Source organism: Streptomyces sp. NPDC059897, from assembly GCF_042730865.1.
In the GTDB taxonomy this organism is placed as follows: Bacteria; Actinomycetota; Actinomycetes; order Streptomycetales; family Streptomycetaceae; genus Streptomyces.
Map to the genome: position 1 here is coordinate 1 of NZ_JBHWKQ010000002.1, position 57,671 is coordinate 57,671.

Genomic DNA, 57,671 nt, shown 5'->3' on the forward strand with positions numbered 1-57,671 from the left:
CCCGGGAGGTTTCCCGGGCCACCGGCCACGGTGTCGCGCAGCGGAGCGGTGCCGCTCCTCAGACCTCGGACCGGGCCCGCCCGAAGGCGAACGCCGCACCGATGACCAGCAGGTACGGGGCTCCGACGAAGAGCGCCATGTACTGGAGGGGGGCGAGCGCCGTCGCCAGGAGGCCAAGGCCGAACAGGACGCTGACCACACCGATCCACCGGCTGACGGCCCCCTGCCGGAACGCGGCCACGGCGAGCGACGCCGCCGTGAGCAGCAGTCCGGTCCACAGCCAGCCGTACGTGCCGAGCTGGGACAGTCCGGCGACGATCGTGTCGGGGTCGGTCTTCTCCCGGTTGAGAACGGCGTGGAACATCTCCGTCCCCATGCCGGTGCCGACCAGGTTCATCACGCCGACGAGCAGCATCCCGAGGTAGGCGGTCATCGGTACCAGGCTTCCGGCCGGACACTGCCGCTCCAGGCGGCGGCGCAGCCCGGCGCCGAACAGGACGGCCCCGAACGCGGCGAGCGTGAAGGCGAACTGGGTCGCGTACACCGCCCACATGGTGGAGTCCTCCAGCTTGCCCACCATCAGCGCGCTGTCCCGGAGGTCGCTCTCCGCGTAGGGCCACAGCGGACCGGCCGCGGCGAAGACGAGCAGCCCGGCGACCCCGGCGGCGATCCCGCCCCAGGCCCAGCCCCGCCCTTCCCCGACCCCTGCCGGACGTTCCGCGCCGCGCTCGGCCTCGCCGGACCGTGCGACGCCGGCCGTTCCCGTGCCTGTCACCGGTGCTGTCATGACGTCTTCCCCCTGTTGTCGGCCGCTCGGTCGCGCAGTGTGCGCTGCCCCGTTCGGCGCCTTGCCGTGCTGTGAGTGCGGGGGCTCCTCCCTCGAACGCGGCCCTCCCCGGCCACCGGCCCCCCGCACACCGCATACGGTCCCGCGCCCGGCGTCCCGGGCGCATGGGCCGGGGGTCCCGGTCCTCCGGGCGATCCGTCCCGGGCAGGGGTCCGCCTCGGAGTTCCTCCTCGGGCGTTTGTCACTCCGGGCAGCGCCCCTCCCCAGTTCCGGTAGCCCCGAGGTCCCGTTCCCCTCGTCCGCGAGGACAAGACCGTTCACCTGGCGCTCGCGATTGAAGTGGGCGGTCGCGCGGCGAGCTGGTCGAGGACGTCGCAGCTGGCCTCGCTCAGCTGCCGTACCGGCCGCAGCTCCCGATAGCGGTCGTCCGCAGCCCGCCCAGCCGGCGGGGCGGCTCCAAGACATCGTCGATGTACTGCACGGCCGTGGTGGACACTCTCGCCACGATCGCGCCGGCACAACGTCAGCGTCCACCGGCGGCCTGAAGCACACGCGTCACGCCGGTTCCGGCGGGCGCCACAGATCGGTGGGGACATGGCGCACCGCCCGTCCGTGGTCGTCGAGGATCCAGCCCATACGTTTGGTGTTGGTCAGAGTTCAGTCCGGGATGGAGCGGACCCAACCGTTGACGACGACATCGCGATGTTGGTTCTGACCAGCCTTGTGATCTCGCTGAGCTGCACCTGAAGGGCGACCATGGCCAGCGCCGGCCCGATCGTGGCCAAGGTCTGGGCGGCACTCACCGAAGTCACGGGGATGAAGCGTGCCTGAGCGATGAAGCGGCCCTGGAACATCACCGTTCCGAGGTTCGCGCCGTCCTTGACGGCGAGCGTCGCGCCGGATCTCAGCAGAGCCTGAGTCGCGTCACTGATCCTGTAGATGCCTTGCGCGCTGGCGAGTGCGTCGCCGAGGTTGCCGGCCACGGTCGCCGTGTTCCCGATCGAGGCGAGGACAGTGGAAATCTGCTTGCGGTCGGCTGCTGATACGAGCCCGAAGTCGAGGAGGTCGGGTTTGAGCTCCGCCGGGATCTTGTCGCCGAAGACAACAGCGATCCCTGGGAGCACCTCCGCTATGACCATCGATGCGGCCGACGAACCAGTGTCCGCCTCGGCTGCCGAATCGTCCCGAGCGGGTGAACCAGCCGTACTGGCCCGGCCGTTCGCCTCCAGCTCCGCGCCCTCCGTCGAGTCCGAAAGGTCCTGCATACGATGTCCTCCCCCGCGAACACGCACAACGGCCGGACGACGTTGGCGTTCACCGCCGGATTTTACGGCTTGGCGCGCCGCGGTTCGGTGGTAGCTAATGCCGAGACAACGTCAGGTATTGCGTCCTGTGGAGGACGGCATTCCGACCTTGCCGTGTCCGGCCACCGCCGCGCCGGACCACGAGTCGCGCTGCTCCCACACATCCCGGCATCCCGCTCGCCAAAGACCGTGCGCTACAGCCATGCGGGGTACCCGCGCGCTTCTATCCCGCCGGATAGCTCTGCGACGACCACCAGCCGTAGTCGATAGGACGGGCCACGCGCGAGAGCGTCCTCCACTCTCCCGACCGCTCCAGCCGCCCGGGGCAGCGGGTACCAAGATCCGGACCATTCCCGGACCAGACCCCGCCCGAGAGCCTTACAAGGCACCGTTTCCCCAGGTCAGCATGGGCACTTCTGCTGTACCGCCAGCAGAGGAAGAACCTTCTTGTTTCATACAGCGCTCAGAATCTTGGGTGCTTCTAGAACGTCAAGATGGGCGTCTGGAGGGACATTTGTTCTTCTGGGCGCCCACAGAGCGGAGCGGCGTCGACGACGGTCAGGCGTAGCGGCTCATGTCGTGGAAGAAGCCCTCGACGGGCGTCGCGAGATCCCTTCGGGTGGCCTCGGCGTAGACGTGCGCGCCCACGGCCAGATCCAGGACGCCGAGTCCGAACGGCGAGAACACCACGGGACGGTCCGTGGGGAGTTCGACCTTCTCCTCCAGTACCTCGTGAAGCGTGCCGTCGATGAACGACCGGTTACCGGAGGCCAGTTCGGCCAGGTGCGGCGACGTGCGCGCCTTCAGGCAGTGCTCGACGTCGTCCACGATGTTCGTCGAGCCAAGGATGATCTCCGGGGCCAGATCGCGCAGGGAGATGTGCAGGACGGTCGGGCTGTGGTCGAACCAGGCCGCGTCGTGCACATGCGGCTCCCCTGCCGTCGTGGCGAAAACGACGAGGTCGCAGGCGCGCACGGCCGTCTCGGCGTCGGGCATGATCCGCACCGTGTCCGCGGTGCCCGTCCCGGTCACGTACGAGGCGAACCGGGTGGCGTACTCGGGACTGTGGTCGTACACGCCGACGGTGTCGAAGTCCCAGCCGGTGCTTGTCAGATACCTGTGGATGTACCGGGCGATCAGTCCCGTGCCGAAGAATGTGATCCGCCGCGGCCGGGGCCGGCCGACGTGCAGCCGGTCGGCGGCGAGGGCTGCCGAGGCGGCGGTGCGCGTGGCGCTGATGATGGAGCTCTCCAGGCACGCGAACGGGTAGCCCGTCTCGTGGTCGTTGAGGATGAGCACGGCGGAGGCCCGCGGCATGCCCGAGGCGATGTTGGCCGGGAAACTGGAGATCCACTTGATGCCGTCGACGCTGAACTCCGCGCCCAAGGATGCGGGCAGCGCGATGATGCGCGCGTCGGGCTTGTCGGGGAAGCGCAGGAAGTAGCTGGGCGGGTTGACGCTCTGCTGCTCGCCGTGGGCCGTGTAGGCACGGGCGACCAAGTCGACGATCTCCTGTTCGCGACCGGCGAGCACCTGGTGGACGGTGGCTCCGCTGATGACGGAGAACTGCGGGGTGTGGTGCGACATGAACTGTCTCCAGAGGCAGGTTGGATGCAGGTGTGGAGCTGGAGAGGCAGGTGGTGGCTTCAGGCGTCCGTGGCCTGGGAGTCCGCGGCCCTGACGCGCCCCTCCCATACAGCGACGCCCACCGTCGCCAGCAATGTCGCCAGGAACAGACCGCTCTGGTACGGGAGTTGGTGCAGAGCCAGGGCGAGTGCGCCGCCCAGCAGGCCCGCCGCGACCGCACGCCTGCTGGTGAAGCAGGAGACGACCAGGCCGATATAGGTGGCGTAGATCGCGAAGTCCAGGCCGAGTCCGTCGATACGTGTGACGTCCTGGCCGAAGAGATAGCCGGTCAGGGTGCTGGAGAGCCAGCCGACGTACATCAGGACGGCGGTTGCCAGGACGTACCAGTGCCGCTGGCCGGTGCGCTCGCAGGTCGCCCCGTCGTACCGCTTGGCGGCGAGCGCGTAGACGGCATCGATCATCCCGAAGGCGAGCACCGCACGCCACGTCGGAGACAGATGCCGGACCTGTGCCGACAGCGCCGCCGAGTAGAAGACGTGGCGCATGTTCACGACCAGGCAGGTCGCCACCACCAGTAACCAGACGGTTCCCGACGACATCAGGCCGATGCCGATCATCTGCGCGGAGCCGCCGTTGACCAGGGCGCTCATCAGCACGGTGTCCAGCAGGTTCAGCCCCGAGTGCTGCGCGACCGTGCCGAACAACAGGCCGAAGGGCAGGGCGCCGAGGGCCAATGGCAGCGCGTCACGCAGCCCGGCGCGGGTCTCCTGGCGGCGGCTCAGCAGCGGGGCGGGCGGCGGAGACGAATGCGTGGTCAAGGGCGGACTCCCCATCACAGCAGGATCTTGGCCACGGCGAACGCGGCGACGGAGGAGGCGAACACCAGGAAGAAGTTGTCCTTCTTGAAGACGCCGACCGCGAAACCGACCAGCGCGCCGATCAGATAGGGGGACAACGGCCCGAGACTGCCGCCGGGCGACTTGGCGAGCACCACGGACGGGACGATGATCGCCATCAGGACGGCGGGCATCACATAGGGCAGCGCACGCTCGACGCCGCCGGGCAGCCGCTCCGGCCCCAGCGGACCGAAGAAGCAGACCCGCAGGGCGAAGGTGACCGCGCCCATGAGCACGATCGTGACGGTGTCCATTGGTCAGACCCCCAGGTCGGTACGGAGGGCGGCCGCGATCTGTTCGGGGTGGGTGGCGTTGAGGTAGTGACCGCCGTCGGCGGCGACCTCGATCCGCACCGTGTCCGCGAACAGGTCCCAGTGGTGCGCGGTGTCCTCGTGGCCCTGCGCCAGCGGGTCGTCGTCGGCGATCAGCACCGTCAGCGCGCAGTCGAGCCGGCTCGCGGGGTGAGCGGTCAGCGCCTGGTGGATGGCACGGGTGGCCTGCGCGGTGTCGTACTGGAACGCACCGGCCAGATCGGCGCGCTCCTGGCGGCCGAGACCCGCGATCTCGTCGAATCCGGTGTGGTCCACCAGCCAGTCGAGGATCTGCTGCTCTGACATGTCGATGACCTCGTTCTCGGCATGGTCCGCCGGGTTCACCGACTTGAGCAGCTTGGAGACCACCAGCAGCGTCCGTACGTCGACTCCGGCGCGGCGCAGCGCGGGCACCGCCACGAGGCCGAACGCGGCCCCGGCACAGTGGCCGAGGAGCGCGACGGGACCGTCCACCGCACCCGCGACCTCTTCCGCGAGGTGCTGGGCGAGCCGCTCGACGGGGACCTGGGCGAGGGTGTCGCCCGCGCCGCGGCCTGGCAGTTCGACGCCGAGCACCCGGACCGGGGCGTCCGCGGCGGCGAGCTCCCTGGCGAGGGAGACGTAGCTGACGGCGCTGCCGCCCGCGAACGGGACGCACACCACGGTCGCCGCGGGCCGCGCACAGGTGGCCCCCGCTGCCGCCGTGAGATCCACGAGCAGGTCACGGGACGTGGCCGCCGTCTCCTTGATGCCGAGGGCCAGTTGGCGTGCTGTCGGGCGGGCCAGCAGATCGCGCAGGACGATGCGGCCCTGAGAGGCGGCGGTGACCTTCATGGCGGCCAGTGAGTGTCCGCCGATCTCGAAGAAGTTGTCGGTCACGCCGACCGATTCCGGTGCCAGGTTCAGCACTTGCGCGAACAGGTCGCGTACCAGCCGCTCCTGCGCGTCGGCGGGCGGCACGGCGTCCGTGCGCTGTGCGGCGGCGAGTTCGTGACGGGCCAGTGCCTTGCGGTCGACCTTCCCGTTGCCGGTCAGCGGGAACGCGTCCAGGCGCACCACGATCTCGGGGTGCATATAGGCCGGGAGCGAGGCGGCGAGCAGCGTGTGGAAGGCGGCCGGGTCGGGCTCGGCGGTACCGGTGCAGAACGCGACCAGGCGCTTGTCGCCGTGGAGTTCGCGGGTCAGGGTGACGGCACCGTCGACCTCGGGCAGCCGCTCCAGCGCGACGTCGATCTCGGAGAGCTCGATGCGGTGTCCACGCACCTTGACCTGGTGGTCGACGCGGCCCGCGCAGTCCAGCGACCCGTCCGGCAGCCGGCGGCCCACGTCGCCGGTCCGGTACATGACCGGCGACAGGTCGTCGAGCGTGTTCGGCACGAAGACGGCCGCGGTGCGCTCCGGGTCGTTGACGTAGCCGAGACCGACGCCGGCTCCGGTCACGCAAATCTCGCCGTAACTTCCGCTCGGGCGGGGCGAGTTGTCGGGTGCGACCACGTGGATCCCGGTGTTGATGACGGGTCGTCCGACCGGGGTGCGCGCCTCCTTCACGGGGCGTTCCATGATGTGGTGCGTGACGTCGTCGGAGGCTTCGGTGGGCCCGTAGGCGTTCACGAGCGGTACGCCGTAGTGGGCGAACCAGCGGTGGGTGAGGGCCGGCGGCAACGGCTCTCCGGTCACCATGGTGAAGCGCAGTTCGGGCAGGGCGACGGGGTGCAGGGCGACCTCGGTGAGCACGGCGTCCAGGTAGGACGGGACGACCTCCAGGATCGTGACGCGGTCCGTGCGCAGCGATGCCAGGAAGGCGCCCGCCTCGACGATCTCGTGCTGCCCGTAGATCACGGTCCGGCCGCCGCGCAGCCACGCGACGAGCAGTTGCCAAACGGAGATGTCGAAGCACTGGGTCGCGATCTGTGCCACCCGGTCGGCTTCGGTGAGCTTGAGGTCGATCTCCTTGGCCAGCAGGTGGTTGAGCATGCCGGAGTGCCGGATGGCCGCGCCCTTGGGCTCGCCCGTGGAGCCCGAGGTGAAAATGATGTACGCGCAATCGCCCGGCTCGGGGCGCACCGGCAGCGGCCGGGCCTCGGCCGACGCGGCGTCCGTGTACGACAGGACATGCAGCGCCGCCACCCGCTCGCTGAAGGCCTTGTGGAGCCGGTCGGCGTCCGCCCGGTCCGCGACGACATACCCGCATTCACTGCGGCGCAGCACCGAGGCGACGCGATCGGCGGGGTGGTCGCGGTCCTGCGGCAGATAGACGGCTCCGCTCTTGAGCAGGGCGAGCACGGTCACCGCCCAGTCGATGCCGCGCGGCAGCATCGTCGTCACCACGTCGCCCGCGCGCACACCTTGACCGGCGAGGAAGCCGGCGAACCGGTCGGACTCTCGATCGAGTTCGGCGTACGTCAGACGTTCTTGCCCGTGCTGCACCGCGATCGTGTCGGGTGTCCGGGCGACGGTCCCGGCGAACGCGTCGACGAACGTGCCCTGCGGCAGCGTCACTTGGGGTCCGGCGAAGTCGCCGAGCGCGGCCAGCTCGGCACTGTCCATCAGGGACGCGCCACGCACCGGCCGCTCCGGCTCGGTGGCGAGCTGGGTCAGGGCCCGGGCGTAGTACGCGCCGATGCGGGCGATCTGGGCGGCATCGTAGACATCGGGGTGGTAGTGGAGGCTGAGCAGCACCTCGTCACAGACGGCGTCCTGGGAGAACTCGGCGCGGAACGGGAACTCCGTCTGCGCGTTGACGACGGACCGCACCAGCGTGAAGCCGTCGCGTTCGCCCAGGCTCTTCAGGACGTGGAAGTGGGTGAAGTTGAAGACCGTCTCGAAGAGCAGGTCGCGGCTGCCGACGGCCCGCTTGATCTCGGCCATCGGGTAGCGGCGGTGCGGCAGCATCCCGCTCTCAGCTTCGTACACGTCGCGCGCCAGGTCCGCCCAGGTGTGCCCGGGTGTCATCGTCAGACGGAACGGCACGGTGTTCAGGAAAAGACCGGGCACGTTCTCGCCCCCCTCGGCCTCGGGGCGCCCTGAGTGCTCGTATCCGGTCAGTACGTCGTCGGTGCCCGCCACGAACCCGAGGACCGCGGTGTGCGCCGCCAGCAGCAGCGACTTGACCGGTATCCGCAGGGCGTGCGCCCGTCGGATCAGCTGGGTGGACAGTCCCTCGGGCAGCGGCACGTCGTGCAGCACCACCGGTGGCAGCTCCGCCGCGGCGCCGGACTCGGCGGTCAGGCGCGGGAGCTGGGTGCGCTCCGCGTCCGCCATCGCCTTGAGCCAATGGGCGCGCTGTTCCTCGGAGTCGAGGGCCTCGCGCTCCAGCGCGATGAAGTCCCGGTAGTCCACGTCGTACGCGGGCGTCTGTGGCGTCCGCCCGTCCAGCAGCGCGAAGTACGCGGCGAAGATGTCGCGGTGGATGGTGTTGACGCTCCAGCCGTCCAGGGCGGCGTCGTGGTAGCTGAGCGAGTACTGGAACCGCTCGGGGGCCACCAGATGCAGATGGACGCGGACGAGGTCGGCGGTGCCGTACACGAAACCGGCCCGCAGCTCCTGGCGGGAGAACTCCTCCAGGGCCGCTGCCTGCTCGGTGTCCGTCAGCCCGCGCAGATCGTGCACCGTCAGTGGGGACGGTGCGTCGGCGTGGACCAGCTGCACCGGTTCGCTGTAACCGTCGAGGTGGAAAGAGGTGCGGAATACCGCGTGCCGACGGGCCACGTGGTCGACGGCCTGCCGGAAGAGGTCGACGTCCACCCGTTCGTCGATGCCGTAGCTGAGGATGTCGTGGTACATGCCCTCGACGCCGCTGCGGGTGGCCTCGTAGATCAGACCGACTTGGAGCCGCGACATCGGATAGGCGTCGCTGATCCCCTCGGGGAGGCGGGCGCGGTCGGCGGCGTCGAGCAGCGCGAAGAGCGCGAGTCGCTCGGAGCCGTCGTCGTTGGCGGGCTCACCGGTTTCGACGACGGTGGCGAGCCGCGCCACGGTGGGGTGTGCGAACAGCGCCTGGAAGGTGAACCGCAGTCCGGCGGCGCGGGCCCGTGCCAGTACTCCGATGAACTTGATCGAGTCGCCGCCGAGTGCGAAGAAGTTGTCGTGGACGCCGACTCGGTCCACGCCGAGCACTTCCGCCCAGATGTCGGCGAGTTGCTGCTCCACGGGTGTACGCGGCGCCACGCTGCCGCCCTCAGGTGTCGTCACGGGCCGCGGCAGCGCCTTGAGGTCGCGCTTGCCGTTGTGGTTGGTCGGGATCGCGGCGATCTCGACGACGTGCCGCGGGACCATGTACGACGGCAGGCGCGTGGCGAGGTGCGCCCGGAAGGCGTCGGCGTCGAAGCCCTCGCCCGTGACGACGTACGCTGCCAGGGCCCGGTCGCCGCCACGGTCCTCCAAGGCGATCACGGCGCAGTCGGCGACCCCGGGGCAGCCGCCCGCGACGTGCTCGATCTCGCCGGGTTCGATGCGGTAGCCGCGCACCTTGACCTGGGTGTCGATCCGGCCGAGGTACTCGATGTCGCCGTTCGGCAGCCGGCGTGCCAGGTCGCCGGTGCGGTAGATGCGGCCGGACGGCTCGAACGGGTTCGGCAGGAAGCGCTCGTCGGTGAGCTCCGGTGCGTTGAGATAGCCGCGGGCGAGGCCCACGCCCGCGATGCAGAGTTCGCCGGGGGTGCCGATCGGTGCCTGGGCGCCCGCGGCGGTGCGGATGTACAGGCGGATGTTGTCGATGGGCCGTCCGATCGGGATCGACCGGGTGGGGTCGACCGTGGTGCACGGCTGGCAGGTGACGTCGACGGCCGCTTCGGTCGGCCCGTACAGATTGACCAGTTCGGCGTCGAGCACCTCCTGGAACAGCTCGGCGTGCGCGACGGCGAGCGCCTCGCCGCTTGCGAACACGCGTCGGACGGGGGCGAGTCGGCCCCCGCTGCCGGTGGCCCGTACATACTGCAGGAACGCGTGCAGCATCGGCGGTACGAAGTGCAGCGTGGTGACGCCGGCCGCCACGATCGCCTCGGCGATCCGCTCCGGGTTCTTCTCGTCGCCGTTCGGCAGCGTGGTCACCGCCGCGCCCGCGAGCGACCACCAGAAGATCTCCCACACCGAGACGTCGAAAGTGAAAGGCGTCTTGTGCAGGATCACGTCGTCGCCGCCGAGCGGGTACGCCCGCTGCATCCACCACAGCCGGTTCACGATGGCGCGGTGCTCGACCATGACTCCCTTGGGTCGGCCGGTGGAGCCCGAGGTGTAGATCACGTATGCGAGGTCGTCCGGGCCGCTCACGGGCTCCAGGTCACGGCTGTCGGCCTGGGTGTCGCCCGCACCGACGTCGAGGACCTCATGTCCGGCGACGACGTGTCGGGTCTCGTCCGTGGTGACGACGAGTGCGGTGCGGCTGTGGTCGAGGAGGTAGTCGACGCGCTCGCGCGGCAGCGTCGGGTCGACAGGCAGATAGGCGCCTCCTGCCTTGAGGACGGCGTAGATCGCGACGAGCATCCGTGCCGAGCGCGGTACGCACACGCCCACGATGCTTCCGGCGCCGACGCCACGGGCGCGCAGCACGCGGGCCAGCCGGTTGGCGGCGGCGTTGAGTTCGCCGTATGTCAGCGCGTCGTCGACGACGGCGACGGTGTCCGGAGCGGCAGCCGCATGTTCCTCCAGGAAGCTGTGGAGCGTACGGGTGTCGGGAAACGGCGCGTCGGTCGCGTTGAACTCGTCTGATATCACGCGGAGTTCGTCCACGTTCGCAGCGAGACGGCCGGCCAGCGGCCGGGCCGGTTCGGCGACCAGAGCGGCGAACAGACCCGCATAGGTGTCGGCGAGCCGCTGCGCGGTGGCCTGGGTGAACAGCCGCCCGTCGAAGTGGACGGTGACGGCGTCGCCGCGTACGTCGAACAGCAGCGGGCAGCCCGCACGCTCCGCGTCGGCCAGGGCGAACTGCCCGTCCAGGGACAGCAGAAGATCGCTGGGCCGGTCCTCGTCGCGGTCGAGCAGGGCCTGTACGGGGATGTCGAGATGCAGCGCGGCGGTCAGGTAGGCGGAGCGCAGCGCGGTGAGGAGCGCGCGGCCCGTGAGGTCGTGGGCGACGGTGAGCGAGACCGGGACCGGTCCGGCATCGGTCGGCAGGAAGACAGTGAGGTCCTGGCGGTCGGTGGCGCGGGCGGCGACCAGCGCGAGCACGGCGCCCGCGAGGATCCGGCGCAACATCGGATCGCCGGCGGTCAGCCGGTCGGCCGCGGCAAGGGCATCGGCGGCCAGGCCGCTGCGAACGCGGGTGTCCCCCTCGGAGCGCGGGCGCAGATGGTCTCGGACCAGGACGGTCGGTTCGGCCCAGGTGTGCCGCTGCTCCTGCCAGTACGCGGACTGCTGGGGGTGGGCACGCAGGGCCTGCTGAAGAGCGATGACGTTACTCATGAAGGGGTCCTAGTAGGCGAAGTCGGCCGCGGGTACGACAGGGGCGGGCGCCGCGGCGGGTACCGGCGCGAGAACGAGGTGGTCGGGGGCGTGCAGCACCTCATCCGTGGCGGCCACGATCTGGTCGAGGAGTGTCGCGGCGGACTGCCGGGTGAACAGGGCCGTGGAGTACTCGAGTTCGAGGCACAGTCCCTCGGGCCGCTGGTAGGCCTGGAGGTTCAGGTCGAAGCGGGCGGTGCCTTGGTGCGGCAGCGTCAGCCTGACGCGGCGGCCGTGTTTGCGGAACGTGTAGAAGTCGATGTTCTGCAGCGCGAAGAAGGCGTCGAACAGGGCGGTGCGGCTCAGGTCACGGCGTGGCAAGAGCTGCCGCACCAACTGCTCGAAGGGGTAGGCCTGATGGGTGAGGGCGGTGCGATGTTCGCGCCCGGACTGTCCCAACAGCTCGGTGATGGTGGTGGCATCGTCGATCCTCAGCCGCAGGGGCAGCGTATTGACGAACATGCCGATCACTCCGTCGAGGTCGGGATGGACCCGGCCGCTGACCGGGCACCCCACGACCAGGTCCTGCTGCCCGCTGATCCGGGCCAGCACGGTGGCATAGGCGACGAGCAGTACGGAGAAGTCGGTGACCGCGTGTGCGGCGGCGCAGTGGGCCACCTCCTGCTGGACCGCCTGGCCCAGCTCCCGCCGGACCACGGCTCCTTGAGTGCTACGGATCGTGGCGCGCGGGTGGTCCGTCGGCAGGTCGAGGGGTTCCGGAATGTCCCGGAACCGCTCCTGCCAGTACTGGCCGTCGGTGGCGAACCGGCCGCCCGCGCCGAGCTCGCGGTTCAGCCACGCGGCGGCCGCCGCGTAGGTCGTGGCCGGCTCCCCGGGAGTGACACCGACGTAGAGGTCGAGCAGTCCGTCGACGAGCAGCGCGAGGGAGACCCCGTCGAAGACGATGTGGTGGATGTCGAGGTACAGCCGGTCGTCCCCGTGCTCCTGAGTGACGAGCAAGGCCCGCAGCAGTGGGGCTCGAGCGAGGTCGAACGGTCGCACGAGGCGCTCAACGGCTGCCTCGTCCGTGGGGACGTCGGCGTTCACGGCGATGTCCAGCGCGACCTCGACGGTTCGCTCGACGATCTGATGGACGGTGTCGCCTTCGGCGAAAAAGCGGGTGTGCAGGGCCTCATGACGCTCTGTCAGAGACTTCAGCGCCGACCGGAGCCGGTCGGGCTCCAGGTGTCCGCTGATGTCCAGGCGCACCGGGATGTTGTAGGCGAGTGACTTCTCGTCGGACTGCCACAGGGCGTAGAGGCCGCGCTGCTGCGGGTGCAGCGGCAGCGGCCCTTCGCCCGCAGCGTCGGGAATGGCCGGAATCGCCGTGAAGCCTTCGGCGCCGCCTGACGCGACCGCGCGGGCCATCGCCCGCAGGGTCCGGGTGGCGAACAGATCCTGGAAGCTGAGCACTCCGCCCGTACCACGGGCGATGCGGCCGATGAGCGCGCCGGCGGTGATGGACGTACCACCGAGCTCGAAGAAGTCGCTCTCGGGGCCGATGAGTTCGGCGTCCGTGGCCAGTACGTCGGCCCAGAGCCGGGCGAGCCGGTCCTCCTCGGGGCCGAGTCGCTCGGTGCGGGGCCGCGCGGCGGCCGGTGCGGGCAGCCGGACGGCGTCGACCTTGCCATTGGCGTTCAGTGGCAGGCGGGGCAGCGCCGTGACACGGTCGGGGCACATGTACGCGGGCAGCCTGCGTCGCAGTTCGGCCAGAACGGTGTGCTCGTCGCATCCGGTGTCCAGGACCGCATAGGCGATCAGGCACTTGCCGTTGCCGTTGCCGGGATCGCGTACGGCGGTGTATGCGTCGCGCACGCCCGGCACGTCGAGCAGCGCGCTGTTGACCTCCTTCACCTCGACACGGTGGCCGCGAATCTTCACCTGGTCGTCGGTGCGGCCGTGGAAGGACAGGACACCGGTGGCGTCCGCGCTCACGAGGTCACCGGTGCGGTAGTGGCGCTCACCGTCGACGTCGACGAAGCTCGCTGTCGTGGCCTCCGGGTTGTGGAGGTAGCCACGGGCGAGCCCGAGGCCCGCGGTGAACAGCTCCCCGATCCGGCCGGGTGCGACCGGTCGCAGGGTGTCGTCCAGCACACGCACCGTGGTTCCCGCGATCGGCCGGCCGATGGGCACGGCGGTGTCTGGGGGTGTTGACACCGGGAAGACGGTGGTGAACGTCGTGTTCTCGGTGGGGCCGTAGCAGTTGAGCAGCCGCAGCCCCGGGCAGGCACCGAGAACCTTGTTCACGTGCGGGCAGGACACGGTGTCGCCGCCGACGAGGAGCGTGCCGAGCCCGTCGAAAAGGGTGACGTCCTCATCGACGAGCTGGTGGAACAGCGGGGTCGTCAGCCACAGTACGGTCGCGTCGGCTTCGCGCAGCGCCCGCTTGAGACGCTCCGGGACGACGAGCGTCTCCTCCCCGACGATGTGGAGCGTCGCCCCGTTCAGGAGCGCTCCCCAGATCTCGAAGGTGGAGGCGTCGAACTCCAGGGCGCCGGTGAGCAGGAAGCGTTCGTCCGAGGAGAAGTCGAAGTAGTCGGTCTCCTTGACGAGGCGCACCACGCCCTGGTGCTCGACCATGACGCCCTTGGGGCGGCCGGTGCTGCCCGACGTGTACATCACATAGGCGAGCGAGTCGGGCGACGCCTCCTGCGGGAGCAGGGCGCGGTGCTCATCCTGGGGTGCGGCGCCGAGCAGGTCGTCGAAGCGGTGCAGCGCCACCCCTTCGGGCAGGGCCGCCGCAAGAGCCGACGCCGCCTGCGGTGCGCAGACAGTAAGCGGTGTCCGCGAGTCGCCGAGCATGCCGGCCAGGCGTTCCGCGGGAAAGTCCGGATTGACGGGCAGATACGCGCCGCCCGCCAGCACGATGCCCAGCAGACAGACGACGGCGTCCGCGGACCGCGGGAACGCCATGGCGACGAGGGTCTCCCGGCGGACGCCGAGTTCCCGCAGCCGCCAGGCCACCCGGTGGGCCTCGGCCCGCAGTTCCCGGTAGGTCAGCCGCTCGTCTCCGAAGACCAGTGCGGGGCGGTCAGGTGTCGCGAGCGCCTGCTGCTCGAACCCTTCCTGAAGGCTCTGCGGCCGCCCCATCAGAGGGCTCCCGTCTCGGAGACGTCGAAATGTCCGCGGACCCACTCGTCGTCGTAGATGGAATCGAGATAGCGCTCACCGAGATCCGGCGAAATGGCGACGACCTTCGTCCCGACACGCTCGTCCGCGATGCGACCGGCCATCCCGGCGAGTACGGTTCCGGTCGATCCGCCGAACAGATAGCCGCGGGCTGCCAGCTTCCTGCACATACGCACCGTGTCGATTTCCGGCACCATGATGACTTCGTCGATGACACTTTCGTCGACGATCTCTGGACGCTTACCGGTACCGAGCCCGGGAATGTGGCGGGCCCCCGCCGGGCCGCCGAACGTGACGGATCCGACGCTGTCGACGGCGATGATCCGCGCGGGGTGCCCGACTTTCTTGAGATAGCGCGCACAGCCGGTGAGGGTGCCGGTCGTGCCCGCCCCGATGAAGACCATGTCGGCGTCCGGGTACGCGGCGGCGATGGCGGGACCGGTGCTCTTGTAGTGGGACAGCCAGTTGTTCTCGTTGGCGTACTGGTTGATCCACAGGACGTCCGGATCGTCCGCACAGACGTTTCGGACGTGCTGGAGCCGGGCGCCGAGCAGCCCTGTGACCGGATCCGAGGTGTCGATGACGACGACGTGGGCGCCATAGGCCTTCATCAGTCGCAGATTGCGATCGTTGCAGCGGTTGTCGGTCACACAGATGAATTCATAGCCGCGGTGAGCGGCGATCATCGCGAGCGCCACTCCGAGGCTCCCGGAGGATGACTCGATGACCTTTCCACCAGGCTTGAGGAGCCCTGTGCGCTCCGCTGCGTCAACCATTTCGGCCGCCGCCTTGACCTTCACGGAGCCGGCGAGGTTGAGTCCCTCGCACTTCACGTGAACATGCTGACCAAAGTGTGCGGAGAGGTCGATATAGACACCGTCGGGAGCGTATTCCGACGGGGAGGACAACAAGCGAGGAGCGCCACGGTCGACCTGCGGGACCGGCGCAGCGAGTGGCTCAGTCATCACTTTCCGGGTGTGCGGTGTGCGCTCTACTTGCGCAGCACACCGACTCATCCGTGAGGACTGGCGAAGGGAGTCGGCTCCGAGTACGTGGCCCCATTGCTCGATGGGCACGTGTTCCGCGTATTCGTAGGACGCATGGGTGCGGTACATATCGACGAGCATCGCAAGGGCTACTGAAACCCCGCTGAAAATCCACTGAGACCGCGACGTCAGTCAATTCCGTTGACCTCGGCGGCGCATTCGGACCTCCGGAACGGCAAGCGGCGGCGCTCCTGGACTTCAAGGAGTATGCACGCCAAGGAGATCCAGTTCCTGGTAGGCGAGACCGGTGGGCCGACGCAGCGGCTCTCAGGCGCCGCGCAGTAGAGTCCCCTCCTGGTGGAGGATCTGCCTGAACCTCCGTTGCAGCCCCGGACCGGGCTCGATCCCCAGTTCCGCGTCCAGGTTGTGCCGGGCCCTGCGGTAGACCCTGAGGGCGTCCGCCTGCCTGCCCGACCGGTACAGGGCGGTCATGAGTTGTTCGCAGAAGCGCTCGTGCAAGGGGTGCTGAGTCATCAGCTGCTCAAGTTCCGGAATCACCTGCCAGTGCCTGCCGAGCCTCAGGTGTGCCTCGACGAACAACTCCCGGCCGATCAGCACCGTTTCCTCGATCCGGGTATACGCGATGCGGCAGATCATGCCGTTCCCCGTATCGACAAGGGCCGGCCCCCGCCATTCGGAGAAAGCGTCGGTGAGCAGCTCGATGGCGCCTTCGCCATCTGTGTTCAGGCGTCGGCCCGCCGCCTCCACGGCATTCGAGAAACGCAGTGCGTCGACGTCCGCGGGGTCTACGTCGAGCAGGTATCCGGAGCGCGTCGTACGGATGACATGCCGGGCTTTCGGGTTGCCGGTCCGTTCGGCGAGGACACGGCGTAATCGTGCGACATGCGATTGCAGGGAGTTGTCCGCGGATTTCGGAGGTTGATCTCCCCAGAGCTCGTCGAGCAGATCAATGGCCGGCACCGGGGTGCCAGGTGTGAGAGCCAGGGCCGCCATAATCGTTCTGAGCTTCTCTCCCGGCAGTTGGACGGGAATGTCCTCCTCGATCACATGAAGCGGCCCCAGTAGCCTCACCTGCATGCGAACCCCCCGGTTTTCCTGCCACGCCGGCAGTGACTGGCATGTGTTCTCGACCGTAGTTCGTCATCCGGGCGCACCCGGATTGGTCCGCGTGCCTCAGCAGCGGGCGTTCCGGGTCACGTCCAGGTGGTCCGCCAGGATCCACAGCCGTCGCCGTGGCCCGCTCCGCCCTCCTCGGCGTCCAGACACAAGTCGCAGCGAAGTGACAACTCAAGCAGCAGGCCTATGAACTGACGACTCGTCAAGTTACGCTCCGGCGCATGACTTCCACGGTGGTCTGGGGCACCGGGAACGTGGGACGCGCGGCGATCCGAGCCGTCGACGCCCACCCCGGGCTCGAACTCTGCGGCGTGCTCGTGCACGACCCCGCCAAGGACGGCCGCGACGCGGGCGACCTGGCCGGTTGCGACCACGCCCTCGGTCTCGCCGCGACGACGGACGTCGACGCGGTGCTCGCGGCCCGGCCCGGCGCCGTCTTCTACGCGGCCTCCGGCGAGCTGCGCCCCGACGAGGCCCTCGACGACATCTGCCGTGCCCTGCGCGCCGGTGCCGTCGTCGTCTCCCCCGCCCTCTATCCGCTCTACGACCACCGCAGCGCACCGCCCGACTTCACCGATCCCGTGCGCGCGGCCATCGCGGAGGGCGGCGGCTCGCTGTTCGTGTCCGGCGTCGATCCGGGCTGGGCCAACGACGTGCTGCCCCTGCTGGTCAGCGGTCTCGGCACCCGCGTCGACGCGCTGCGCTGCCAGGAGATCTTCGACTACTCGACGTACGACCAGGAGGACTCGGTACGCCACCTCGTCGGCATGGGACACCCCATGGAGTACGAGCCCCTGATGCTGGCGGAGTCCGTGCCGACGATGGTGTGGGGCGGGCAGCTGAGACTGATGGCGCGGGCGCTCGGGGTCGAACTCGACGAGATCCGCGAGACGTTGGAGCGCCGGGCCCTGGAGAGCGACGTCACGACGACGGCCATGGGCGACTTCGCCGCGGGCACCCAGGGCGCGGTCCGCTTCGAGGTGCAGGGCGTCGTGGACGGCGAGGTGCGCATCGTCGTCGAGCACGTGACACGGATCCATCCGTCCTGCGCGCCCGACTGGCCGGTGCCGCCCGGCGGCGGGGCCGGCGCGCACCGGGTGATCGTCGAGGGCCGCCCGCGCATCGAGGTCACCGTCCAGGCCACCGACGAGGGCGGCAACCACGCGGCGGGCGGCAACGCGACCGCCGTCGGGCGGCTCGTCGGCGCGATCGACTGGCTCGTGGCCGCGCCGCCCGGGCTCTACGACGCGCTCGACGTGCCCGTCTCCCCCGCCGTCGGCCGGCTCGGAAGGAAGCAGCCATGACGGAAGCAGCGACGACATCGGAAGCAGCCATGAGGATCGACATACCTGCCGGGCAGGAACCCATTCCGTACGTGTGGGGCGAGATGGTGCCCGGCATCGGGCCCGCGGCGGCGCAGTTCTCCATGGCGGTGTACGACCACTCGACCCTGGGGCTGCGGGAGTTCGAGGCCGCGCGGCTGCGGATCGCACAGATCAACGGGTGCCTGTTCTGCCTGGACTGGCGCACCGAGCGGGACGGCGTACGGGTCGAGGAGTCGTTCATCGACGCCGTCGAGGACTGGCGCGAGACCGACGCGTTCGACGAGCGGACCCGGCTCGCCGCCGAGTACGCGGAGCGCTACGCCGTCGACCACCACGGCCTGGACGAGGAGTTCTGGACGCGGATGACCGCCCGCTACAGCCAGGCCGAGATCGTCGAGCTGAGCATGGCCATCGGCTCCTGGCTGGCCTTCGGACGGCTCAACCACGTGCTGGGGCTCGACTCGGTGTGCGCCCTGCCCAAGCCGTGACCTGCTGTCGGACGGTCGCGACGGGGGCAGGGCGCGGCCGTCACAGATCAGTGGCGACGATCTTGGCGATATTGCGCTCGGCGAGCGCCGTGATGGTCACGAACGGGTTGACGCTGGTGTTGCCCGGGATGAGCGCGCCGTCGATGACGTACAGGCCCGCATAGCCGTGCAGGCGGCCGTAGTTGTCGGTCGCCTTGTTCAGCACGGCGCCGCCCAGCGGGTGGTACGTGAGGTGGTCGCCCCAGATCTTGTACGTACCGAACAGGTCGGTGCGGTAGATCGTGCCCTCCTTCGCGTTGATCTTGTCGAAGATGGTCTTGGCCATGTCGATGCCCGACTGCTTCCATGCCTTCTGCCAGCTCAGATCCACGCCGCCCGACGTCGGGTTGTACGTGAACGCGGCCCGGTGCGGGATCTTCGTGATGGACAGGTAGAACGACGCGTACGTCTCGATGCCGGTCGGCAGCGGAGCCACTTCGGCGAAGGCGCCGCCCGCGGCCCAGTTGTCGATTCCGGCGGTGGGGATCGACGACTGGAGCGAACCGGTGGGGTCCCACATGTGGTTGGCGCGCCCGCACATGACGTTGCCGTTGTCGCCCCAGCCCTTGCCGATCTCACCGTTGAGCGCGGGCAGGACGCCGGTCGCCTTGAGCCTGGTGAGGAGCTTGCTGGTGCCGACGCTGCCCGCGGCGAAGAAGACACGCTCCGCGGTGACCTCCTTGGTGGCCGTGACGGTGCCGGTGGTGTCCAGCTGGTCCATGCGCACGGTGTAGCCGCCGCCGGCGGCCGGGGCGACCGAAGTCACCTTGTGCAGCGGGGAGATGGTGACCTTCCCGGTGGCCGTGGCGCGCGCGAGGTAGGTCTGCTGAAGTGACTTCTTGCCGTGGTTGTTGCCGTAGAGGATCTCGCCCGCGAGCGCCGACTTCGGCACCGTCCCCGCGGCCTCCTGCTTCATGTAGTCCCAGTCGTACACGTCGGGTACGAACACGAAGGGGAAGCCCGAGCGCTGGGCGTGCTTACGGCCGACGCGCGCGTACTGGTAGCACGCGGCGGTCTCGAACCAGTTCGGGTCGATGGTGGCGACGCCGAGCCCCGCGTTGGCGCGCGGGTAGTACGTGCCGTACATCTCGGCCGCGTCGACGGACGGCAGGATCGCCGCGAAGTTCTCCCGCTTGGGCGTCACCGCCATGCCGCCGTTGACCAGCGAGCCGCCGCCGACGCCGCGGCCCTGGTAGACGGTGATGCCCGCGAAGTCCTCGGCGTCCAGGATTCCGGTGTACTTCGGGACGTCCTTGTCGAGCGGGAAGCCGAGGAAGTTGCTCAGGGGCTGCTTCGTTCTGGATCTCAGCCAGAAGGATCTCTTGTCGGGCGTGGTGGTGTTGGCGAAGATCTTGCCGTCGGATCCCGGGGTGTCCCAGGCCATGCCCATCTCCACCATCCGCACGTCGACGCCGGCCTCGGCGAGCCGGAGCGCGGCCACGGAGCCGCCGTACCCGGTGCCGATGACGAGGGCGGGCAGGTGTGCCCCGTCGGCGACGGAGGCGACGGCGGCCGCGGTGGAGCGGTCGGCCGCGGCGGCGTGGCCACTGAGGGCCACGGCGCCGAGAACAGAACTTGTTCCTGCGAGGAAGCCTCGGCGGGAGATCCCGCTACGGGCCACTTCGGGACGGGTTGAGTCGGTCATTGCACGTTCCTCACTCTCTACAGAATGGGAACGAGTTCTACTGTTGATAGGTAATCAAGTCGATGCATACCGATAGGTAACGTGCACCCAATTCGCGCCAACTTCTACCGATCTTGGACACCGACCTGGATCCGACCTCAGGAAGCCGCGACGAGCTCCCGGTCACGGCCCGGCGTGTTGGCCGTCGGGTTCTGGGCCGTCTTGTTCGGCTTGCTCGTCTTGTTCGGCAGGGAGAGCCGGAAGACCTTGTGCCAGGCGGAGAAGACCTGCTTGGGCAGCGGCCCGGTGACGTAGTCCAGCTCGTACTTCTCGAACAGCGCGCGCACCTTCACCGCGACCTCGGCGTACCGGTTGCTCGGCAGGTCCGGGAAGAGGTGGTGCTCGATCTGGTGCGAGAGGTTGCCGGTCATGAAGTGCATGGCCTTGCTGCCGCTGATGTTCGCCGAGCCCATCATCTGGCGCAGATACCACTGGCCCCGCGTCTCGCCCTTGATCGACCGGCGCTCGAAGACCTGCACGCCCTCGGGGAAGTGCCCGCACATGATCACCGAGTGGGACCAGATGTTGCGGACCAGGTTCGCGGTGAACGTGGCGGCGAGCGTGGGGAGGAACGAAGGGCCGGACAGCGCCGGGTGGATCACGTAGTCCTTGAGCACCTGCTTGCGGATCTTGCGGCCCACGGCCTTGGCCCGCGCGCGGAACTCCGGGTTCTTGCGGCGGCGCTTGCTCAGGTTCTTGCCGAGCTCCAGGTCGTACGCCGCGATCCCGTATTCAAAGAAACAGGCGTTGATGAAGTTCCACACCGGCTGGCCGAGGTGGAACGGGTGCCACTTCTGGTCCTCGTCGACGCGCATGATGCCGTAGCCGAGGTCGTTGTCCTTGCCGATCACGTTGGTGTACGCGTGGTGCAGCTCGTTGTGCGAGTGCTTCCACTGGTCGGACGGCGAGACGTGGTCCCACTCCCAGGTCGTGGAGTGGATCTTCGGGTCCCGCATCCAGTCCCACTGGCCGTGCAGGATGTTGTGGCCGATCTCCATGTTGTCCATGATCTTCGCCACGGACAGACCGGCGGTGCCGATCAGCCAGGCGGGCGGGAACATCGAGAACAGCAGCACGCCCCGGCTGGCGAGCTCGAGCGTGCGCTGCGCCTTGATGACCTTGCGGATGTAGGCGGCGTCCTGCTCGCCGCGGCCGGCGATCACCTCGTCGCGGATCGCGTCCAGCTCGCGGCCGAGTTCCTCGATCTGCTCCGCGGTCAGATGGGCGGTGGGGTCGATGGCGGTCAAGGTGCTCCTACCGTTCGATGTCACAGGGGCCCGCGGCGGCGGACACGCAGGTCTGGATGAGGACGCCCGGCTCGGCCTCGGTGATCTCGCCGGTGCGCAGGTCGCGGACGGCGCCCGCCTTGAGGGGCGTGACGCAGCCGAAGCAGATGCCCATGCGGCACCCGGAGGGCATGAGGACGCCGGTCTCCTCGCCGACGTCAAGGAGCGGCGTGGCGCCGTCCGCGTCGACGGTCTTGCCGGTGACGCTGAACGTGACCTCGCCGCCGTCCCCGGCAACGACGACGCTGGGGCGGAAGCGTTCGGTGTGCAGGCGCTCCTGGACGCCGTGCTCGGTCCAGTGCTCTTCGGCGGCGTCGAGCAGGCCCGCGGGTCCGCAGGCCCAGGTCTCGCGCTCGGTCCAGTCGGGCACGAGTTCGTCGAGTCGGGCGATGTCGAGCACGCCGTCCGTGTCGGTGTGCAGCTCGGTGAGCCGCAGCTTCTTGGCCGAGACGAGGTCGTGCAGTTCGTCGCGGAAGATCACGTCCTGCGGCCGTGGCGCGCTGTGGATCATTACGGCGTCGTCGAACCCGGTGTCGCGCAGCATGCCCATGACGGGCGTGATGCCGCTGCCCGCCGTGAGGTAGAGCACCTTGGTGGGCTTGGCCGGCGGCAGCACGAAGTCGCCGGTCGCCTGGTCGAGGTGGATCAGTGTGCCCGCTGCCGCCCTGCGGACCAGGTGGTTGCTGACCTTGCCGTCCGGGATCGCCTTCACGGTGATCGTGAACCGGCCGTCCTGGCGGCGGGTCGGCGAGGTGATGGAGTAGGCGCGCCACAGGCGCACCCCGTCGACGTCGATCCCGATCCGTACGTACTGACCGGCCGTGTGGCCGCGCCAGCCCCGGCCGGGCCTGATCACGACGGTCGCGGCGTCATCCGTCTCGCGGTGCACGGCCTCGATGCGCCCCCGCAGGTCGGCGCCCGCGCGCAGCGGGCTGACCAGGTCGAGGTAGTCCGACGGCAACAGCGGCGTCGTGACCATCTCCAGCAGTTTCCACGCCCTGCTGCGGAGGGCTGTACTCGTCATGGGTCCAGCTTGGTGCGTCTCAAGGCGTAAAGTCCTGACCGCAGGACGTAAATCTGGTCGACTGAATTGTTCGCAGGGAACAAAAACGTGAGCCAAGCAATCCGGAGGGCCAGCGAGCTGACCCTGGACGAGACGACGGTCACAGCGCTTCGGTCCGCGCTGAGGACCACCGCCGACGAGATCGTGCAGGCGATCATCGACGAGGTCCCGCCCTACGCGAACGCCCTGTCGGGCAGCATGGGCGGCACCATCCGCCGGGCCGTGCGCACCGCGCTCGGGCACTACCTGGACCTCGCGAGCGGGAGCGCCAGCGGTGGCGACGCCAGTGACGCGGCGTACGAGCTGGGCCGCGGCGAGGTGCGCGACGGCCGTTCGATGGATGCCCTGCTCAGCGCCTACCGGGTCGGCGCCCGCGTGGCCTGGCGATGCCTGGCGGCGGGCGCCGTACCCGCGGGGCTGCCCGCCGCAGAGGTCGCCAAGTTCGCCGAGCTGACCTTCGCCTACATCGACGAGCTCTCCGCCGCGAGCGCCGCGGGCCACGCCGACGAGCTGGCCGCCCGCGGCCGGGCCCACGAGCTCCACCTGGAACACCTGGCCCACGACCTCCTCGCCGGCGCGAGCCCCGACGTACTCCTCGCCTCCGCGCAACGGGCGGGGTGGCAGCCGCCGGATTCGCTGACCGCGGTCCTGCTCCCGGCCGCCCAGGCCCGGCCCGCCTACCGCTCCCTCGACCCGAGCACCCTGGTCCTCGACGATCTGCCGGACGCGACGGGCGTGCTACTCGTCCCCGATGCCGACCGATCACGTCTCGTGCGGCAGCTGACCGACCGCACCGCCGTGGTCGGCCCTGCCAGGCCGTGGACGCGTGCGTCCGCCTCGTACGCGCGAGCCGTACGCGCGCGCTCCCTCTCCCCCGACATTCGCGACACCGAGGACCACCTGCCCGAGCTGGTGCTGAGCGCCGACGCGGACGCGTTTGCGGACCTACGTGCCCGGGCTCTCGCTCCACTCGGCTCCTTGCCTGCCGCGACCGCACGACGCCTTGAGGAAACGCTGCGGGCGTGGCTCCTTCACCAGGGCAGGCGGGACGAGGTGGCGGCGGCGTTGTTCGTCCATCCCCAGACGGTCCGGTACCGCATGTCGCAGCTGCGGGACCTGTTCCCGGATCTCCCATCACCGCACCGGGTCCTGGAACTGACGCTGGCGGTCGGCCTTCGGGGCGCCTGACGCTTACGCCGCCCCAGGGCCGATGATGGACACGGCATGACGGAACACAAGGTCAGGAGCTTTCATGACGAAGCGGGTCCACCGACCCCGTGAGGACGCGGAATTCGATTTCATCCTCAAGATGAGCCGAATTCCGGTCCTCGCGTACTTCGCCGGGTCCTGGCCCAAGGCCATCGAGCCCTGCCGGGTGATGGACCTCGTCGTGGGCGGCATCGCCGACGAGTACGCGGACCGCCTCACGGCGGTCCGCGCCGACATCACACGCTGCCCGGCCGCGACCGCGCGCTACGGGATCACTGGTGCCCCGTCCTACGTCCTGCTGAAGGAGGGCGAGGCGGTGGCACAGGGCGCGGGTCCCATGAGCACCACCGAGGTACGGGAGCTCCTGGCCAGCCACGTGTGAGCGAGGCCGCTCACACCGCCGCGTCAGCTCTCTGCGGGGGCGTCGCCCGACTGCTCGGCACCCTTGGGTGCGCTGGCCTTCTCCCGCATCTTGCGCACCAGCTCCGCCTTCTTCTCGGCAGCAACCCCGCGATCGAAGTTGCGGTGCGGGCCATGGTTCTGCCGTTCGGTGCGGGACTGCCTCTTGCGCTGGCCGCCCCCCATGCCCACGGGGTTGTTGATGTTCTTGCTGTCGGTCACGAGTTCTCCCGGAATGGTGCGAAGCGATTGACGTTACCTGGTTCCGTCGGCCCCGCCCACCACAATCTTCACTGCGCCGGTTTCCGGGCAGCGCGAGAACTCGTCGGCGAAACGGATGTCAGCATTGGTTGGGCACGTTGCCCGTCTCGCTCCCCTTCAACAGGCCGCCCCAGATCCAGCTCGAACCCGAGCCGAGCAGAACCCACTTGTTGTGCGAGATACCGTTCTGACTCACCCACTGGCCATATGCCCAACATATGGCGCTGAGCTGGTAGTTGGCGGGGACCGAGTAGTTGATGCTGCACTGAGTGGACGCACAACTGCGAATGTTCGCACCGGTCCACGTCGTGACCCACGTGTTGGCGAGCGTCACGTCGCCCTTCGCCGGCCGGGGCTCCGGGGCGGCGGGGGCCGTCGCCGAGGCAGTGGGCGCGAACATCCCGGCGGCGGCCAACAGTCCCGCCGCGACCGTCGTGATGACCTTGGCTCTCGCACGCATGACACGCATAGGAAGAACCCCCTGTTGAAGGCGATCTACTGGGATATCCAGCGTGAAAGACGCTAACGGGCATCAGTCGACCCAGTTAGTCATGTACCGGCCAATACCTGAATGAGAGGCGCGGCTCCGCTACGCCTGCACCGGGTATCGACTTCACGGGCACCTGACCTGCGATGTGCCAGAAATCCCCCCAGGTGGCTGCAACGGGCACTCAACCACTGCCGACCGACAACTCGTTACTGCCTCCGCCATGGACAACAGCCAGTGACGTTGGCTCTATGGATGGAGACACAAGCCTCGTCCCTGAGCGGCCGCCATAATGGCGGCATGACCTCCCACTCGCAGCAGTCTGGCCCCGGGACCAGGGGCCTCTCCGGCGCGGACGCCGAGGATCTCGCGCTGTACCGGGAAAAGTTCCGGCGCCGTCTACCGGAGTCACTGGACGAGCTGAACGGACCGACCCACGGTGTCGTGGAGCTACCACTGCACCTGGCATGGTCCGGCATGACCTCGTACGACCTGGGAAAACCTCGCCAGCGCATGGGCCTGTACCGCACTGTCCTGCACGAGGGCCTGCACGACGACCTCCCCAGGCACCTCAACCGGGACGTGCTCCTCGAATTGTGGCCGGTGCTGCGCACTCTCATCGGTCGCACCGTGCGCACCGTGTGGGAGGACGCCTTCCCCGAGCTCGTCTCCCGTACCCGGGTGGTCGCGTGACGGACATGCCGGACCTGCACGCGCGGCTCCTGGCGGATGTGATCGCCCTCGGTTCGCCATATCCTCTGGTCCTCACCGGTGGGTATGCAGTGAGGGCGCACCGCCTCGTGAATCGCCCCAGTCAGGATCTGGATGTCGCCACCGAGAACCCGGCGCCCATGGCCGATATCGCGGCCGCACTTCTCAGCGGTCTGACAGCCCGAGGCTGGAAGGTACACGCGCTGGAAACTGCCCCGTTGTCCGCTCGCTTTACTGTGACGGACCCCGGCACCGGGCAAGAGTGCGAGGTCGACGTCCTGAAAGAAGTTTTCTGGCGGCCAGTGGACCAGAGCCCATACGGACCTGTCCTCGCCGAGGAGGACGTGATCGGGACCAAAGTGCGCGCCCTGGCCGACCGTGGAGCGCCGCGCGACCTGATCGACGTGTACGCAGCCTCCCACCGCTGGAGCAACGCCGAGATCGAGGAGTTCGGCCGCCGACACGCCCGCGGCCGTTTCGAACGCGAGGACCTCCAGGCGAACCTGACGGGCGCCGAGTGGACCGACGACGACGCCTTCGCCGCCTACGGCCTCGACGATGCCACTATCGCCTCTCTGCGCAATTGGGCTGTGGAATGGGCCGACGACCTCTCGGCCCGCTTCCTCGAAGAGTCCGGTGACCCCGACGCCGACTGATCATGCCCCAGCGGGCGGCGCAGGCATTGCGCGTGCCCCGCGTTCAGGACCCGTCCTCGAACCCTCGTCCGGTCGTCGACCGGAGCCGCGCCCTCCACTGATCCATTACCCCATCAGCCGAGGTTCGTTGGGCTTGGTGACCGTCCCCCTTGCTTCTAGGAGTCACCTGCTCATGCCTGAGGAATTCGTGCGTCGGCTGCATTACAAAGGGTTCGCCTATGAGTGCCGTGTCGTCGAGAACCCTGAACCCCGGACCGAGCCCATCGTGCTGCTGGGCGGCTCCTTCCAGGACATGTACGCCTTCCGTCGGCTGGAGAAGCCATGGACGGAGGTGGCGACGGTCATCACCGTCGACCTGCCCGGGTCGGGCAAGGCGGACGACCTGTCGGCGGAGTACGGCTTCGACTTCCTCGCCGAGGTGCTGGGCGATCTGCTCGGGCAGCTGGAGCTGGACACCGTCAATCTGTTCGCCGCCTCCTACGGTGTTCCCATCGCGTACCGGCTCGTCCAGAAGCGTCCTGAGCGCGTCAAGCGGCTGATGCTCGCCGGGGCTTCCATGGAGTACCCGGCGGAGTGCCGGACCGCGCTGCGGGCCATGGTCGACAGCCTCGCCGCCGGTGACGTGTCCAGCGCCTACGGCCGGGTGACGGTGGATGCGCTCATGGCGCACCCGGACCGGCCCGTCCGCAAGCGCGCCGTGACCGCCCGGCTGCTGGCGTGCACGATGAGCGCCATCACCGACGCCGATGTGCCCCGGCACCTGGCCATCCTGGAGCGGGTCCTGGCCACGCCCGGCCTGCCGCCCGGCGGGATCCGGGACGTGCCGGCCCTGTGCTTCACCGGCGAGTACGACGAGTTCTCCACCCCCGACCGGGTACGGGAAGTTGCCGCAACGATTCAGCAGGGACAGTTCGCCCTGATCCGTGAGGCCGACCATCTGCCCAACCTCGAACGCGGCAAGGAGTTCTCCCGGCTCATCGCTGACTACTTCACCGACCAGCCGATCGAGACGCTCGACTTCCTGACCGAGGTCGAACGTCCGGCTCTGGAGCGGGTGCCGGTCGGCGCCGCGTCGTAGTGCGCCTCCCCGTCACCGGGACCCCGCGGCCACCAGCGTCTCGGTGATGGGTTCGAGCTCCGCGACCAGTTCGTCGAGCTCGGCGGGTGAGAGGGCTTCGTAGGGTGGGGCGGCGAGTTCGTCGGTCAGGGCTTCGATGTGGCGCTTGGTTTCGCGGCCGGACTCGGTGAACCGCCCCTCGGCGTCGACGAGTCCGCGCTCGCGCAGGCCGTTCATGACCGCGGTCAGGCGTTTCTTCGGCAGATGCTGGATGCGGCCGAAGGACTCCGGCGGGTGGATGCCCATGTCCAGGGCGGAGAGTACGTGGGCCTCCGTGCCGCCGATGCGCGCCCCGACGAGTGCGGCGATGTGCCCGTCGGCGCGGTGCTCGCGCAGCATCGTCGCGGAGTGCCACAGCCGGGCGACGGGGTCGCTCGACACCGCGAGGCTGCGCATCCCGGCGTACATCACGCGGCCTGCCGTGGGCGCGCTCGTCGCCGCCTTGGTGGTCAGGTCCGCCGCGCGCGCCACGGCCGCCCCCGCGCCGAGGATCCGCCGCAGGGAGGCCGCGCTCCCCCGTTCCCGCGCGGCGAGCGACGCCTCGGGCGGGATCTTCTCCCACGCGCTGGGGATGTGGCGCGCGGCCTCCCCCTCGGCGAAGCTGTAGAAGGCCGCGTCCACGACCTGCGCCGGCACCCGCCCGAGCGGCGCCACGCGACTGGCGAAGTAGCCGTCCCAGTAGGTGCGGTGACCGAGCGCGGCCAGCTCCTCGGTGCACTCGTCCGCGAAGAACGTGACCAGGCAGATCGGTTCCAGGAGCTCGAACATCCGACGAGCGGTGTGCGTCATGGCCTCCATCATGCCCGCGCCCACTGACACCGCGGCGGAACCCTCACGGCGTCAGGATCGTCTCCACCGGCCCGCCGGTTCTCAGCCCCCGCGCCGCACCCGCGCCGCCTTGCGCGCCTCTGCGAGCTTGCGGGCCTCGTTGGTCTTGCGGGAGCCACGGCCGCCCGAGCCGGAGCCGGAACCCGTCCCCGTACCGGAGCCGCCCTTGGGGTTCTTGGTGCTGCCGAGGCCGCGGAACGGGGTGTTCTGGTTCTTGGGGCGCTGGGCGGGGCCGCCGTCCAGGGGCTTGCCCGAGGGGGCCTTGGCGCCGGTGATGCGGCTCAGTTCCGCCTCGCCGGAGCGCACCTTGGTGACCTTCGCGGTGACGTCGGCGTCCGCCATCACCTGGCTCGTCTCGCGGCGCTGGCCCGACAGGACGAGGGAGACGACGGTGCCGGAGCGTCCCGCGCGGGCGGTGCGGCCCGCGCGGTGCAGGTAGTCCTTGGGGTCGGTCGCCGGGTCGACGTTGACCACGAGGTCGAGGTCCTCGACGTGCAGGCCGCGGGCGGCGACGTTCGTCGCCACCAGCGCGGTGATCTCGCCGTCCTTGAACTGGGCCAGGGTCCGGGTGCGCTGCGGCTGGGCCTTGCCGCTGTGCAGCGCGGCGGCGGCCACGCCGCTGGCCCGCAGGTGCCGGGTGAGCTGGTCGACGCCGTGCTTGGTGTCGAGGAAGAGCAGGACGCGGCCGTCGCGGGCGGCGATCTCCGTGGCGACGGACCAGCGGTCGGGGCCGTGCACGACGAGGACGTGGTGCTCGATGGTGGAGACGGCGCTCGAGGAGGGGTCCACGGAGTGCTCGGCGGGGTCGCGCAGATAGCGCTGCACCAGCTGGTCGACGTCGCCGTCGAGGGTGGCGGAGAACAGCATCCGCTGGCCGTCGGGTCGCACCTGGTCGAGGGCCTCGGTGACCTGTGGCAGGAAGCCCATGTCGCACATCTGGTCGGCCTCGTCGAGGACCGTGATGCGCACCCGTCCCAGGCGGCAGCCCTTGCGGTCGATGAGGTCGTGCAGCCGACCCGGGGTGGCGATGACGACCTCGGCGCCGTCGCGCAGGGCGGCGGACTGGCGGCTGATGGACACGCCGCCCACCACGGTCGCGAGCCGCAGCCGCAGCGCCTCGGCGTACGGGGTGAGCGCCTCGGTCACCTGCTGCGCCAGCTCGCGGGTGGGGACCAGCACGAGGGCGAGGGGCTCCTTGGGCTGTGCGCGCCGCCCGGCCGTCCGGGCGAGCAGTCCGAGGCCGAATGCAAGGGTCTTCCCGGAGCCGGTGCGGCCCCGGCCGAGGACATCGCGGCCCGCCAGCGCGTTCGGCAGCGCCGCCGCCTGGATGGGGAAGGGCTTCGTCACGCCGTGCTCGGCGAGCGTGCGCAGCACCGCGGCCGGCAGGTCGAGGTCCGCGAAGGACGTCACGGGGGCGGTGCCCGGCGCGTCGTCCTGCTGCCCGGCGTCGTCGGCACGTGCTGATTCGCTCACGAAGAGCCTTCCTGCGAAGGGTGGGACCGTACCGAGGAAGGCGCGGCGGGGACGCGGCGGCCGGCCGGCGGCACCCGTCGGGGCCCCGGCACAGCTGCGCTGCAAACGCTCAACGCTAGCACGGGGCCCCGCCCTCCCTTCACTCCTCACTCTGGGGCCCCTCCCCCGCCCGGCTTCAACACCGCTGTCTACTTGCGGAGTTGAAGCGGCGGCGGGTCCACGGGCCGGTTAGGGTCGTCGAAAGGTGGGTGGGACACGACGGGGGGATCGCGTTGGATCACCTGACTGAAGCGGGGCCTGAGCGCGGCCGTCACGAAAACGCCGTTTCCGGGCCTCCTCCGGTGCTGCCCGGCGCGCTGCGCGCCTGGCTCGGGTGCCTCGCGGCGCTCTCCGCGCTCGTCGTCGCCACGGTGGGCGTCATGTACGCCGGGCACAGAGAGTCCGGCCGGGTGGACCGGTGGTTCGTGCTGCCGACGGACGACAGTGTGCGGCCGCCGTGGCGGGGTGTCGCGCTGACCGTCGACTTCCTCGGGGAACCCGTGGGCGCCGTGGTGCTGGTGGCGGCCGCCGTGGCGTGGTGTCTGCTGCTGCGCCGTCCGCGCGCGGCGGTCCTCGTGGTCGCCTCGGTCGTCCTGACCGTGGGGGCGGGGACGCTCGTCAAGCCGCTGGTGGGACGCACCATCCACGGGCCGGACAACCTGTCGTACCCGAGCGGGCACACCGCCTTCCTCACCGCGTTCGCCCTCGCGGTGGCGCTGGTCGCGGTCGGGCAGCTCGGGCTCGGCCGGGCGGCCGGTGTCTCGCTCGTGTTCGGCGCGGGCCTGGCCGCGGGCGCCGTCATGGGCTGGGCGCAGGTCGCCCTGAGCGCGCACTATCCGACGGACACGGTCGGCGGCTGGTGCCTCGCCCTCGCCGTGGTGCCCGCCACCGCGTGGCTGGTCGACCGGGTCGCGGACGCCGGCCGACCAGCTCGCCGTTGACCTCAGGCCAGGCGGCGGAACACCGGCTTGACCGGCCGTCCCGCCACCCACGGCGTGGGGTCACCGGCGTCGAGCGCCTTGCGGTACACCGCGCACGCATCGGCCACCACGTCGATCGTGCGGTCGATGTCGGCGTCGGCGAGCGCGCTGCTCACCACGAACGACGGGGCGAGGACGCCGCCCAGGAGGAGCCTGCGGAGGAACAGGGTGCGGTACAGCTGCGAGGGCTGACCGTTCTCGTCGAGGGTCGCGAAGACGAGGTTGCTGGCCCGGCCCTTGACGAGGACGTTCTCGCCGACGCCCATGCTCGACGCGGCCTCGCGCACCCCTGCGGCGAGGCGTTCGCCGAGGGTGTGCAGGCGCGCGCTGATGCCCTCCTCCACGTAGGTGCTCTGGACGGCTATCGCCGCCGCCAGGCAGTGGGTCTCCGCGCCGTGGGTCGTGGAGAGCAGGAAGACGCGCTCGCCGCGGTGGCGCAGTCCGCCGTGTTCCATCAGCTCGCGGCGCCCGGCGAGCGCCGAGACGGCGAAGCCGTTGCCGAGCGCCTTGCCGAACGTGGAGAGGTCGGGCACGACCCCGTACAGGCCCTGGGCGCCCGCCTCCGACCAGCGCAGACCGGTGATCATCTCGTCGAAGATCAGTACGCAGCCGTGCCGGTCGGCGAGGTCCCGCAGCCCTTCGAGGTAGCCGGGCGGCGGTTCCCGGTGGGCGGCGGGCTCCAGGATCAGGCACGCGACGTCGTCCGCGTACCGGGTGAGGAGCGCTTCCGTGGCGGCGAGGTCCCCGTAGGGGAAGGACACCGTGAGGTCGGTGGTCGCCGTGGGGATGCCCGCCGACATGGGTGTGGTGCCGATGAACCAGTCGTCCGTGGAGAAGAACGGGTGGTCGGCGCAGATGGCGACCCGGCTGCGCCCCGTGACGGCGCGTGCCAGGCGCACCGCGGCGGTGGTGACGTCGGAGCCGTTCTTCGCGAACTTCACCATGTCGGCGGTCGGCACTGTGGCGAGGAACCGTTCGGCGGCCTGGACCTCCATGATGGACGGCCGTACGAAGTTGCTGCCGCGGTCGATCTCCCTGCGGACCGCCTCGTTCACGCGCGGGTGGGCGTGTCCGAGGCTGACCGAGCGGAGCCCCGAGCCGTATTCGATGTAGCGGTTGCCGTCGATGTCCCACACATGGGCGCCGCGTCCGTGGCTGATGACCGGGGCGAGGTGTTCGGGGTACTGGTCGTCGCCCTTGGCGTAGGTGTGCGCGCCGCCGGGGATCATGGCGTGCAGCCGGTCGTTGGCCGACCGCGACCGGGGCAGTTGGAACTCTTCGGTGTCTGTCATGTCGACCGTGTCCGTCGTGTCGTCGATGGGCATGTCGGCCTCAATTCGCCTTCTGCTTCAGGACCTCGGCGAGGCTTGGCGCCTCCCGGTCACGCTGGGACATCAAGGTGACCGGCAGCGGCCACGGAATGGCGAGCTCCGGGTCGTCGAACGCGATCGTCACGTCCTCGGTCGGGTCGTGCGGGCGGTCGATGCGGTACGAGGTGTCGGCGGTCTCGGTCAGCGCCTGGAAACCGTGCGCGCACCCCGCCGGGATGTAGAGGGTCACCTGCGTGTCGCCGGACAGTTCGAACGTGGCGCGGTTGCGGTACGTCGCGGAGTCCGGCCGCAGGTCCACGACGACGTCGAAGATCTTCCCGTACGAGCAGCGCACCAGTTTGGCCTCGCCGTTGCCGGAGCGCAGGTGCATGCCGCGCAGCACGCCGCGGACCGAGCGGGAGACGCTGTCCTGGACGAAGGCGTGCGGGTCGAGGCCGACCGAGCGGAGCACGTCGGCGTCGAAGGTGCGGCAGAAGAAGCCGCGTTCGTCGGCGTGCGGCGTGGGTTCGAGCAGGAACGCCCCGGCGATCTCCGGGACTTCGGTCAGTTTCATCGATTCCCCCGGGGTGTACGGGTCCGGCCGGTGGCCGGGAACAGGGTGTCGGTCAACGCGTTGAACTGGTGGGTGAGGTGCTGTGCGGCGGCCTTGTTCCGCTCCACGAGGGTCTGGCGGAGCTCCGCCGAGCGCTTCTCCAGGTCCCGGAACTGTTCGAGGAGCCGGTCGGCGTCGACCTCGCGCGCCGGGTGGCAGTACGTCCCGAGGCCCATCCGCTCCATGAGCGCTTCGCTCTTGGCCGCGTAGGTGAGGGCGAGGGTGGGTGTGCCGGACTTCAGGGCGCAGATCAGGTTGTGGTAGCGGGTGGCGACCACGGTGTCGGCGGCCGCGGTCTCCTTCATCAGGTCGGTGAGGGAGGCCGGTTCGGCGGCGGTGACCAGCGGAGAGTCGACCGCGTCGAGGATCGCTTCGACGACCGTCGTGTCGCAGTCGTCGCCGGTGAGCAGCCGGACCCGCCTGCCGTCCTCGACGAGCGTGCGGACGAACCGGGTCGTTCCGTCGAGATAGCGGCGGTGGATCTCCTCGGCCCTCGCACGGTCGTCGTTGCCGCCGTGGAAGTCCATGACGCCGACGCAGACCGTGCCCTCGGCCGCCGTCGCCGCGGGCACCGGCAGGGCGAACGCCAGGTCCGGGTAGACCGCGTCGCGCGACGTGTTCACGCCCATCGCCCGCATCGCGTCGCGGGACTGGGCGTCGCGGTACGAGCGGTAGGCGGCGAGCCGCGCCGACCAGCGGACCAGGACCCGGGTCGGCCGGACCCGGATATCGCCGGCGCCGACACCGACCAGCGCGACCTTCGTGCCGAGCAGCCGACCGCTCGCACAGAGCAGGAACAGGGAGTACGGGAATCCCCAGGGCCGCAGCGGCAGGGTGGCCTCCAGGACGCCCATGCCGGGCACGATCACCACGTCGTGCCGGCGCACCCAGGCGGCGGTGCGCACGACGTCGACGAGTTTGCCGAGGCCCTTGGTCGCGAGGGCGCCCGCGCGCGACGCGGTGCGGTACTCGCCGCGGTTCCAGTGCAGCCGCGTCGCGGGGATCCCGTAGCGGGCGGTGACGATGTCGGGGCCGCCGCACAGCGCGTCCACGGGTGCGTCCGGGTGCTCGGTGCGGAGGTAGCCGAGGACGGCCTCCAGGGAGCCGTCGTTGCCGAGGTTGCCGGAGCCGAGCAGGCCGAACACCCCGACACGTGGCCCGGCGGTCATGGGCGCCGCCCCTCGCGGCCCGCGACGAGCTCGTCGAGGGAGACGTCGAGCTGCGCCGGGTCGACCGGCGCCCGGTCCTCGACCCGCTCCCCCGCGCCCGGCCGGGCGCGGCTGGTCGCCCAGGCGGCCAAGTGCCGGTAGCACGCGGCCCGTTCGGCCGAGGACAGCGGGGCCCGGCGGATCGCCGAGACGAACCCCAGGACGTACTCGGCGAGCAGCCGGGGCGTCGGGTGCAGCACCCCCGCCCTGCGCGGGTCGAGGTTGACGCAGCGGGAGCGCTTGGACGGATTGGCGCGCTCGGCGCGGGTGGGGTGGTCGCGGCGGAAGTAGAGCAGCTCCGGCACCTGGTGGAAGGGGCCGTGCAGGCCGATCTCGGCGACGAACGTGCGGTCGGCGTGGTGGTAGCTGTCGTGCGGCTTCACCTTGCGCAGCACGTCGGCGCGGATCACGCCGTAGAAGTCGTCGCCACCGGGCTCGAACAGCATGCTGCGGAAGCGCTCGGGCGCGCGCGGCGAGTCGGTGTTGAGGGTGTACGCGTAGGGGACCTTGACCTTGCCGTCCTCGTCGATGACGGCCTGGTCGGCGTGGGCGAGGATCACCTCGGGGTGCTCGTCGAGCGCGAGGACGCAGCGGCGCAGCAGGTCGCGGGCGTACAGGTCGTCGTGGGACGCCCACTTGAACAGCTCGCCGCGGCACTGGGTGAACACGTAGTTGTGGTTCGGGGCGGCGCCGATGTTGCGGGGCAGCCGGATGTAGCGGATGCGCTCGTCACGTCCCGCGTAGTCGCGGCAGATGGCCTCGGTGCCGTCGGTCGAGGCGTTGTCGGTGATGACCAGCTCGAAGTCCTCGTAGGTCTGGCCGAGCAGCGCGTCGAGGGACTCGGCGAGGTACTCCTCGCCGTTGTAGACGGGCAGGCCGATGCTCAGTCGGGGGTGGGCGCTCATGTGGTCCTCGCTTCGGGGGTGGGGTTGTGGTGGTGCTCGCGCAGCGCGTACCTCAGGTGCAGCCACCACACGGCGGAGCCGGTGACGGTCGCGGCGGCGACGCCCCAGGCGGAGCCGACCACGCCGCCGGCGGCCGCGCCGCCGAGTCCGCCGCCGACGTAGCAGGCGGAGGCGAACAGTTGGGAGCGCAGGCTGAGCCGGGCCGCGCCGAGCGCGCGCAGCCCGGCGGCGGCGCCGGTGCCGAGGCCCGCGCCTGCGACGCCGAGGGTGACCGGCACGATGAGCTGCGCGGCGGCGCTCCACACGTCGCCGAGCACCAGCTCGCCGGCCCGGTCCGGGATCAGGAGCAGCGCCCCGCCCCACAGCAGCGCGGCGACGGCCTGTCCGCCGCCGAGCAGGAGGCAGAACCTGCCGAGGCGGTGCGGGGCCCGCCGCCGCACTCGGGCCGCCTCGGCGACGGTGACCAGCGAGAGCCCCATCAGGACGGCCATGAACGGGCCGAGCAGCAGCTCGGCGCCGCGCACCACGCCGACCGCGCCGACGCCGACGATCACGCCGAGCCCGTAGGCGCGCAGTTGGCTGCCGCCGCTGTTGCTGACGTTCTCGACGAGGTAGCGGGTGCCGAGGTCGCGGTGCTCGCGCAGCCACGCGCGCGCTCCGGTGAGCCGGGGCCGGATGCCGGACTGGAAGCAGCCGTACACGGCGGCGACCGCGGCGGATCCGCCCCAGGCGAGCACGAAGGCGGGCACGCCGCCGACGCGGGCCGCCACCACCAGGGCGGGGACCAGGGCGACGCACCACACGATGTCGTTGACGAACGCCTTGCGCCCGGCGCCCGCCGCGAAGAACGCGAACCGCCAGGAGTCCTGCAGCAGGAGCCCCGGCAGGACGATGCCGAGGCAGGCGAAGGCGGGCCCGATGCTGCCGCCGATCGCGAGGCCGAGCACCAGGGACGCCGCGCCGAGGGCGACGCCGACGCCGAGCGCGGTGCCCGAGCAGCGGGCCACCGCCCGTCGCCAGGTCGCCTCCGGCACCGCGCTGAAGCGGACCATGAGCGGGTCGGTGGCCAGGCCCCGGGAGACGTTGAGCACCACGCCGTACGTCACCCAGGCCAGGCTGAACACGCCGAACGCGGTCACGCCGAGGGAGCGCGCCACGTAGATGCCCACCGCGAAGTTGGACACGCTGGAGGCCGCCTGGTCGGCGAGGCCCCAGGACAGCCGGCCGGCGAGGGCGCGCCTGGCGGATGTCTTCGTCTTCTCCCCCTCGGTGGTCGTCGACGTCATGCCTTGACCAGCCCCGCGGCGCCCAGTGCGTCGGCCGCGTCGGCGACGGTCCCGAACGGCAGCCCGGACCGCTCGGCGATGTCGAGCAGGCTGTGCTCGCCGTCGGACAGGTTGAGCACCCAGAGCATCGCCATCTGGGCCTGTTTGGTGTCACTGCGCCCGCCGAGCGCGTCGTACAGCCCGCGCCGACCCAACTGCGGTTCCCCGTAGGGGCTTTGGTTGAGGTAGCGCCGGTTGCGGTCCAGGACGGCGAACGCCTCGCTGCACACGGCGAGGGTGTCCGCCATCGCCTCCGGGGAGACGAAGTCCAGGTCGTCCGCCGAGGTGTGGTACTCGGGGTATCCGGCGTACGGGGTGCGGGTCAGCGAGCCCACGCCGAGGTCGAATCCGGGCGAGCAGTACTGCCGCTCGTCGTATCCGTACGGCGTGAACTCCTTGACCTGGTGCGGCCGTTCGGAGGAGGACAGCACATGCTGCAGCACCCGGTCGATCTCGGCGTCCCCGCGCCTGCTCCGCTTGTACGTGAGGTCGCCCCGGTCGCCCGCGCACGCCAGCACGAGGCCGTGCTTGACGTGGTCGATCCGCTGCTTGTTGCGGGCGAGCCAGGTGATCGCGCCGACGGTGCCGGGCGCGAAGATGAACCGGTAGGTGTAGTACGGCGTGTGCTCGGCCAGCGCGCGGGCCAGGTACGTGGCCACCGCGATGCCCGCGAGGTTGTCGTTGGCGAGCGACGGGTGGCACACGTGACAGGAGACGATCACCTCGTCGGGCACCTGACCGGGCACCACGTGCTCGGCGTAGGTGAGGTGGCCGTCCTCCAGGGTGGAGTCCACGCACACCTCGTACTCGCCCTCGGGCAGCGCGTCCAGGGTGTTCTGGGCCAGGCAGAACCCCCAGTCCGGCTTGTAGTAACTGGTGCGGTACGGCACCAGGTCCGGCTGGTCGGGGAGGGTGTGCAGGTGGGGGCGCAGCTCGGACAGCGGCATCGTCGCCGACACCGGGACGCTGTAGCCGAGGACGTGCAGGCTGGACGCCGCGAAGTCGACGACCCGCTTGCCGGACGCGTCGGCGATGTACGCGTCGCGGATGTTCCACTCCTGCGGCACCGTCCAGTCGAGGACCTGGGTGCCGGTGGGCACCTCGTGCACGTCGAGCGGGATGTGCTCCCCGACGACGGCGAGGGTGGCGCGCACCCCGTCGCCGGTGATGCTCCGGCAGAGCGGGTACATCCGCTCCACCAGTTCGTGCATCTTCTCGCCGACGTCCTGTGTCGACCGCGCGGTCACGGGCGCCACCGCAGGGTGTCGTCGACGGAGCCGGCCTCGGACGCCGCGCGCAGTACGGCGAGGCGGGTGAAGCGGTTGTCGAAGGCGTCCTTAGTGAGGCCGAACTTCCGGTAAGCATCGGCGAGTTCGAGCGCACCCCGCTTGACCGTCCACTCGCAGTCGAAGCCGGGGATCGCGGAGCGGAAGCGGGCGAAGTCCACGCGGTAGGAGCGCGGGTCGGCGCCGGACTCCCCGGTGATCCGCACCTTCGCGCCCTCCACTGCCTCGGCGACCTGCTCGGCGATCTCGGCGACGGTGACGTTGTTGACCTCGCTGCCGATGTTGAACGCCCGGTCGTGGACGGCCTCGCGGGGCGCGTCCAGCGCGGCCGTGAAGGCACGGGCGATGTCCGCGGCGTGCACCAGCGGACGCCACGGGGTGCCGTCGGAGAGGACCAGCACCTCGCCGGACAGCAGCGCGTGGCCCACGAGGTTGTTCAGCACGATGTCGGCGCGCAGCCGGGGCGAGTAGCCGAAGGCGGTGGCGTTGCGCATGTAGACAGGCGTGAAGTCGTCGTCGGCGAGCGCGTGCAGGTCGTCCTCAACGCGCACCTTGGACTCGGCGTAGGGCGTGACGGGGCGCAACGGGGCGTCCTCGCCCACGAGTTCGTCGCCGCCCGCAGCGCCGTACACCGAGCACGTCGAGGCGTAGAGGAAGCGCTTGACGCCGGCCTCGCGGGCGAGACGGGCCAGGTGGACGGAGGCGTGGTGGTTGATGTCGTACGTGAGCTGTGGTGCAAGCGAGCCGAGCGGGTCGTTGGAGAGCGCGGCGAGGTGGATCACGGCGTCCACACCCGCCACGTGCTCGGCGGTGACGTCGCGGAGGTCCGCCCGGTGGCCCTGCGGGTCGTCGGGGGTCGGGCCGAGGACGCAGTCGGCGAACAGGCCGGAGTCGAGGCCGACGACGTCGTGTCCCGCGGCCTTGAGGACCGGGGCCATCACGGTGCCCAGGTAGCCCTGGTGTCCGGTCAGTAGTACGCGCAAGGTTCAATCCCCCTGAGTGGAGCTGCCCGGGGCGCAAGTGCCCAGGTCGAGCGTGAGTTTGGTGACGGCGAACGCCTCTGCGTAGCGTTCGTGGCATTCGATGCCGCGGATCCGGGCGAGGCCGAGGAAGGCCTCGCGGTCGTACCAGGGGCGGTGGCGCTGCGAGCCGTAGTGCTCCTGGAGCAGCCGCACCTTGTCCTCGGCGGTCTCGGGTGCGAGCGGCTGGTAGGCGGACATCCGGCCGAGGTCGCCGTCCCATTTGACGATCTCGTAGCCGAGCACGAGGTGGTCGCGGAAGGCGGTCGGGATCAGCTGGGCGAGGCCGCGGTGGTCCTGGTGGGCGTCGTCGGCGCGCGGGGCGATGACGAGGTCCGGGTCGGACTGCAGGCGCAACTCCTCGACGGCGGACTTGGCCTCCTCCCAGTGCGCGGGCAGCCGCCCGTCGGGCAGCTTGTGCACGGTCAGGCGCAGGTCGGCGCCCGGGCAGAAGGCGGCGAGCGCGGCCCGCTCCTCCTGCTCGCGCTCGGTGCCGCCGCCGGTCAGGACCAGTGCGTCTACGCGCAGGCCCGGCCGGGCCCGGCACAGCGTGAGCAGCGTGCCGCCCGCGCCGATGGCGATGTCGTCGCAGTGCGCGCCCACGGCGACGATCCGGTCCGGGCGGCCGGCCGCGAGCCGGATCACGCGCCCACCCCCACGCCGTCCCGCTCCCACACGGCCCACGGGCGGTCGCCGCGCGCGTAGCCGGCGTCGAGCGCGGCGCGCTCCTTGACGGTGTCGGTGGGCTTCCAGAAGCCGCGGTGCTGGTGGGCCACGAGGCGGCCCTCCTTGGCGAGTCCCGCGCAGCCGTCGGCGACCAGGTCGCCGCCCTCGGGTATGTGGTCGAAGACCTCCTGGCGGAGCACGAAGTAGCCGCCGTTCTCCCACAGCGGCATGTCGCTGACCGCGGTGATGCCGCCGACGAGGCCGTCCTCGCCGAGGTCCACGCAGTGGAACGAGGACTGCGGCGGCACGACCATCATCGACGCGCCCGCGTCGCGCGCGGCGAACCGGTCGACCATCTCGTCGAGCGGGGCGTCGGTGAGCACGTCGGCGTAGTTGGCGAGGAACATCTCGTCGCCGCCGAGGTGGTGGCGCACCCGGCGCAGCCGCTCGCCGATCGGGGACTCGATGCCGGTCTGCGCGAACGTGATCGTCCAGTCGGCTATGTCGTTGGACAGCAGCTCGGCGCGGCCGCCCCGGAGCACGAAGTCGTTGGACGTCGTCTCCTCGTAGTTGAGGAAGAAGTTCTTGATGTGGTGCGCCCCGTAGCCGAGGCAGAGGATGAACTCCTTGTGCCCGTAGTGCGCGTAGTAGCGCATGACGTGCCAGATCAGCGGGCGGGGGCCGACCATCGCCATGGGCTTGGGCACGTCGTCCGCGGCGCCGCTGCGCATCCGCATCCCGTAGCCGCCGCAGAACAGAACGACCTTCATGACGTCTCCTCGACAACGCTCGGTGCGACAACGCTGGGTTCGACAACGCTCAGTTCCGGGATGGGGAAGACGAGGCGGCCGCCCCACTCGTGCACGAACGCGAGCTGTTCGGTCAGCTCGGTGCGCAGGTTCCACGGCAGGATCAGGACGTAGTCCGGCTTGTCCTCGGCGATCCGCTCGGGCGGCAGGATCGGGATGCGGGTGCCCGGGGTGTACCGGCCGTGCTTGTAGGGGTTGCGGTCGACCGTGTAGGCGAGCAGGTCGGGGCGGATGCCGCAGTGGTTGAGCAGCGTGTTGCCCTTGCCGGGGGCGCCGTAGCCGACGACCGTCCTGCCCTCCTCGGCCGCTGTGATCAGGAACGTGAGGAGGTCGCGGCGGACCTTGGCGACCCGGGCGGAGAACTCCGTGTACCCGGACAGCTCCTGGAGGCCTGCCGCCTTCTCGCGCGCGAGCACGTCGGCGACGCGCTGCGAGGGCTCCCCCGCCACCTCGGCGGGCCGCGCCCACAGCCGGATCGAGCCGCCGTGGGTGGGCAGCAGCTCGACGTCCACGAGGGCGAGTCCGCCGCTGGCGAGCGCGCGGATCGCGGAGGCGACCGTGTAGTACTGGAAGTGCTCGTGGTAGATCGTGTCGTACTGGTTCTCCTCGATCAGGGTCAGCAGGTGCTGCACCTCGATGGAGACCCAGCCGTCGTCCGCGACCAGGGCGCGCAGGCCCTGGGTGAAGCCGACGACGTCGGGGATGTGCGCGTACACATTGTTCGCCGCGACCAGGTTCGCCGGGCCGTGCTCGGCGCGGACGGCGGCGCCGGTGTCGGGCGAGAGGAACTCGGTGAGCGTGGGCACGCCCGCCTCGCGCGCCGCGGCGCCCACGTTGACCGACGGCTCGATGCCCAGGCAGCGGATCCCCCGGTCCACCACGTGCTTGAGCAGATAGCCGTCGTTGCTCGCGACCTCGACCACGAAGGCGTCGGCGCCGAGGCCCGCGCGCTCGACGGCATCGGCGACGTAGGTCCGCGCGTGCTCCACCCAGGACGTCGAGAACGACGAGAAGTACGCGTACTCCTTGAACGTGTCCTCCGGCGTGATCAGCGGCGGGATCTGCGCCAGCCAGCAGTCGGTGCACACCCTCAGGTGCAGCGGGAACGCGGGCTCGGGCGCGTCCAGTTGGTCCGCGGCGAGGAAGCTCTCGCACGGCGGTGTCGCCCCCAGATCGACGACGCTCGCCAGCGTCGCCGAGCCACAGAGTCGGCACTGTGTCATTTACTGCCCCCCATTGATTCCGTCCCCCGTGTGTTTCCTTGTTCCGACCGGCCCGCGATCGCGGAGCGGTACTCCTCTTCCAGGCGCGCGAGCCCGACGGCCGGGCTGAAGCCCTGCTCGTAGCGGCGGCGGGCCGCGCGGCCCATGTCCCGGTTGGCGGCCGGTTCGGCCGTGATCCGGCGCAGACAGGACGCGAGCGAGGTGCGCTCGCCCGGGCGGTGCAGCAGCCCGGTCTCCCCGTCCTCGACCAGCTCGACGAAGGCTCCGTGGCCCGAGGCGACGGCCGGGACCCCCGCCGCCATCGCCTCCGCGACCACCAGGCCGAACGTCTCCGGGGCCAGCGACGGCGCCACCACGGCGACCGACCGGGCGACGGCCTTGCGGACCTCGTCCGGGTCGAGCAGGCCGACGTAGCGCACGTCGTCCCGGCCCTCGGCCCAGGCGCGCACCTCGGACTCCAGCGGCCCCGCGCCGGCCAGCACGAGCGGCACACCGACCCCGCCCTCGGCGGCGACGATGTCCCAGGCGGCCATCAGCACCCGTACGCCCTTGGCCTCGGCGAGGCGGCCGAGGAACAGCAGCTGCTCGCCGTCGCCCTCGCGGCCGACCCCCGGGTCGGGCACGAAGTTGTGCTTCACCGTGAGCAGTTCGGCCGGCAGTCCGGAGCGCACCAGGACGTCGCGCTGCGCCCCGGAGATGCAGAAGAACCGCTCGACGCCCGACCACCACCGCCGCCGGTTGACCGTCAGGTTGACCGCCATCGGCACCGTCGCGAGCCGGGAGCCCCGGTAGCAGCCGTGCCGTACTGCGGGCAGCGGCAGCCTCCTGCCGACGCACTCGGTGCACAGCCGGCCGTCCCGCTGCAGCGTGCCCGGCGGGCACACCTGGTAGTAGTTGTGCAGCGTGGTGACGACGGGCACCCCGGCGTCCGCGCAGGCGGCGAGGACCGAGGGCGACAGCAGCGGGAAGACGTTGTGCACGTGCACCACGTCGGGCCGGTCGGCCAGGAGCCGGGCGGTCAACTCCTTGCGGACCGCCGGGTTCCACGGCACGAGCAGCGGCACCGCGGCCTTGCCCAGCAGCGAGCGGCCCGCGATGTCGTCGCTGCGCCGCTCGAACATCTCCACCCGGTGGCCCGCCGCGCGCAGCAGCGCGGCCTCCTCCGCGACGACCCGGTTCTCGCCGCTCGGCTGTCCCGAGGAGTAGTAGTTGTGCACCACGAGAATGTGCATGGTCAGCTCACCTCCCGTTCCCGGGCCCAGCGCGGGATACGGCGTCGGGGCACCGAGGGCGCCGGGAACGGTGTGGTCTCGGCGGGCATCGCCAGGAGCGAGGCGGCCAGGGCCAGATGCAGCAGATACGGCGAGGCGTCGCCGAGGCCCGCCTCGGTGTACGACGACAGCACGACGTAGGTGATCAGGAAGATCGCGCAGGCCCGCTGGAGCGACGGCGGCCGCAGCAGGGCGACGCCGCCGAGGACGAGGAGGGCGGACGCGACGAGGGTGACCCCGATCAGGCCCTGTTCGTTGTAGACGGCCAGCCAGCTGTTGTCGATCGGCAGGCCGCCGAACGACTTGTCGCCCAGGCCGGTGCCGAGGAACTGCTCGGCGGTGGTCCGGGGCGCCGCGAGGAGCGCGTCCCAGACCTTGGCCCGGCCGGTGAGGCTGGTGAAGTACTCCTTGTTCTGGCCGCGCAGGAACCAGGCCTGGACGGCGGAGGCGAAGCCCACCCCGGCGACCGTCACCACCAGCACCGACCATCCGAAGAAGCGGCGGGCGGCGGCGCTGGTCAGCAGGAGCGAGCAGATCGCCAGCGCGAGCCCGGCGAGCAGCCCGACCGTGGCCGTGCGGGTGTGGGTGAGGGCGAGCAGCACGAGGCACGGGACGATGACCACCACCGCGCTCGTCCGGTCGATCCGGCGGCCGATCAGGAGCAGCACGGTCAGACCGATGATCACGGCCGTGTACTGGCCGATCTGCGGCGGGGTGAGCGGCCACAGCGCGCCGACGAGCCGCCCGCCGTACAGCTCGGGCATGGCGGCGCCCGGGGAGATGGCCAGGCCCGCGACCACCGTCACCAGGATCCCGAAGTACATCCGGATGTGGTAGCGGACGAAGGTCAGGCTGCCGTCCCACCAGCAGCTCAGCAGCCACAGGGTGCCGATGAACAGTGCGAGGCGGGCGCAGCGGAACAGGCCGCCGGGGCCGACCCCCAGGCTGGAGATCAGGCTGGGCACGAGCAGCAGGGTCAGCAGGAAGACGAAGGCGCTGGGCCTGATCCGCAGCCGGGTGTTGAGCGCGAGCGCCAGGGCGAAGGCGACGCCTAGCGAGCCCATCGTGACCAGTTGGATGACGGAGCGCGGCAGCGGGAAGATGGTCTTCGCTCCGGCGGAGCCCATCGTGTTGATGCCGAGCAGCAGCCAGACGATGCCGACGGCCTTCGGCGGGGCGAGCCTGTCCCGGATCTCCATGTCAGCCACCCGCCTTGCGGGTGAAGGTGCTGCCCGCGTCCTGCTTGTACGGCGCCTCCTGCCAGTCCTCGCGGTCGACGACCTTGCTCATGTCCTCGACGACGAAGGTCCACGGGCCGCGGTAGGTGTTGTCGTGCCAGCGGTTGTCCTGCTTGCGGGTGATCGCCTCGGCGACGCGTGTGTCCTTGTAGGGCGACCACTTCGGATAGGTGCCGTAGACGGAGAGGATGCCCATGCGGCCGCACTTGTCGGTGCACTTGACGACGGAGGTGTCGAGGACGAAGCGGTTGTCGTGGATGTCGACGCGCTGGGTCTTCCACCGGCAGTCGTCGTAGAGCGGCGGCTTCGCGATCGCCGGGCGGGCGCACCGCTTGACGTCGTCGACCAGGAGCGTGCACTCACCGGTCGAGGTGTTGGCGGGGCTGTTGCAGAACCGGTTGGAGTTCTCCCAGAGGGTGATGCCGTTCCAGTTGTTCTCCATCAGGTTCCGGTAGATCTCGAGCTTGTCGGTGCGGGCCTTGACCCGTGGTTCGCCGCCGGCCTCGGAGACGTAGATGGTCCCGTACGGGAAGCTGTCGCCGCGCTCGGCCGGCTTGCCGCCGCTGACCCAGTTGTTGCGCCGCATGGTGTTGTCGCGGATGACCGCGTTGTAGCTGGTCTCGTACATCAGGGCGGCGCCGTCGTTCTCCTCGATCAGGTTCTTCTCGATGAGGAAGTCGTTGTTGTTGTTGTCGGCCCAGATCCCGACTCCGCGGTTGTCGTGCACCCAGTTGCCGCGGATGTCGGCGCTCTTGACAGCCCAGAACTTCATGCCGGCGGTGCAGCCGCAGCCGGGCTGCTTCTTCTCCCAGTCGTCGGTGTTGTTTCCGACGACCTCGTTGTTCTCGATCACCAGGCCGCGGGCCGTGTCGCCTTCCTTGTAGCCGTTGACCCCGTACTGGCCGTTCTCGCGCAGGCAGTTGGAGCGGATCTTCTGGCGGTCGCCGGTCATCATCCCGGCGCCCGCGTTGCGCTGGATCGTCGCGTGCTCGATCACCCAGCCGTCGGCCGAGCCGGGGTTGACGACGCCCTCGTTCTGCTGCGGGACGAAGCGCTCCACGGTCAGATAGCGGATGACGACGTCACGGGCGTGGCCGCCGAAGGCGTACTGGTTGACCTTGCGGCCGTCGAGCACCGCGCCGGGCGCGCCGAGGTAGCGGTTCCCCTTCTTGGGGATGACCTGGGCGTAGCGCGCCGACTCGAGCCGGTGCTTGCCGGGGCGCAGCCAGAACGTGGTGCCCGCCGGGTTGCTCTTGGTCTTCTCCGCCAGGTCGTTGACCTTCTTCGGGTCGACCGTGACCGCACCCTTGGGCGCCTTCTCCGGGCCTCCCGACGGCTTGTCGCAGACGCGGGCCACGGCCGTCCGGGCGCCCTGCCTCGACGGTGAGGCGGACGCCTCGGCTCCGCCGTCCGAGGTGCTGGTGCAGCCCGTCGCCGCGAGCACGACCAGCGCCAGCGGTGCCGCCGGCCGTGCCCAGTGCCGCCACTTGATACCCACGTCTCCCCTCCCCCCTAGCCCAGGAACCTGAGCACGGTGGTGAACTCCCCCGTGCCGTCGGCGAATCCGCTGCCGATCAGCGTGGTGGCGGGTTCCTTGCGTCCGAATCCGGCGGAGTACCAGCCGAGCGGGGGCTCGGTCTCGCCGCGGTGCGCCCGCCAGGACAGCCGCTCGGGCAGGTCGAGCTCGGCTGAGCGGTCCTCGCCGTCGCGCGTCCAGGTCAGCAGGGCCCGGTTCCCTTCCAGTTCCGCGGTGACCTCCGGCCCGAGGTGGAACGCGAGGCGCACGTCGCGGCGCGGCCCGGTCACCTTGTCGATGATCCTCAACTCGTCGGAGCCCGCGCCGAGTTCGACCCGGCGGCGATGCGTGGAGGGCCGGTAGCCGTCGTGTTCGGCGAGCCAGCGGTCCGGTCCGAACTCCAGCACGCGGGTGCGCGCGTGCCGGGTCCACAGGAACGGTCCGCCGGACTCGGACTGGTCGGTTCCGTCCAGCTCCAGCGTGTTGTGACCGGCCGTCGACCGGAAGTAGCTCCGCCACTCGGGCTGGCCGTGGTAGCAGTACGTCCCCGGGTCGGCGAGCACGTCGACCCCGTCGTGGCGCACCTCCACGGACAGCGCGTCCGCGTGGGCGTGCGCGGCGATGGACAGGAAGCCGTGCGGGCCGCCGTCGCAGCGGCACCAGATCTCGCCCGAGGCCCCGGTGCCGCGCAGGATGGTGAGCCCCGCGTCGGCGAAGTGCGCGGCCCGGCCGGCCGGGCGCCGCACCGTGAGCCCCGCGGGCTTGATCAGCGCGGCGAGCAGCGGGGTGCGCACATCGGTGCCGGTCACCTCGGGCCACCAGTCGAGACGGCCGAACACGGCTTCCCCGGTGGCGAGGAGCGAGCCCCAGCGGTCGGTACCGGGGCCGTCCAGGACCAGTCCGTGCCCGTCGTCCGCGTCGCCCTGGCGCGGCGGCCGCAGCCGGTTGTCGACGACGGCCGCGAGCGCGTCCGTCATCCGCAGCAGCACGACCCGTACGGTCGCGGGCAGCGGCACCCCGGCCGCGTCCGCCTCGGCGACGGCGGCGAGGCCCAGCTCCAGGACCAGGCCGTGGTATTCGGTGGCCAGTTCGCGGTTGAGCCCGGACAGGTAGGTGTTGCTCCGCAGGTGCCGGTCGAGCGACGCGAGGGCGTCGGTGCGCCACTGCTGTGAGGACGGGAACCAGTCGAACGCGCAGGACGCCGCGAACTGCCCGGCGGTCTCGGCGATGACATGGTTGTTCGCCGACGAGCCGCGGCTCGGGAAGGCGGCGAGCCAGCGCTGGTGGTGCCAGATCTGGTTGACCGCCGCCGGGTTGTCCTCGAACAGGTCGTACACGCCCTGCCAGCCGTCGAGCAGCCGGCGGATCCACACCCAGGACAGCAGCCGGATGCCCAGCTCGATGCCGCTGATCCAGTGGACGCCGCGCAGCGGCGGGTTGGCCGCCCACCAGGAGCGCAGGTGTTCGGCGACGCGCTCGGCGTACCGCTCGTCGCCGGTGACGGCGTAGGCCGCGGCGAGCCGGGTGAGGTACTGGTGCCTCGACGGCTCCCAGATCTGCTTGATGTCGCCGACCGTCTCCTCGTCCCGGTACGGCACGCCGAACGCGTACCCGAACGGCGCCCGGCGGCCGGTCTTCGGGTCGTACCACCAGTCCGGATCGACCAGGTCGTCGCGGACCACGCCGAAGAACTCGGCGTGCCCGTACATCAGCCGGTCGGCCTCCGCGACGAGGCGTTTCACGGCGTCCTGCGGCACGGCGGCGAGCGCATCGGCGGGCAGCACGGAGGTGAACCGGGCGCCCGTGACGCTCGGGGACGTGGGCCGCTCGGAGCGCCAGCGCCGTCTGCGCACCGTGTCGCCCACCCGGCCGGCGATCTCCTGCGGCCCCATCCGGGACAGGCGCCGCAGGTACCAGCCCGCGCTCATGGTCATCGCGGCCCCGCCAGGGTGACGGGCGCGCCGCCGGCCAGGCCGGTCCGCACGGCGAGGGTGGCCGCCGTGGTGGCGACGAGGGACTCCAGCGGTACGGGCATGGGGCCGCCGGTCCGCACGGCCTTGATGAACGAGGCCAGTTCGGCGTTCTGGCCCTTGTCGCGGGCCTTGGGGAGCCGGGAGCTGACCCACCGTTTGGGGCCGTAGACCGAGGCGCGGACGAAGTCGTCGAGGCGCAGCGCCCTGCCGTCCGCGACCAGGTCGAGGGTCTCCTTCGGGAAGGCGGCCGGTCCTGTGGTGACGTAGGCGATGGTGGCGGTGGACCCGTCCGGGTAGCGGAGCACCACCTGGAGGTCCTCGTTGCCGGGCGTGGCGGTCGCGTGCACGGACACCGGGTCGGCGTCGAGCAGCCAGCTCGCCGTGTCGATGAAGTGGCCGCCCTCGCCGGCGAACCGGGAGCCCTCGGTGCCCTGTTGGAGGTACCAGCTGCCGTGGTCGAGCCGGCCCGCGTTGACCAGGTAGCGCAGGTGTGCCGGGCCGTTGCGGGTGCCGAAGCGCTGCTTGGCCTCGCGCAGCAGCGGGGAGAAGCGGCGGTTGAAGCCCACCTGGAGGCGGTCGTTGCCGGACTCCTCCACGGTCGCGAGGACGTCCGCCAGCTCGTCCTCGGTGAGCGCGAGGGGCTTCTCGACGAACACGGTCTTGCCCGCGAGGAGCGCCTGCCGAGTCAGGTCGGCGTGCGAGCTGTGCCGGGTGACGACGAACACCGCGTCGATGGACTTGTCGCCGAGCACGGCGTCGAGGTCGGTGGTGGCCTGGGCGAAGCCGAACTTGCGCTGCGCGTTGGCCGCGGACAGGGCCGTCGTCGTGACGACGGTCGCCAGCTCGACGCCCTCGCGCCCGGTGAGGTGCGGCAGCAGCATCGACGTCGCGTAGTTGCCCGCGCCGACGAAGGCGAGGCGCACCGGCGTCCTCGCGGCCCGCACCTGGCCCGCCCGCACCGTCACCGCGGGCACGGCCACCTCGGGCACCACGGCCTCAACCTCCTGCTCCGGGTAGCGGAACAGCGCGGTGACGGCCTTGAGTTCGCCGTCCTTGAGGCGCTGGTACGTCTCGACGGCGTCGTCGAAGTCGGCGACGTGGGTGATCAGCGGCTCCACGTCGACCTTGCCGCGGGCCATGAGGTCCAGGAAGCAGGCGAGGTTGCGGCGCTCGGTCCAGCGGACGTAGCCGATCGGGTAGTCCCGGCCCTCCAGTTCGTACGACGGGTCGTAGCGGCCCGGGCCGTAGGAGCGGGAGAAGCGGACGTCCAGCTCCTTCTCGTAGTACGCGTTCCACGGCAGGTCGAGGCGGCACTTGCCGATGTCGACGACGCGGCCGCGGTCCCGGCACAGCTTGGCGGCCAGCTCGACGGGTCCGTTGCTGGAGCCGCCGGCCGCCAGATACACCTGGTCCACGCCGTGGCCGTCGGTGAGTTCGGCGACGGCCGTCGTGACGGCGGCGGACTCCGGGTCGCCGCAGGCCACGGCGCCCTGCCGCTCGGCGAGTTCGCAGCGCTCCGGGTCGGGGTCGACGCCGACGACGCGGACGCCCGACGCGGCGAGCAGCTGCACGACGAGCTGCCCGATCAGGCCGAGGCCGATGACGAGGGCCGACTCGCCGAGCTGCGGCTCGCCCTGGCGCACGCCCTGCAGGGCGATGGAGCCGACGGTGCCGAAGGAGGCGTGCCGGGGCGCGAGTCCTTCCGGCAGCGGGGCGTAGAGGTTCTTGGGCACCCAGTTGAGCTCGGCGTGCAGCGCGTGCTCATTGCCCGCGCAGGCCACCAGGTCGCCGACCTTGACGTCGTCGATCCCGGCGCCGACCTGCTCGACGGTCCCGCACAGCGAGTAGCCGAGCGGCGTGTAGGAGTCGAGCTTGCCCATCACCTTGCGATACGTGGCGGGCACGCCGTTGGTGGCCACGGACTGCATGACCTTGGCCACCTGGTCGGGGCGGGAGCGGGCCTTGCCGATCATCGACATGCCGGCCTCGGACACCTTCATCATCTCGGTGCCCGTGGAGATCAGCGAGTAGGCGGTGCGCACCAGGACGCCGCCGGGCTTGCACCCGGGCACCGGCACGTCGAGCACGGCCAACTCGCCGCTCTTGTAGTTCTGAACAACTTGCTTCACGCGAACTCCCCTGAAATTCCTATGCCGTTGGCCGAGTGCTCTGTGCGGACCCAGAGGTCGCGTCGCGATACCAGTACTCGAGCGTCAGTACGTGCCACAGATGCTTGGAGTAGTCGCTCTGCCCTGCGGCGTCCGCCGCGGCGAGCCGCCGCAGCGCGTCGCGGCGCAGGAACCCGGAGCGGACCAGCTCGCCGTCGTTGATCACCTCGCGCACCAGGGGCGCCAGGTCCCGGCTCATCCAGGCCCGCAGCGGGGCGCTGAACAGGCCCTTGGGCCGGTAGACGATCTCCCGGGGCAGGATCGAGGTGGCCGCCTCCTTGAGCACGGCCTTGCCCTGCCGTCCGACGATCTTGCGGTCGCCGGGGAAGGCGAACGCCGCCTTGACGACCTCCACGTCCACGTAGGGCACGCGGACCTCGGTGGAGGCGGCCATGCTGGAGCGGTCCGTGTACGTCAGGTTGAGGCCCGGCAGGAACATCCGGGCGTCGCCCAGGCACATGCGGTTGACGAAGTCGTCGAGGTCGTTGTCCTCGTAGACGTCCGCGTGCTCGGTCAGTACGTCGTCGACCGTGCCCGCGAGGTCCGGGTCGAGCAGGGCGAGCAGTTCCTGCTGGTCGTACATGGTGTAGCTGCGCCGGAACGCGGTCTCCTCCGGCAGGTCGGCGAAGGACAGGAACCGCTTGGCGAAGCGCACCGAGCGCAGGCCGCGCCGCGACGTGGCGACCGGCAGCCGGTCCACGGCCGCTGACACGCCGCGCCGCAGCGGCCGGGGCACGCGCTGGTAGCGCAGCGCGATCATGTTGGCGAGGTGCTTGCGGTAGCCGGCGAACAGTTCGTCGGCGCCCATCCCCGAGAGCATCACCTTGACGCCGGCCTCGCGGGCGGCCTGGCAGATCAGGTAGGTGTTGATCGCTGCGGGGTCGCCGATCGGCTCGTCCAGCGAGTACGTCATCTGCGGCAGCAGGTCCAGTACGTTCGGCGCGATCTCGATCTCGTGCAGGTCGACGCCGAACCGCCGGGCGACCTGCCGTGCGTAGCGCAGATCGTCGGGCATCGCCTCGAACTTGGCGTCCTCGGCGCGGAATCCGATCGTGTAGGCGGAGATCCCCGGCTGGTGGCGGGCCGCGAGCGCGGTCAGATAGCTGGAGTCGAGGCCGCCGGAGAGGAAGGTCGCCACGGGCACGTCGGACATCAGGTGTCGCTTGGTCGACTCCTCGACAATGGCGGCCAGGTCCGGCTGTTCACCCGCCCGGGCCCGGTCGCGGCCCTCGCTTGCGACGTCCTTGAGGTTCCAGTACCGGCCGCGCTCCACCCGGCCGTCGGGCCGGAATCTCATCCAGCTGCCCGGCTGGAGCTTCTCGGCCTCGCGGAACGCGCAGCGCGAGTCGGGCACCCAGTAGTAGAGCAGCGAGGCCACCAGGGCCGACGGGTCGGGGCGCAGGTCCGTGACGGCCGCGAGCGCCTTGAGCTCGGAGGCGAACACCAGGCCGCCGTCGCGCCTGAGCAGGAAGAGCGGCTTGATGCCCAACTGGTCGCGTGCGAGGACCAGTTCACCGGTGCGCTCGTCGAAGATCCCGAACGCGAACATGCCGCGCAGGCGGGGCAGGCAGTCGGTGCCCCAGCGCCGCCAGGCCTCCAGGAGCACCTCGGTGTCCGAGGTGCCTCGGAAGCGCGCCCCGGCTCCCTCCAGTTCGGCGCGGAGTTCCGGCGCGTTGTACAGCTCGCCGTTGTAGGTCAGGGCGAGGCCGTCCGAGACCATCGGCTGGGCGCCGGTCTCGGACAGGTCGATGATGGACAGACGGCGGTGCCCGAGCTGGACCTCGCCGTCACCGGCGGGGTGGCCGTAGCGGCCGGATCCGTCGGGGCCGCGGTGGGCGAGGGTGTCGGTGAGCCGGTCGGTGACGATCTTCCCGTCCGGCCACCGGTAGGTGCCTGCGATGCCACACATGTACTTACCGAGCCTCCTGGTCGTTGTCCGCGCCCCGGGCGGCCCACGCGGGCTTGCGCTCCGTGCGCCGCGGGCCCGACCCGTTGTGCCGGGCCGCCCGTTCGCCCCTGCCGCGCAGGGCGGTGTGCAGGCCGTCCCAGAGCGTGCCGTCGGTCCGATCGCGCGGATCGGGGTCGATCAGCACGACGCCGAGCACCGGGATGCGCTGCTCGGCGAGCTGCCGCGCCACGGTGTGCAGCCATGCGGCACTGCCGTGCCCGGCCCGTACGACGAGCACGGTCTGGGTGCCGAGGTACTGGAGGTCGGTCCACGCCGTACCGGGCGCCACGGAGCCGACGCCGATGCGGCGGTCCTGGGGCGACAGGGCCGCCGCCTGCTCGCTGCCGACGACCCTGGGGCCGTCCGGCTGCGGACGGTGGTCGGCGAGCTGCGGTCCCGGCAGACCGTCGATGACGGCCACGGGCCCCTCCGCCGCCAGCGCCCCCGCGAGGTCCAGGGCGATCGCGCTCGTGCTGCGCGCGCAGCCCAGTTCGAGGAGCGACAGGGGTTCCACGGAGCCGTGCACCGTGCGGGCGAGGGTCGCGGTGAGGCGGTCCCGGGTCGCCCGGGTGCCCTTGCGCCGCCAGAGCCCGGAGCGCCGGGGCAGCTCCGCGATGACGGAGGCGCCGAGGTTCGCCGAGATGTCCCGGCGCAGCACGGGGCGGTCCGCGACCACCGCGCCGACCGCGGACAGGGCGAGCCCGAGGACGAGACCGAGGACGAGGCCGATCGCGGCGTTCGTGGCCGCCGTCCTGGGCAGCGAGTGCTGCACCGCGCGCGGGGCGTCCACGATCTGCGTACCGGCGACGACCTTCGGCGTGCCGGTGCGGGCCTCCGCGGCGCGCTGGTCGAAGTCGGCGATCCGCGAGTTGAGTTCGGCGCGGCGGGCGAAGAGGGTCTCGGTGCCGGCCGAGTCCTCGGCGGCGGCGTCGTCCGGTGCCCGGTCGCCGATCTCCTTGTTGACCCGGGCCAGCTCTTCGCGCATGCGATCGCGCTGGTCGAGCAGGGCCTGGGACTCGGCCTTGGCCGCCGCCCGCATCCGGCGCACGTGGTCGGCGACGAACGCGTCGGCGAGCGCCTTGGCCCGGTCGACCGCCAGCGCTTCGGTGTCGGCCGACACGTCGATCTGCAGGACGTTGTTGGTCAGTCCTGTGCCCCGGTAGTCCTTCATGAAGTCCGCGGGACTCTCCGGGGACTTGAGGGTCTGCAGGGCGTCCTTGGCGATACGTGTGGTGCCCAGCACCTCGATGTCGGTGCGGATGAGTGTTCCGGTGTCGTTCGGCTGGTCCTCCTGGTGCGCGACCAGCACCTTGGTCACCGCGCTCGGCGGGGGCGGCAGCAGCACCGCCACCGCCGCGCCGACCACGAGCCCGAGCAGCGCCAGGGCGCCCCACAGGCGGCGGCGCCTGCGCACCGCGACCACCAGTGCGTGCAGGTCGAGCAGCGGGGTGCCCGCCGACGACTCCGTAGTCCTGTTCGTCGTCACGCCGAGCCTCCCGTCGCGTGGCCGCGCACGGCGAGCGCGGGAGTGGCATGGTCCGGCGGCGGGTCGGCGGAGCCCGCCGGGCGGGCCCTGACCGGTCCCGCCACGACGATGCCGACGATCTCGTGCCTGGCGTCCGCGCAGGCTTCCGCGACGCCGGTGAGCTCCTCGGCGGTCCAGCTGCCTGCGCTGAGGACGACGACGGCGCCGGACTCGGTGCCCCGGTCGGGCACGATCGGCCGGTCCACCGGCACCACGACCACGCGCAGCACCGGGTCGCCCTTGGCCTCGGCGACGAGCTGGCCCGCGGCCCGCAGCGCGAGCTCGTCGCCGTCCGGGACGACGACCAACAGGCGGCGGGGTGCGGGCAGTTGGGCCCGGATGCGGCCGCACACCCGCCGGTAGCGGGTGCGCCGCGCGGCCTCGTCGCCGGAACGCTGCGGAGTGGGCACGTCCCACCGGACGTCCGTGCCGAGCAGCCGGCGCAGTCCGGCCCGCGGGCCGCCTCCCTGGGCCTGCTGGGCCCGCTGCTCCCCGGGTACGTCGACGGCTCCGAGGACCGCCGAGCCGAGCGCGGAGGCGATCTCCTGCTCGGTCCGCAGCCTGCGGTTCATCCGGGCGGCGGTGAGGTGACCGATGACCGAGAACAGGAAGAACAAGAACGCGCCGGCGACGATGAGTTGCACGCGCGTCGGCGGCGACTGGCCGTCCGGCCGGGCCGCGGGGCCCATGACGACCATGCTCGCCTTGTCCGTCGCCGGGTCGGCCTCCTCCAGCTTCTTCATGGCCGCCTCCAGCGAGTTGCGCAGGTTCTCCAGCGCGGTGCGGGCCTGTACACCCTCGACCGTCCGGCCCGGGTCGGCGCCCCGCGCCATCTCGGTGATCCGGCGGTTGGTCTCCTGCACCTTCTTGCGCAGCGCTTCCGGCCCCGCGGCCGCGTCGGCGTCGGTCGCGCCGCCCGCGATCCGCGCGGAGAACGCGACGAACTGCTGGGCCACCCGGTCGGTGAGCTGCTGCGCGCGCTGCGGGCTCTCGGCCGTTCCCGAGATCGTGATGATGTTGCCGTCGGCGGCCTTGGCCGCCACGCGGCCGCGCAGGTCGCTGCCGTTGACGCCGTCCCAGTCGAGCTTGGCCGCCGCCCGGTCGACCACCGAGGAACTCGTCGCGATGTCCACCTGGGTGAGCAGCTCGCGCTCCTCCCACTGGCCGGGCAGCAGCACCGATGCCGCCGCCGTGTAGCGCGGCGGGAACACCACGGAGACGCCGTAGCCGACGAGCGCGCCGACCACGGTGAGGACGGCGAGGAGCCGCCACCTTCTACGGAGAATCCGGCCGATCGTGACCAGGCGGATCGTGTCCTCGCTCAACGACCCCGCCTCCTCCTTGCCTGGGCGGGCGCGCGCTTCGCCACCGCGGCGGCGTAGGCGGCGAGCAGCGACTCCTGCGAGTTGCTCCAGGACAGCGGGCCGCCGATGCGCTCCTGGCCGAGCTTGCCCATCCGGGCCCGCTGCTCCGGGTCGTCGAGCAGCCGCGCGACGAGACCCGCGAATTCCGCCTCGTCGTTGGCACGCGCGTAGACAGCCGCGTCACCTGCGGAGACGCGCGCCTCTCTCAGATCGAACGAGACGATGGGCCGGCCCATGGCCATGTACTCCAGGACCTTGTTCATCGTGGAGACGTCGTTGAGCGGATTGCGCGGGTCCGGCGAGAGGCAGACGTCGGCGGTGGACAGGTAGCGCACCAGGTCGGCGTCCGGTATGCGGCCGGTGAACTCCACCTGGTCCGTGAGCCCGAGCTCACGGGAGAGCTCCACCATCGCGTCGAAGGCGTCGCCCGAGCCGACGAACACCGCGTGCCAGTCGGTCCGCCCGAGCTCGTCGCGCAGCTTGGCCAGCGCCCGCAGGGCGTAGTCGACGCCGTCCTGCGGCCCCATGACGCCGAGGTAGCACAGCAGATGGGGCTTGCCGCGCTTCAACTCGGGCTCGGGCGGCACCGGTTGGAACCGCTCGATCTGGGGTGCGCTGCGGACCACGAACACGTCCTCGGGGCGCTTGCCGCCGCGCTCGATCGCGACGTCCCGGTAGCTCTCGTTCGTGGCGAGCACGACGTCCGCGGCCCGGTAGGTGCGCCGTTCGAGCGCGCACACGCCGCGGTAGAGCAGGTCCTCGCCGCGGTCGAAGCGCGACAGGTACAGCTCGGGCACCAGGTCGTGCTGGTCGAAGACGAACTGGGCGCCGCGCCGCCGCAGCCACCGGGACGCCAGGAACAGCAGGTCCGGCGGGTTGCAGGCGTGGACGACGTGCACCGGTCCCACCTTGCGGGCGAGCCGGGCGGTGTGCCACAGCGCGGAGCCGTACTCCCGCAGGTAGCCGGCCGGTCCCCCGGTGGCGGCGCGCAGCGGGTAGCGGTGGATCCGCACCCCGTCGATCACCGTCTCGGCTTCCGTGTCCCGCTTCGTGCCCTGCGGGCAGATGACGTGCACCGTCCAGCCCGCGTCGCGCAGCGTCGTGCACTCCTGCCACACCCGTCGGTCGAAGGGGACCGAGAGGTTCTCCACCAGGATCAGCGCGCGCCGGTTCGGCCCGCTGCCGCTGGTTGTTGCATCGTTCATCGCGTCACCAAGCAAGGCCCATGTACCCCGGTTCGGCCCGACGCGCCTCGGCGTCGGGAAGGCGGACGAGATCGACGACCGCCGGGCCGCCGCTGAGCGGCAGCGCCGACAGGACCGCTTGATCTCTGGTGCCGACGAGGCACACCTCTGCGTGGCCGAGCACCTCGTCGACGGAGTCCGCGAGCAGTTGCGCGAGGTGCGGGAGCCGGCCCTCGATGTACTCGCGGTTCGCGCCCATCAGCCGGGACAGGCTCACGTTGGCGTCGTAGATCTTGAGGTCGTAGCCCTTGCCGTAGAGCCGCTCCGCCAGTTCGACGAGCGGGCTCTCGCGCAGGTCGTCGGTGCCGGGCTTGAAGGACAGGCCGAACAGGCCCACCTTGCGCTTGCCGGTGCGCTCGACGAGTTCCACCGCGCGCTGCAGGTGGTCGGCGTTGGACGCGAGGACGTGCGACAGGATCGGTACGGAGACGTCGGCCCGCCGCGCCGCGTGCACCAGGCTGCGCAGGTCCTTGGGCAGGCAGGAGCCGCCGAAGGCGAAGCCGGGGCGCAGGTAGGCGGGGCTGATGTTGAGCTTGCGGTCGGCGAGGAACACGTCCATGACCTGGTGCGAGTCCACGCCCAACGCCTGGCACACGGCGCCGAGTTCGTTGGCGAAGCCGATCTTGAGGCCGTGGAAGGAGTTGTCCGCGTACTTGATCGCCTCGGCGACCGGGACCGGCACCCGGAACACCTCGCCGGGCAGCCCTTCGTACAGCTGGGCCACGACGTCGCCACTGGCCTGGTCCAGTTGGCCGATGACGGTCTTGGGCGGGTCGAAGAAGTCCCGCACGCTGGTGCCCTCGCGCAGGAACTCGGGGTTGACCGCGACGCCGAAGTCGACGCCCGCCGTGCCGCCGAGGCTCTTCTCCAGGATCGGCACCAGCAGGTTCAGGCAGGTGCCCGGGAGCATGGTGCTGCGGAACACGACGGTGTGCCGGCCGCCCTGGTCCCCGCGCTCGGCCAGCGCGGCGCCGATCTGTTCGGTGACCCGCTCCAAGTAGGTCGTGCACAGGCTGCCGTTGGGCTCCGACGGCGTACCGACGCAGATCAGCGACACGTCGCTGCCCATGATCGCCTCACGGACGTCGCGGGTGGCGCGCAGGGCGCCGGTCCGTACGACCTCGGCGGTGAGCTCGCCGATCCGCTCCTCGACGACGGGTGCCCTGCCGCTGTTGACCAGGTCCACCTTCGCCTGGTTCACGTCCACGCCGATGACCTCGTGGCCCTGTCCCGCCAGGCATGCCGCCGACACACAGCCGACGTAGCCGAGTCCTAGGACGCTGATCCTCATTCCCGTTCCTCCCCCCAGAGCAGGCCCTTGTGGCCTGGCTTTCCTGCGCCGACGGATCGGCGCGCCCCCCGCTTCAGTACGCCCCTTGTCCGTGCAGCACGGCCCGCAGCGTCTTCCACAAGATCACCGTGTCGAGGGCGAGCGACCAGTCCTCGACGTAGCGCAGGTCGAGGCGGACCGCCTCCTCCCACGGCAGGTCGCTGCGCCCGCTGATCTGCCACAGGCCGGTGAGCCCGGGCTTGACGAGCAGCCGCCGCCGGATGTCCGGGCCGTACGCCGCGGACTCCTCGGGCAGCGGAGGCCGCGGGCCGACGAGTGACATCGACCCGGTCAATACGTTGAACAGTTGCGGGAGTTCGTCGAGCGAGTAGCGGCGCAGCACGTGCCCCACCTTGGTCACCCGCGGGTCCCGCCGGAGCTTGAACAGCAGCCCCGCCCCCTCGTTCCGGTGGGCGAGACCGGCCCGCTTGCCATGGGCGTCGGCGACCATGGTGCGGAACTTGACGATGGTGAACTCGCGCCCGTCCTTGCCCACCCTGCGCTGCCGGTAGAACACCCCGCCGCGGCTGTCCACCAGGACGAGGAACGCGACGAGCACCATCAGCGGGGCGAACAGCAGGATCAGGAACGCCGCACCGAGGCGGTCGACGATCTCCTTTATCGCCCGCCGTCCACCGGTGAACGCCGGCATGCTGACCCGCAGCAGCGGTATCCCCAGTACCGCGTCGACGTGCAGCCGCGGTCCCGCCACCTCCATCAGCACGGGCGCCACGACCATTTCGGCGTCGCTGCCCTCCAGGTTCCAGGCGAGGCGCTGCAGCCGGTCCGGCGTCCAGTGCGGGTCGGGGGTGACCGCGACGACCCGGTAGCCGTCGCGTGTGACATGGCTCGCGACGTCCGTCAGGGGGCCGACGACCGGCACCCCGTCCAGTTGGTCACCCCCGAGACCGTGCCCGTCCGTCGTGCAGACCGCCTCGACCTGCCAGCCGATGTGCGGGAACTTCCGCGTTCTGCTGATCAGGTCGCGCACGGTGTCCGTGCTCCCCGCGGCCAGCACCGGACGCAGACAACGCCCTTCCTTGCGCTGTCTGTGCAGCCACAGCCGCAGCAGATAGCGCGCGGTCATCGTCACCATCGCGATCGCGGGGA

Annotated in this window: 45 protein-coding genes (1 of these 45 running past the window's edge); 8 read left to right on the plus strand and 37 right to left on the minus strand. The window is 70.8% G+C overall.

Annotation, left to right across the window (positions count from 1 at the left end):
- Positions 1-58 precede the first annotated feature (58 nt).
- The 9 genes from ACFV9W_RS02685 to ACFV9W_RS02725 all read right to left on the minus strand — a co-directional run bounded on the left by ACFV9W_RS02685 (position 59) and on the right by ACFV9W_RS02725 (position 16,506).
- Positions 59-787, minus strand: coding sequence for a hypothetical protein (locus ACFV9W_RS02685; protein WP_385754918.1), 729 nt, complete (start codon positions 785-787; stop codon positions 59-61).
- A gap of 650 nt (positions 788-1,437) precedes the next feature.
- A complete protein-coding gene (locus ACFV9W_RS02690) occupies positions 1,438-2,052 on the minus strand; it encodes a hypothetical protein (protein WP_385754920.1) in 615 nt (204 codons plus the stop codon).
- A gap of 597 nt (positions 2,053-2,649) precedes the next feature.
- Complete coding sequence (gene sbnB, locus ACFV9W_RS02695) at positions 2,650-3,678, minus strand: 2,3-diaminopropionate biosynthesis protein SbnB (protein WP_385754921.1); 1,029 nt, start codon at positions 3,676-3,678, stop codon at positions 2,650-2,652.
- A gap of 59 nt (positions 3,679-3,737) precedes the next feature.
- A complete protein-coding gene (locus ACFV9W_RS02700; protein WP_385754922.1) occupies positions 3,738-4,496 on the minus strand; it encodes an AzlC family ABC transporter permease in 759 nt (252 codons plus the stop codon).
- A gap of 14 nt (positions 4,497-4,510) precedes the next feature.
- Positions 4,511-4,828 carry an AzlD domain-containing protein gene (locus tag ACFV9W_RS02705; protein ID WP_385754924.1) on the minus strand — a complete coding sequence of 106 codons (318 nt, stop codon included), beginning with the start codon at positions 4,826-4,828 and terminating at the stop codon, positions 4,511-4,513.
- Positions 4,829-4,831: 3 nt separating this feature from the next.
- The gene (locus ACFV9W_RS02710) at positions 4,832-11,284 is read right to left on the minus strand and encodes an amino acid adenylation domain-containing protein (protein ID WP_385754926.1); all 6,453 of its coding nucleotides are present in this window, start codon (positions 11,282-11,284) and stop codon (positions 4,832-4,834) included.
- A gap of 9 nt (positions 11,285-11,293) precedes the next feature.
- Positions 11,294-14,413 (minus strand): amino acid adenylation domain-containing protein, encoded by a 3,120-nt coding sequence (locus tag ACFV9W_RS02715; protein ID WP_385754928.1) that lies wholly within the window; start codon positions 14,411-14,413, stop codon positions 11,294-11,296.
- A complete protein-coding gene (gene sbnA / locus ACFV9W_RS02720) occupies positions 14,413-15,417 on the minus strand; it encodes a 2,3-diaminopropionate biosynthesis protein SbnA (RefSeq protein WP_385754930.1) in 1,005 nt (334 codons plus the stop codon). Before sbnA ends, ACFV9W_RS02715 begins: the two co-directional genes overlap by 1 nt.
- 348 nt (positions 15,418-15,765) lie before the next feature.
- Positions 15,766-16,506 (minus strand): BTAD domain-containing putative transcriptional regulator, encoded by a 741-nt coding sequence (locus tag ACFV9W_RS02725; protein ID WP_385754932.1) that lies wholly within the window; start codon positions 16,504-16,506, stop codon positions 15,766-15,768.
- 290 nt (positions 16,507-16,796) lie between these two features.
- Between ACFV9W_RS02725 and ACFV9W_RS02730 the strand changes: the two genes are divergently transcribed.
- Together ACFV9W_RS02730 and ACFV9W_RS02735 are read left to right on the plus strand one after the other, a co-directional pair.
- Positions 16,797-17,879 carry a dihydrodipicolinate reductase gene (locus ACFV9W_RS02730; RefSeq protein ID WP_385754934.1) on the plus strand — a complete coding sequence of 361 codons (1,083 nt, stop codon included), beginning with the start codon at positions 16,797-16,799 and terminating at the stop codon, positions 17,877-17,879.
- A 29-nt stretch (positions 17,880-17,908) separates the two neighbouring features.
- Positions 17,909-18,388, plus strand: coding sequence for a carboxymuconolactone decarboxylase family protein (locus ACFV9W_RS02735; RefSeq protein ID WP_385755501.1), 480 nt, complete (start codon positions 17,909-17,911; stop codon positions 18,386-18,388).
- A gap of 40 nt (positions 18,389-18,428) precedes the next feature.
- Here the strand turns inward: ACFV9W_RS02735 and ACFV9W_RS02740 are convergent, their stop codons facing one another.
- From ACFV9W_RS02740 to ACFV9W_RS02750, 3 genes are all read right to left on the minus strand, one after another.
- Positions 18,429-20,072 (minus strand): GMC oxidoreductase, encoded by a 1,644-nt coding sequence (locus ACFV9W_RS02740; RefSeq protein ID WP_385754936.1) that lies wholly within the window; start codon positions 20,070-20,072, stop codon positions 18,429-18,431.
- Between the two features lie 137 nt (positions 20,073-20,209).
- The gene (locus ACFV9W_RS02745; RefSeq protein WP_385754938.1) at positions 20,210-21,358 is read right to left on the minus strand and encodes a fatty acid desaturase family protein; all 1,149 of its coding nucleotides are present in this window, start codon (positions 21,356-21,358) and stop codon (positions 20,210-20,212) included.
- A gap of 7 nt (positions 21,359-21,365) precedes the next feature.
- Positions 21,366-22,421 (minus strand): ferredoxin reductase, encoded by a 1,056-nt coding sequence (locus ACFV9W_RS02750; protein WP_385754940.1) that lies wholly within the window; start codon positions 22,419-22,421, stop codon positions 21,366-21,368.
- Between the two features lie 87 nt (positions 22,422-22,508).
- Between ACFV9W_RS02750 and ACFV9W_RS02755 the strand changes: the two genes are divergently transcribed.
- Together ACFV9W_RS02755 and ACFV9W_RS02760 are read left to right on the plus strand one after the other, a co-directional pair.
- Positions 22,509-23,648, plus strand: coding sequence for a PucR family transcriptional regulator (locus ACFV9W_RS02755; RefSeq protein ID WP_385754942.1), 1,140 nt, complete (start codon positions 22,509-22,511; stop codon positions 23,646-23,648).
- A gap of 64 nt (positions 23,649-23,712) precedes the next feature.
- Positions 23,713-24,051, plus strand: a complete 339-nt coding sequence (locus ACFV9W_RS02760) for a thioredoxin family protein (protein ID WP_385754943.1) — start codon at positions 23,713-23,715, stop codon at positions 24,049-24,051.
- Positions 24,052-24,074: 23 nt separating this feature from the next.
- On the opposite strand, the gene ACFV9W_RS02765 is transcribed toward ACFV9W_RS02760, so the two are convergent.
- Both ACFV9W_RS02765 and ACFV9W_RS02770 read right to left on the minus strand, forming a co-directional pair.
- Positions 24,075-24,290 (minus strand): DUF6243 family protein, encoded by a 216-nt coding sequence (locus ACFV9W_RS02765; protein WP_385754945.1) that lies wholly within the window; start codon positions 24,288-24,290, stop codon positions 24,075-24,077.
- Between the two features lie 118 nt (positions 24,291-24,408).
- Positions 24,409-24,789, minus strand: a complete 381-nt coding sequence (locus tag ACFV9W_RS02770; protein ID WP_385754947.1) for a hypothetical protein — start codon at positions 24,787-24,789, stop codon at positions 24,409-24,411.
- A gap of 327 nt (positions 24,790-25,116) precedes the next feature.
- On the opposite strand from ACFV9W_RS02770, the gene ACFV9W_RS02775 reads away from it, so the two are divergent.
- The 3 genes from ACFV9W_RS02775 to ACFV9W_RS02785 all read left to right on the plus strand — a co-directional run bounded on the left by ACFV9W_RS02775 (position 25,117) and on the right by ACFV9W_RS02785 (position 27,261).
- Positions 25,117-25,509: a hypothetical protein gene (locus ACFV9W_RS02775; RefSeq protein ID WP_385754949.1), complete on the plus strand. Its 393-nt coding sequence runs from the start codon at positions 25,117-25,119 to the stop codon at positions 25,507-25,509.
- Between the two features lie 5 nt (positions 25,510-25,514).
- The gene (locus ACFV9W_RS02780) at positions 25,515-26,183 is read left to right on the plus strand and encodes a nucleotidyl transferase AbiEii/AbiGii toxin family protein (RefSeq protein WP_385755502.1); all 669 of its coding nucleotides are present in this window, start codon (positions 25,515-25,517) and stop codon (positions 26,181-26,183) included.
- 172 nt (positions 26,184-26,355) lie between these two features.
- Positions 26,356-27,261, plus strand: a complete 906-nt coding sequence (locus ACFV9W_RS02785; protein ID WP_385754951.1) for an alpha/beta fold hydrolase — start codon at positions 26,356-26,358, stop codon at positions 27,259-27,261.
- A gap of 12 nt (positions 27,262-27,273) precedes the next feature.
- Here ACFV9W_RS02785 and ACFV9W_RS02790 read toward each other — a convergent pair whose 3' ends face one another.
- Positions 27,274-28,089: a MarR family transcriptional regulator gene (locus ACFV9W_RS02790; protein WP_385754953.1), complete on the minus strand. Its 816-nt coding sequence runs from the start codon at positions 28,087-28,089 to the stop codon at positions 27,274-27,276.
- Positions 28,090-28,170: 81 nt separating this feature from the next.
- Positions 28,171-29,601 carry a DEAD/DEAH box helicase gene (locus tag ACFV9W_RS02795; RefSeq protein WP_385754955.1) on the minus strand — a complete coding sequence of 477 codons (1,431 nt, stop codon included), beginning with the start codon at positions 29,599-29,601 and terminating at the stop codon, positions 28,171-28,173.
- Between the two features lie 341 nt (positions 29,602-29,942).
- Between ACFV9W_RS02795 and ACFV9W_RS02800 the strand changes: the two genes are divergently transcribed.
- Positions 29,943-30,581 (plus strand): phosphatase PAP2 family protein, encoded by a 639-nt coding sequence (locus tag ACFV9W_RS02800; RefSeq protein ID WP_385754957.1) that lies wholly within the window; start codon positions 29,943-29,945, stop codon positions 30,579-30,581.
- A 2-nt stretch (positions 30,582-30,583) separates the two neighbouring features.
- On the opposite strand, the gene ACFV9W_RS02805 is transcribed toward ACFV9W_RS02800, so the two are convergent.
- The 21 genes from ACFV9W_RS02805 to ACFV9W_RS02905 all read right to left on the minus strand — a co-directional run.
- Positions 30,584-31,945: a glutamate-1-semialdehyde 2,1-aminomutase gene (locus ACFV9W_RS02805; protein WP_385754959.1), complete on the minus strand. Its 1,362-nt coding sequence runs from the start codon at positions 31,943-31,945 to the stop codon at positions 30,584-30,586.
- Between the two features lie 7 nt (positions 31,946-31,952).
- Positions 31,953-32,504, minus strand: coding sequence for a dTDP-4-dehydrorhamnose 3,5-epimerase (gene rfbC / locus ACFV9W_RS02810; RefSeq protein WP_385754961.1), 552 nt, complete (start codon positions 32,502-32,504; stop codon positions 31,953-31,955).
- On the minus strand, positions 32,501-33,712 hold the full coding sequence (locus ACFV9W_RS02815; RefSeq protein WP_385754963.1) for a polysaccharide pyruvyl transferase family protein: 1,212 nt from the start codon (positions 33,710-33,712) through the stop codon (positions 32,501-32,503). The genes rfbC and ACFV9W_RS02815 overlap by 4 nt, the downstream gene beginning before the upstream one ends.
- Entirely contained in the window at positions 33,709-34,656 is a 948-nt protein-coding gene (locus ACFV9W_RS02820; RefSeq protein ID WP_385754965.1) for a glycosyltransferase family 2 protein, read from the minus strand. Before ACFV9W_RS02820 ends, ACFV9W_RS02815 begins: the two co-directional genes overlap by 4 nt.
- Positions 34,653-35,942: a hypothetical protein gene (locus tag ACFV9W_RS02825; protein ID WP_385754967.1), complete on the minus strand. Its 1,290-nt coding sequence runs from the start codon at positions 35,940-35,942 to the stop codon at positions 34,653-34,655. The genes ACFV9W_RS02820 and ACFV9W_RS02825 overlap by 4 nt, the downstream gene beginning before the upstream one ends.
- The gene (locus ACFV9W_RS02830; RefSeq protein WP_385755504.1) at positions 35,939-37,192 is read right to left on the minus strand and encodes a DUF4910 domain-containing protein; all 1,254 of its coding nucleotides are present in this window, start codon (positions 37,190-37,192) and stop codon (positions 35,939-35,941) included. The genes ACFV9W_RS02825 and ACFV9W_RS02830 overlap by 4 nt, the downstream gene beginning before the upstream one ends.
- Positions 37,193-37,224: 32 nt before the next feature.
- Positions 37,225-38,250 (minus strand): NAD-dependent epimerase/dehydratase family protein, encoded by a 1,026-nt coding sequence (locus ACFV9W_RS02835; RefSeq protein ID WP_385754968.1) that lies wholly within the window; start codon positions 38,248-38,250, stop codon positions 37,225-37,227.
- 3 nt (positions 38,251-38,253) lie between these two features.
- On the minus strand, positions 38,254-38,931 hold the full coding sequence (locus tag ACFV9W_RS02840) for a PIG-L deacetylase family protein (RefSeq protein WP_385754970.1): 678 nt from the start codon (positions 38,929-38,931) through the stop codon (positions 38,254-38,256).
- Positions 38,928-39,722 carry a glucose-1-phosphate cytidylyltransferase gene (locus ACFV9W_RS02845; protein WP_385754972.1) on the minus strand — a complete coding sequence of 265 codons (795 nt, stop codon included), beginning with the start codon at positions 39,720-39,722 and terminating at the stop codon, positions 38,928-38,930. The genes ACFV9W_RS02840 and ACFV9W_RS02845 overlap by 4 nt, the downstream gene beginning before the upstream one ends.
- Complete coding sequence (locus tag ACFV9W_RS02850; protein ID WP_385754974.1) at positions 39,719-40,984, minus strand: class I SAM-dependent methyltransferase; 1,266 nt, start codon at positions 40,982-40,984, stop codon at positions 39,719-39,721. Before ACFV9W_RS02850 ends, ACFV9W_RS02845 begins: the two co-directional genes overlap by 4 nt.
- Entirely contained in the window at positions 40,981-42,216 is a 1,236-nt protein-coding gene (locus ACFV9W_RS02855) for a glycosyltransferase family 4 protein (protein WP_385754975.1), read from the minus strand. The genes ACFV9W_RS02850 and ACFV9W_RS02855 overlap by 4 nt, the downstream gene beginning before the upstream one ends.
- A 2-nt stretch (positions 42,217-42,218) precedes the next feature.
- Positions 42,219-43,454 carry an O-antigen ligase domain-containing protein gene (locus ACFV9W_RS02860; protein ID WP_385754977.1) on the minus strand — a complete coding sequence of 412 codons (1,236 nt, stop codon included), beginning with the start codon at positions 43,452-43,454 and terminating at the stop codon, positions 42,219-42,221.
- Between the two features lies 1 nt (position 43,455).
- Positions 43,456-44,991, minus strand: coding sequence for a right-handed parallel beta-helix repeat-containing protein (locus ACFV9W_RS02865; protein WP_385754978.1), 1,536 nt, complete (start codon positions 44,989-44,991; stop codon positions 43,456-43,458).
- Between the two features lie 14 nt (positions 44,992-45,005).
- Positions 45,006-46,943, minus strand: a complete 1,938-nt coding sequence (locus ACFV9W_RS02870) for an alginate lyase family protein (RefSeq protein ID WP_385754980.1) — start codon at positions 46,941-46,943, stop codon at positions 45,006-45,008.
- The gene (locus ACFV9W_RS02875; protein ID WP_385754982.1) at positions 46,940-49,111 is read right to left on the minus strand and encodes a bi-domain-containing oxidoreductase; all 2,172 of its coding nucleotides are present in this window, start codon (positions 49,109-49,111) and stop codon (positions 46,940-46,942) included. Before ACFV9W_RS02875 ends, ACFV9W_RS02870 begins: the two co-directional genes overlap by 4 nt.
- Before the next feature lie 19 nt (positions 49,112-49,130).
- A complete protein-coding gene (asnB, locus tag ACFV9W_RS02880) occupies positions 49,131-51,059 on the minus strand; it encodes an asparagine synthase (glutamine-hydrolyzing) (RefSeq protein ID WP_385754983.1) in 1,929 nt (642 codons plus the stop codon).
- A 4-nt stretch (positions 51,060-51,063) separates the two neighbouring features.
- Complete coding sequence (locus ACFV9W_RS02885; RefSeq protein WP_385754985.1) at positions 51,064-52,584, minus strand: Wzz/FepE/Etk N-terminal domain-containing protein; 1,521 nt, start codon at positions 52,582-52,584, stop codon at positions 51,064-51,066.
- Entirely contained in the window at positions 52,581-53,948 is a 1,368-nt protein-coding gene (locus ACFV9W_RS02890) for a Wzz/FepE/Etk N-terminal domain-containing protein (protein ID WP_385754986.1), read from the minus strand. Before ACFV9W_RS02890 ends, ACFV9W_RS02885 begins: the two co-directional genes overlap by 4 nt.
- Complete coding sequence (locus ACFV9W_RS02895) at positions 53,945-55,192, minus strand: glycosyltransferase family 4 protein (protein ID WP_385754988.1); 1,248 nt, start codon at positions 55,190-55,192, stop codon at positions 53,945-53,947. The genes ACFV9W_RS02890 and ACFV9W_RS02895 overlap by 4 nt, the downstream gene beginning before the upstream one ends.
- A 4-nt stretch (positions 55,193-55,196) precedes the next feature.
- A complete protein-coding gene (locus ACFV9W_RS02900; protein ID WP_385754990.1) occupies positions 55,197-56,522 on the minus strand; it encodes a nucleotide sugar dehydrogenase in 1,326 nt (441 codons plus the stop codon).
- Between the two features lie 73 nt (positions 56,523-56,595).
- On the minus strand, positions 56,596-57,671 hold the 3' portion of the coding sequence (locus ACFV9W_RS02905; RefSeq protein WP_385755505.1) for a sugar transferase. Its footprint extends 433 nt past the window's final position; 1,076 of the gene's 1,509 nt are visible here — the last part of the coding sequence; its start codon lies beyond the right edge, outside the window — the gene reads right to left on this strand; its stop codon occupies positions 56,596-56,598.

Bases quoted from the DNA above. Each gene is read 5' to 3' on its own strand.
- ACFV9W_RS02775 (WP_385754949.1), top strand. From the start codon at position 25,117: ATGACCTCCCACTCGCAGCAGTCTGGCCCCGGGACCAGGGGCCTCTCC.
- ACFV9W_RS02705 (WP_385754924.1), bottom strand. From the start codon at position 4,828: ATGGACACCGTCACGATCGTGCTCATGGGCGCGGTCACCTTCGCCCTG.
- ACFV9W_RS02740 (WP_385754936.1), bottom strand. From the start codon at position 20,072: ATGACCGACTCAACCCGTCCCGAAGTGGCCCGTAGCGGGATCTCCCGC.
- ACFV9W_RS02780 (WP_385755502.1), top strand. From the start codon at position 25,515: ATGCCGGACCTGCACGCGCGGCTCCTGGCGGATGTGATCGCCCTCGGT.
- ACFV9W_RS02830 (WP_385755504.1), bottom strand. From the start codon at position 37,192: ATGCACGAACTGGTGGAGCGGATGTACCCGCTCTGCCGGAGCATCACC.
- ACFV9W_RS02870 (WP_385754980.1), bottom strand. From the start codon at position 46,943: ATGACCATGAGCGCGGGCTGGTACCTGCGGCGCCTGTCCCGGATGGGG.
- ACFV9W_RS02760 (WP_385754943.1), top strand. From the start codon at position 23,713: ATGACGAAGCGGGTCCACCGACCCCGTGAGGACGCGGAATTCGATTTC.
- sbnB (WP_385754921.1), bottom strand. From the start codon at position 3,678: ATGTCGCACCACACCCCGCAGTTCTCCGTCATCAGCGGAGCCACCGTC.
- ACFV9W_RS02895 (WP_385754988.1), bottom strand. From the start codon at position 55,192: ATGAACGATGCAACAACCAGCGGCAGCGGGCCGAACCGGCGCGCGCTG.
- ACFV9W_RS02855 (WP_385754975.1), bottom strand. From the start codon at position 42,216: ATGCACATTCTCGTGGTGCACAACTACTACTCCTCGGGACAGCCGAGC.
- ACFV9W_RS02770 (WP_385754947.1), bottom strand. From the start codon at position 24,789: ATGCGTGCGAGAGCCAAGGTCATCACGACGGTCGCGGCGGGACTGTTG.
- sbnA (WP_385754930.1), bottom strand. From the start codon at position 15,417: ATGACTGAGCCACTCGCTGCGCCGGTCCCGCAGGTCGACCGTGGCGCT.
- ACFV9W_RS02735 (WP_385755501.1), top strand. From the start codon at position 17,909: ATGAGGATCGACATACCTGCCGGGCAGGAACCCATTCCGTACGTGTGG.
- ACFV9W_RS02850 (WP_385754974.1), bottom strand. From the start codon at position 40,984: ATGACACAGTGCCGACTCTGTGGCTCGGCGACGCTGGCGAGCGTCGTC.
- ACFV9W_RS02860 (WP_385754977.1), bottom strand. From the start codon at position 43,454: ATGGAGATCCGGGACAGGCTCGCCCCGCCGAAGGCCGTCGGCATCGTC.
- ACFV9W_RS02785 (WP_385754951.1), top strand. From the start codon at position 26,356: ATGCCTGAGGAATTCGTGCGTCGGCTGCATTACAAAGGGTTCGCCTAT.
- ACFV9W_RS02820 (WP_385754965.1), bottom strand. From the start codon at position 34,656: ATGAGCGCCCACCCCCGACTGAGCATCGGCCTGCCCGTCTACAACGGC.
- ACFV9W_RS02900 (WP_385754990.1), bottom strand. From the start codon at position 56,522: ATGAGGATCAGCGTCCTAGGACTCGGCTACGTCGGCTGTGTGTCGGCG.
- ACFV9W_RS02845 (WP_385754972.1), bottom strand. From the start codon at position 39,722: ATGAAGGTCGTTCTGTTCTGCGGCGGCTACGGGATGCGGATGCGCAGC.
- ACFV9W_RS02690 (WP_385754920.1), bottom strand. From the start codon at position 2,052: ATGCAGGACCTTTCGGACTCGACGGAGGGCGCGGAGCTGGAGGCGAAC.
- asnB (WP_385754983.1), bottom strand. From the start codon at position 51,059: ATGTGTGGCATCGCAGGCACCTACCGGTGGCCGGACGGGAAGATCGTC.
- ACFV9W_RS02730 (WP_385754934.1), top strand. From the start codon at position 16,797: ATGACTTCCACGGTGGTCTGGGGCACCGGGAACGTGGGACGCGCGGCG.
- rfbC (WP_385754961.1), bottom strand. From the start codon at position 32,504: ATGAAACTGACCGAAGTCCCGGAGATCGCCGGGGCGTTCCTGCTCGAA.
- ACFV9W_RS02805 (WP_385754959.1), bottom strand. From the start codon at position 31,945: ATGCCCATCGACGACACGACGGACACGGTCGACATGACAGACACCGAA.
- ACFV9W_RS02790 (WP_385754953.1), bottom strand. From the start codon at position 28,089: ATGACGCACACCGCTCGTCGGATGTTCGAGCTCCTGGAACCGATCTGC.
- ACFV9W_RS02825 (WP_385754967.1), bottom strand. From the start codon at position 35,942: ATGACGTCGACGACCACCGAGGGGGAGAAGACGAAGACATCCGCCAGG.
- ACFV9W_RS02710 (WP_385754926.1), bottom strand. From the start codon at position 11,284: ATGAGTAACGTCATCGCTCTTCAGCAGGCCCTGCGTGCCCACCCCCAG.
- ACFV9W_RS02750 (WP_385754940.1), bottom strand. From the start codon at position 22,421: ATGACGAGTACAGCCCTCCGCAGCAGGGCGTGGAAACTGCTGGAGATG.
- ACFV9W_RS02715 (WP_385754928.1), bottom strand. From the start codon at position 14,413: ATGGGGCGGCCGCAGAGCCTTCAGGAAGGGTTCGAGCAGCAGGCGCTC.
- ACFV9W_RS02815 (WP_385754963.1), bottom strand. From the start codon at position 33,712: ATGACCGCCGGGCCACGTGTCGGGGTGTTCGGCCTGCTCGGCTCCGGC.
- ACFV9W_RS02685 (WP_385754918.1), bottom strand. From the start codon at position 787: ATGACAGCACCGGTGACAGGCACGGGAACGGCCGGCGTCGCACGGTCC.